At 69.3% G+C, this 56,489-nt stretch carries 51 protein-coding genes and 1 pseudogene (2 of these 52 running past the window's edge); 25 read left to right on the top strand and 27 right to left on the bottom strand.

The window, feature by feature from the left end; all coding sequences use genetic code 11:
- Positions 1-653, bottom strand: partial view of an MFS transporter gene (locus tag ACIA5H_RS05500; RefSeq protein WP_379250493.1) — the start only. The gene continues 1,282 nt to the left of window position 1, outside the view; only the first 653 of its 1,935 coding nucleotides appear in the window; it begins with the start codon at positions 651-653; its stop codon lies beyond the left edge, outside the window.
- 92 nt (positions 654-745) lie between these two features.
- On the bottom strand, positions 746-1,519 hold the full coding sequence (locus ACIA5H_RS05495; RefSeq protein WP_379250495.1) for a glutaminyl-peptide cyclotransferase: 774 nt from the start codon (positions 1,517-1,519) through the stop codon (positions 746-748).
- A gap of 47 nt (positions 1,520-1,566) precedes the next feature.
- Here ACIA5H_RS05495 and ACIA5H_RS05490 point away from each other — a divergent pair.
- Together ACIA5H_RS05490 and ACIA5H_RS05485 are read left to right on the top strand one after the other, a co-directional pair.
- Positions 1,567-2,269: pseudogene (locus ACIA5H_RS05490) on the top strand (DUF3027 domain-containing protein); the annotation flags it as partial.
- Positions 2,270-3,686: 1,417 nt separating this feature from the next.
- On the top strand, positions 3,687-6,536 hold the full coding sequence (locus ACIA5H_RS05485; protein ID WP_397074120.1) for a sacsin N-terminal ATP-binding-like domain-containing protein: 2,850 nt from the start codon (positions 3,687-3,689) through the stop codon (positions 6,534-6,536).
- Positions 6,537-6,542: 6 nt separating this feature from the next.
- On the opposite strand, the gene ACIA5H_RS05480 is transcribed toward ACIA5H_RS05485, so the two are convergent.
- On the bottom strand, positions 6,543-7,160 hold the full coding sequence (locus ACIA5H_RS05480) for a TetR/AcrR family transcriptional regulator (protein ID WP_228829715.1): 618 nt from the start codon (positions 7,158-7,160) through the stop codon (positions 6,543-6,545).
- 125 nt (positions 7,161-7,285) lie between these two features.
- Here ACIA5H_RS05480 and ACIA5H_RS05475 point away from each other — a divergent pair, with 125 nt between their 5' ends.
- Positions 7,286-9,346, top strand: a complete 2,061-nt coding sequence (locus ACIA5H_RS05475) for a neutral/alkaline ceramidase (RefSeq protein ID WP_397074117.1) — start codon at positions 7,286-7,288, stop codon at positions 9,344-9,346.
- A 9-nt stretch (positions 9,347-9,355) separates the two neighbouring features.
- Here the strand turns inward: ACIA5H_RS05475 and ACIA5H_RS05470 are convergent, their stop codons facing one another.
- A complete protein-coding gene (locus ACIA5H_RS05470; protein ID WP_379250503.1) occupies positions 9,356-9,595 on the bottom strand; it encodes a DUF2530 domain-containing protein in 240 nt (79 codons plus the stop codon).
- A gap of 116 nt (positions 9,596-9,711) precedes the next feature.
- On the opposite strand from ACIA5H_RS05470, the gene ACIA5H_RS05465 reads away from it, so the two are divergent.
- Positions 9,712-10,149 (top strand): MarR family winged helix-turn-helix transcriptional regulator, encoded by a 438-nt coding sequence (locus ACIA5H_RS05465; RefSeq protein WP_379250505.1) that lies wholly within the window; start codon positions 9,712-9,714, stop codon positions 10,147-10,149.
- Positions 10,150-10,198: 49 nt separating this feature from the next.
- Here the strand turns inward: ACIA5H_RS05465 and ACIA5H_RS05460 are convergent, their stop codons facing one another.
- The 3 genes from ACIA5H_RS05460 to ACIA5H_RS05450 all read right to left on the bottom strand — a co-directional run bounded on the left by ACIA5H_RS05460 (position 10,199) and on the right by ACIA5H_RS05450 (position 12,268).
- On the bottom strand, positions 10,199-10,426 hold the full coding sequence (locus tag ACIA5H_RS05460) for a hypothetical protein (protein ID WP_379250507.1): 228 nt from the start codon (positions 10,424-10,426) through the stop codon (positions 10,199-10,201).
- A gap of 200 nt (positions 10,427-10,626) precedes the next feature.
- On the bottom strand, positions 10,627-11,028 hold the full coding sequence (locus ACIA5H_RS05455) for a YccF domain-containing protein (RefSeq protein ID WP_355074951.1): 402 nt from the start codon (positions 11,026-11,028) through the stop codon (positions 10,627-10,629).
- 37 nt (positions 11,029-11,065) lie between these two features.
- Entirely contained in the window at positions 11,066-12,268 is a 1,203-nt protein-coding gene (locus ACIA5H_RS05450) for a GNAT family N-acetyltransferase (RefSeq protein WP_397074113.1), read from the bottom strand.
- Positions 12,269-12,379: 111 nt separating this feature from the next.
- Between ACIA5H_RS05450 and ACIA5H_RS05445 the strand changes: the two genes are divergently transcribed.
- Together ACIA5H_RS05445 and ACIA5H_RS05440 are read left to right on the top strand one after the other, a co-directional pair.
- The gene (locus ACIA5H_RS05445) at positions 12,380-13,183 is read left to right on the top strand and encodes a TrmH family RNA methyltransferase (protein WP_379250511.1); all 804 of its coding nucleotides are present in this window, start codon (positions 12,380-12,382) and stop codon (positions 13,181-13,183) included.
- A complete protein-coding gene (locus tag ACIA5H_RS05440; protein WP_355074945.1) occupies positions 13,180-13,479 on the top strand; it encodes a DUF2537 domain-containing protein in 300 nt (99 codons plus the stop codon). Before ACIA5H_RS05445 ends, ACIA5H_RS05440 begins: the two co-directional genes overlap by 4 nt.
- Before the next feature lie 26 nt (positions 13,480-13,505).
- Here the strand turns inward: ACIA5H_RS05440 and ACIA5H_RS05435 are convergent, their stop codons facing one another.
- The 3 genes from ACIA5H_RS05435 to serC form a co-directional block, all read right to left on the bottom strand.
- Positions 13,506-14,249 carry a DUF6928 family protein gene (locus ACIA5H_RS05435; protein ID WP_379250513.1) on the bottom strand — a complete coding sequence of 248 codons (744 nt, stop codon included), beginning with the start codon at positions 14,247-14,249 and terminating at the stop codon, positions 13,506-13,508.
- Between the two features lie 274 nt (positions 14,250-14,523).
- Positions 14,524-15,561 (bottom strand): septation protein SepH, encoded by a 1,038-nt coding sequence (gene sepH / locus ACIA5H_RS05430; RefSeq protein ID WP_397074109.1) that lies wholly within the window; start codon positions 15,559-15,561, stop codon positions 14,524-14,526.
- Between the two features lie 210 nt (positions 15,562-15,771).
- A complete protein-coding gene (gene serC / locus ACIA5H_RS05425; protein WP_355074939.1) occupies positions 15,772-16,896 on the bottom strand; it encodes a phosphoserine transaminase in 1,125 nt (374 codons plus the stop codon).
- Positions 16,897-16,960: 64 nt separating this feature from the next.
- Here serC and ACIA5H_RS05420 point away from each other — a divergent pair, with 64 nt between their 5' ends.
- Complete coding sequence (locus tag ACIA5H_RS05420; RefSeq protein WP_355074937.1) at positions 16,961-17,599, top strand: hypothetical protein; 639 nt, start codon at positions 16,961-16,963, stop codon at positions 17,597-17,599.
- A 25-nt stretch (positions 17,600-17,624) separates the two neighbouring features.
- Here the strand turns inward: ACIA5H_RS05420 and ACIA5H_RS05415 are convergent, their stop codons facing one another.
- Together ACIA5H_RS05415 and ACIA5H_RS05410 are read right to left on the bottom strand one after the other, a co-directional pair.
- A complete protein-coding gene (locus ACIA5H_RS05415; protein ID WP_364424979.1) occupies positions 17,625-18,497 on the bottom strand; it encodes a polysaccharide deacetylase family protein in 873 nt (290 codons plus the stop codon).
- Positions 18,498-18,607: 110 nt separating this feature from the next.
- Positions 18,608-19,756: a citrate synthase 2 gene (locus ACIA5H_RS05410; RefSeq protein ID WP_364424977.1), complete on the bottom strand. Its 1,149-nt coding sequence runs from the start codon at positions 19,754-19,756 to the stop codon at positions 18,608-18,610.
- A 121-nt stretch (positions 19,757-19,877) separates the two neighbouring features.
- On the opposite strand from ACIA5H_RS05410, the gene pdxH reads away from it, so the two are divergent.
- The 4 genes from pdxH (at position 19,878) to ACIA5H_RS05390 (ending at position 23,821) form a co-directional block, all read left to right on the top strand.
- Positions 19,878-20,570, top strand: coding sequence for a pyridoxamine 5'-phosphate oxidase (gene pdxH / locus ACIA5H_RS05405; RefSeq protein WP_364424975.1), 693 nt, complete (start codon positions 19,878-19,880; stop codon positions 20,568-20,570).
- Between the two features lie 68 nt (positions 20,571-20,638).
- Positions 20,639-21,919, top strand: a complete 1,281-nt coding sequence (locus ACIA5H_RS05400) for an MFS transporter (RefSeq protein WP_397074104.1) — start codon at positions 20,639-20,641, stop codon at positions 21,917-21,919.
- Positions 21,920-22,110: 191 nt separating this feature from the next.
- On the top strand, positions 22,111-23,424 hold the full coding sequence (locus ACIA5H_RS05395) for a citrate synthase (protein ID WP_083880375.1): 1,314 nt from the start codon (positions 22,111-22,113) through the stop codon (positions 23,422-23,424).
- A gap of 37 nt (positions 23,425-23,461) precedes the next feature.
- A complete protein-coding gene (locus ACIA5H_RS05390) occupies positions 23,462-23,821 on the top strand; it encodes an FKBP-type peptidyl-prolyl cis-trans isomerase (protein ID WP_355074928.1) in 360 nt (119 codons plus the stop codon).
- An 82-nt stretch (positions 23,822-23,903) separates the two neighbouring features.
- Here the strand turns inward: ACIA5H_RS05390 and ACIA5H_RS05385 are convergent, their stop codons facing one another.
- From ACIA5H_RS05385 to ACIA5H_RS05365, 5 genes are all read right to left on the bottom strand, one after another.
- Complete coding sequence (locus ACIA5H_RS05385) at positions 23,904-25,073, bottom strand: hypothetical protein (protein ID WP_379250524.1); 1,170 nt, start codon at positions 25,071-25,073, stop codon at positions 23,904-23,906.
- Between the two features lie 57 nt (positions 25,074-25,130).
- Positions 25,131-26,507 carry a HAMP domain-containing sensor histidine kinase gene (locus ACIA5H_RS05380; protein ID WP_355074924.1) on the bottom strand — a complete coding sequence of 459 codons (1,377 nt, stop codon included), beginning with the start codon at positions 26,505-26,507 and terminating at the stop codon, positions 25,131-25,133.
- Positions 26,504-27,217: a response regulator transcription factor gene (locus ACIA5H_RS05375; protein WP_355074922.1), complete on the bottom strand. Its 714-nt coding sequence runs from the start codon at positions 27,215-27,217 to the stop codon at positions 26,504-26,506. The genes ACIA5H_RS05380 and ACIA5H_RS05375 overlap by 4 nt, the downstream gene beginning before the upstream one ends.
- Before the next feature lie 122 nt (positions 27,218-27,339).
- A complete protein-coding gene (locus tag ACIA5H_RS05370; RefSeq protein ID WP_355074921.1) occupies positions 27,340-27,726 on the bottom strand; it encodes a hemophore-related protein in 387 nt (128 codons plus the stop codon).
- Positions 27,727-27,844: 118 nt separating this feature from the next.
- The gene (locus ACIA5H_RS05365) at positions 27,845-29,905 is read right to left on the bottom strand and encodes an AMP-binding protein (RefSeq protein WP_397074100.1); all 2,061 of its coding nucleotides are present in this window, start codon (positions 29,903-29,905) and stop codon (positions 27,845-27,847) included.
- A gap of 320 nt (positions 29,906-30,225) precedes the next feature.
- Between ACIA5H_RS05365 and ACIA5H_RS05360 the strand changes: the two genes are divergently transcribed.
- From ACIA5H_RS05360 to ACIA5H_RS05335, 6 genes are all read left to right on the top strand, one after another.
- The gene (locus ACIA5H_RS05360; protein ID WP_397074098.1) at positions 30,226-34,191 is read left to right on the top strand and encodes an ATP-binding protein; all 3,966 of its coding nucleotides are present in this window, start codon (positions 30,226-30,228) and stop codon (positions 34,189-34,191) included.
- On the top strand, positions 34,188-34,601 hold the full coding sequence (locus ACIA5H_RS05355; protein ID WP_011207200.1) for a roadblock/LC7 domain-containing protein: 414 nt from the start codon (positions 34,188-34,190) through the stop codon (positions 34,599-34,601). The genes ACIA5H_RS05360 and ACIA5H_RS05355 overlap by 4 nt, the downstream gene beginning before the upstream one ends.
- A gap of 7 nt (positions 34,602-34,608) precedes the next feature.
- Positions 34,609-34,983: a DUF742 domain-containing protein gene (locus tag ACIA5H_RS05350; RefSeq protein ID WP_039795171.1), complete on the top strand. Its 375-nt coding sequence runs from the start codon at positions 34,609-34,611 to the stop codon at positions 34,981-34,983.
- On the top strand, positions 34,964-35,566 hold the full coding sequence (locus ACIA5H_RS05345) for an ATP/GTP-binding protein (protein WP_355074914.1): 603 nt from the start codon (positions 34,964-34,966) through the stop codon (positions 35,564-35,566). The genes ACIA5H_RS05350 and ACIA5H_RS05345 overlap by 20 nt, the downstream gene beginning before the upstream one ends.
- A gap of 51 nt (positions 35,567-35,617) precedes the next feature.
- Complete coding sequence (locus ACIA5H_RS05340; protein WP_397074096.1) at positions 35,618-37,207, top strand: carboxyl transferase domain-containing protein; 1,590 nt, start codon at positions 35,618-35,620, stop codon at positions 37,205-37,207.
- Between the two features lie 114 nt (positions 37,208-37,321).
- Positions 37,322-38,179: an aldo/keto reductase gene (locus ACIA5H_RS05335; RefSeq protein WP_355074910.1), complete on the top strand. Its 858-nt coding sequence runs from the start codon at positions 37,322-37,324 to the stop codon at positions 38,177-38,179.
- A gap of 22 nt (positions 38,180-38,201) precedes the next feature.
- On the opposite strand, the gene ACIA5H_RS05330 is transcribed toward ACIA5H_RS05335, so the two are convergent.
- A complete protein-coding gene (locus ACIA5H_RS05330; protein ID WP_397074094.1) occupies positions 38,202-39,305 on the bottom strand; it encodes an NAD(P)-binding domain-containing protein in 1,104 nt (367 codons plus the stop codon).
- A gap of 89 nt (positions 39,306-39,394) precedes the next feature.
- Between ACIA5H_RS05330 and ACIA5H_RS05325 the strand changes: the two genes are divergently transcribed.
- Genes ACIA5H_RS05325 through ACIA5H_RS05305 form a run of 5 tightly spaced genes read left to right on the top strand, consistent with a single transcriptional unit; the run spans position 39,395 to position 44,078 of the window.
- Positions 39,395-40,123, top strand: a complete 729-nt coding sequence (locus ACIA5H_RS05325; RefSeq protein ID WP_379250539.1) for an enoyl-CoA hydratase — start codon at positions 39,395-39,397, stop codon at positions 40,121-40,123.
- A complete protein-coding gene (locus ACIA5H_RS05320; RefSeq protein WP_379250847.1) occupies positions 40,123-41,265 on the top strand; it encodes an MBL fold metallo-hydrolase in 1,143 nt (380 codons plus the stop codon). Before ACIA5H_RS05325 ends, ACIA5H_RS05320 begins: the two co-directional genes overlap by 1 nt.
- 38 nt (positions 41,266-41,303) lie before the next feature.
- Complete coding sequence (locus ACIA5H_RS05315; RefSeq protein WP_355074902.1) at positions 41,304-41,510, top strand: antitoxin; 207 nt, start codon at positions 41,304-41,306, stop codon at positions 41,508-41,510.
- Between the two features lie 47 nt (positions 41,511-41,557).
- Positions 41,558-43,858, top strand: coding sequence for an ATP-dependent DNA ligase (locus ACIA5H_RS05310; protein ID WP_397074091.1), 2,301 nt, complete (start codon positions 41,558-41,560; stop codon positions 43,856-43,858).
- Positions 43,859-43,901: 43 nt separating this feature from the next.
- Complete coding sequence (locus tag ACIA5H_RS05305; RefSeq protein WP_355074898.1) at positions 43,902-44,078, top strand: antitoxin; 177 nt, start codon at positions 43,902-43,904, stop codon at positions 44,076-44,078.
- A gap of 42 nt (positions 44,079-44,120) precedes the next feature.
- Here the strand turns inward: ACIA5H_RS05305 and ACIA5H_RS05300 are convergent, their stop codons facing one another.
- Positions 44,121-44,765, bottom strand: coding sequence for a cysteine hydrolase family protein (locus ACIA5H_RS05300; RefSeq protein WP_379250543.1), 645 nt, complete (start codon positions 44,763-44,765; stop codon positions 44,121-44,123).
- 251 nt (positions 44,766-45,016) lie between these two features.
- On the opposite strand from ACIA5H_RS05300, the gene ACIA5H_RS05295 reads away from it, so the two are divergent.
- Positions 45,017-46,285, top strand: a complete 1,269-nt coding sequence (locus ACIA5H_RS05295) for a lipase family protein (RefSeq protein WP_397074088.1) — start codon at positions 45,017-45,019, stop codon at positions 46,283-46,285.
- A gap of 163 nt (positions 46,286-46,448) precedes the next feature.
- Here the strand turns inward: ACIA5H_RS05295 and ACIA5H_RS05290 are convergent, their stop codons facing one another.
- From ACIA5H_RS05290 to ACIA5H_RS05275, 4 genes are all read right to left on the bottom strand, one after another.
- Positions 46,449-47,102 carry an ammonium transporter gene (locus ACIA5H_RS05290; protein ID WP_397074086.1) on the bottom strand — a complete coding sequence of 218 codons (654 nt, stop codon included), beginning with the start codon at positions 47,100-47,102 and terminating at the stop codon, positions 46,449-46,451.
- A 664-nt stretch (positions 47,103-47,766) separates the two neighbouring features.
- Positions 47,767-48,504: an energy-coupling factor transporter transmembrane protein EcfT gene (locus tag ACIA5H_RS05285; protein WP_355074890.1), complete on the bottom strand. Its 738-nt coding sequence runs from the start codon at positions 48,502-48,504 to the stop codon at positions 47,767-47,769.
- Positions 48,504-50,630 (bottom strand): ATP-binding cassette domain-containing protein, encoded by a 2,127-nt coding sequence (locus ACIA5H_RS05280; RefSeq protein WP_379250548.1) that lies wholly within the window; start codon positions 50,628-50,630, stop codon positions 48,504-48,506. The genes ACIA5H_RS05285 and ACIA5H_RS05280 overlap by 1 nt, the downstream gene beginning before the upstream one ends.
- 78 nt (positions 50,631-50,708) lie before the next feature.
- The gene (locus tag ACIA5H_RS05275) at positions 50,709-52,175 is read right to left on the bottom strand and encodes a flavin-containing monooxygenase (protein ID WP_379250550.1); all 1,467 of its coding nucleotides are present in this window, start codon (positions 52,173-52,175) and stop codon (positions 50,709-50,711) included.
- Between the two features lie 85 nt (positions 52,176-52,260).
- Between ACIA5H_RS05275 and ACIA5H_RS05270 the strand changes: the two genes are divergently transcribed.
- Complete coding sequence (locus ACIA5H_RS05270; RefSeq protein WP_397074083.1) at positions 52,261-53,322, top strand: AraC family transcriptional regulator; 1,062 nt, start codon at positions 52,261-52,263, stop codon at positions 53,320-53,322.
- Here the strand turns inward: ACIA5H_RS05270 and ACIA5H_RS05265 are convergent.
- The 3 genes from ACIA5H_RS05265 to ACIA5H_RS05255 all read right to left on the bottom strand — a co-directional run bounded on the left by ACIA5H_RS05265 (position 53,319) and on the right by ACIA5H_RS05255 (position 55,456).
- Entirely contained in the window at positions 53,319-53,996 is a 678-nt protein-coding gene (locus ACIA5H_RS05265) for a phosphodiesterase (protein WP_355074882.1), read from the bottom strand. The genes ACIA5H_RS05270 and ACIA5H_RS05265 overlap by 4 nt on opposite strands.
- A 66-nt stretch (positions 53,997-54,062) precedes the next feature.
- Entirely contained in the window at positions 54,063-54,848 is a 786-nt protein-coding gene (locus ACIA5H_RS05260; protein WP_397074080.1) for a metallophosphoesterase, read from the bottom strand.
- Positions 54,849-55,018: 170 nt separating this feature from the next.
- Positions 55,019-55,456: a MarR family winged helix-turn-helix transcriptional regulator gene (locus ACIA5H_RS05255; protein ID WP_379250555.1), complete on the bottom strand. Its 438-nt coding sequence runs from the start codon at positions 55,454-55,456 to the stop codon at positions 55,019-55,021.
- Positions 55,457-55,507: 51 nt separating this feature from the next.
- Here ACIA5H_RS05255 and ACIA5H_RS05250 point away from each other — a divergent pair, with 51 nt between their 5' ends.
- On the top strand, positions 55,508-56,110 hold the full coding sequence (locus ACIA5H_RS05250) for a TIGR03086 family metal-binding protein (protein ID WP_397074078.1): 603 nt from the start codon (positions 55,508-55,510) through the stop codon (positions 56,108-56,110).
- A 365-nt stretch (positions 56,111-56,475) separates the two neighbouring features.
- Here the strand turns inward: ACIA5H_RS05250 and ACIA5H_RS05245 are convergent, their stop codons facing one another.
- On the bottom strand, positions 56,476-56,489 hold the end of the coding sequence (locus ACIA5H_RS05245) for an RluA family pseudouridine synthase (protein WP_397074076.1). It continues 754 nt past the right edge of the window; the window shows 14 of its 768 coding nt (coding positions 755-768); the start codon falls outside the window, past its right edge — the gene reads right to left on this strand; its stop codon occupies positions 56,476-56,478.

Here is a 56,489-nt window from a genome sequence, read left to right as displayed (position 1 = left end):
TCCGCGGTGGCGCTGGCGAAGAACAAGGTGTTGGCCAGCGCCACCGCGATGGCGGCGTCCAGGGCGAAGTTCGCCATGGTGGCGTAGGTGAGCGCCGTGAGGCCGGACTTGTCCGCGCCGTCGGCCTTGGCCGCGCGCTGGAAGGTCGCGATGCCTTTCTCGGTGAGTTCCCTGCCGCGCATGGCTGCCACGCGGGTGACCGTGAGTTTGCGCGGCATCCGCCGCGCGCCGGCGGCATCGGGGCTCTCGGGTTGCCGGCCCTGATCCTGCGCGGCGGTCTCGGGATGGTCGCCTTCGGCGGGGGCCGGTGTTTCGCTGTACCGGGGCGGCTCCGGACGGTGCGGGAAGACGTGCCGAGCCGCGCGGTCGGAGGCCTTCGGCTGCTCGGCGTCGGGCCCGACCGGGAGCGGCTTGGTGGGCGGAGGCTGCGCGGGCCGTGGCGGGTCGCGTCGCGGGCTCGGCGGCGGTCCCGGCTGGTCATGACGCTCGGCGGCGCGTCCGGATCCCGGTCCGAGCGGTGGTAGCGGCCTGCGGCGCCGCGGCCCGTTGGGTGGCGGATATCGGTCGAAACCGGGATGCCGATCGAACGGCGGGACCTCCTCGCCTTCCCGCCGATCACGGTCGGGACCGGAAGGTTCGCGGGGAGTAGTCACGACTCCAATTCTGGCGCACTCTCGGGCCGGGTGTTCACGCGCGCTCCGGGGTGGCGGCGGAAAGTGATCGTCGTCGCGACCCGCGATCACGCTCAGGCGGGGGCGAAGCGGACCTCGAACATGGTCGGCCAGTTCTTGCCCGTGATCAGAAACCGGTCGGTGCCGGGCAGTTGGGCGATGCCGTTGAGGGCGTCGGCGCCTGCCCGTGCGGTCGCGGGGAGCAGACCGGCGGCGTCGGCGGTCGCCAGCACGGCGCCGGAGTCCGGGTCGATGCGCAGGATCGTGTCGGTGGGCCAGTCGTTGGCGTAGACCGACCCGTCCGCCGCGCATTCGAGCTCGTTGAGGCGTGCGCCGTGGTGACTGTCGAGCTCGACCGAGCCGGTAGGGGCGAAGGTGACCGGATCACGGAAGGTGAGGCGGTCGGTGCCGTCGCTCATCACCAGCCGTCCGTTTGCGGCGCACAGACCCCAGCCCTCGCCGTCGTAGCCCACCCGGCCGCGTTCGGCGAGCGTCGCAGGGTCACGGGCGATGGCCACGCCGTCGTGCCAGGTCAGCTGCCAGAGCGTGGCGCCGGCGAGGGTGATGCCCTCGCCGAAGTACGGGGCGGGCAACTCGGTTCTGGCCAACTCCTCCCCGGTCGTGAGCCGGGACGCGCGCACGCCGGACGCGCCGACCAGCCCGGTGCCCTCGTAGAGCACGTCGCCGTCGACCTCCAGGCCCTGGGTGAACGCCTTCGTATCGTGCGGCCGGGTGGCGATCACCTCGATGTTCATGCTGGGTGCCTGGTCCGCTACGCCGCCGCATCCACCCACGATGAGCAGACCGACCAGCACACTGATGGCCAACGCACGCCGATTGCGTTCCATACGGCAAAATGTAGGCCGTGAGCGCAGTTTCTGTTTCGGAGTCCGGCGTGCGGCCGATTCTGGCCGATGCCGTCGATTTGGCCCGCCGTGCGCTCCTGGAGTTGGAACCGTCGGCCGTCGGCGCGCACCTCGGCGTGATCGCCGAGGACGAGAGTGCGGCGACCCACCGATTCGAGGCCACGCTCCCCGGTTACCGCGGGTGGCAGTGGGCGGTCGTGGTGGCCGCCCCACCCGACGCCGACCACGCGACGGTCAGCGAGTCCGCGTTGCTGCCCGGGCCCGATGCCTTGGTCGCGCCCGAGTTCGTGCCCTGGGAGCAGCGCGTCCGCCCCGGGGATCTCGCGCCAGGGGACCTGCTCGCCCCGCCCGCCGACGACCCGCGGCTGGTGCCGGGCTACGTCGCCACCGGCGATCCGGTGGTGGACGAGGTGGCCTACGAGGTCGGTCTCGGCCGTACCAAGGTGATGAGCAGGGAAGGCCGCGAAGAGGCCGCCGAGCGGTGGTACACCGAACACGGACCCGACTCGGAGATGGCCAAGGCCGCGCCCGCCACCTGCGGGACCTGCGGCTTCTATCTGCCACTCGCCGGGTCGCTGCGCGCCGCGTTCGGTGTCTGCGGTAATGCCATGGGCGCGGACGGGCGCGTTGTCCACGTCGCCTACGGCTGCGGCGCGCACTCGGATACCGAGGTTCCAGCCGGTAACGGGTCGCCGCTGTTCGAGGCGTACGACGACGCGGCCATAGAGGTGATCTCGCTCGAAACCGCCGACTCTCGCGTGGCCCCGCAGGGCGCCGACGAAGCGCCGACAACCGAGGACATTGATCCGCACGGTGCGGCCGCCGAGAATGTCGCGGTGGCCGCCGACCCGGGAGTCGCCGAAGACGCAGCCGTGGCCGGGGATGCCGCCGTGGCCGCTGCGCCTGCTGGAGACGTCTCGACCGGCGAGGGTGCCGCGGTCGTCGAGAAGGCTGTGGACGTGCGGGCTCCTGCGGTTTCCGGGGAAGCTGCCATCGCGCCGGAGGACCGCTCCGAGACCACTGCCACGACCGGCGAGCCCGCGTTCCGCCAGGATGCCGCACTCGGTGAGCGCGCCGCGGTGGTCGAGGAAGCCGCGGCGATCGGGCACGAAGAGGTCGCCGAGAACGCTGCGGTGGCCGAGGATCCAGTCGTCGCGCGAGATGCGGTTTTCGCCCGAGACGACGCCGCCGCGATCGCCGCCGGCGGCGAGCATTCCGGCATCGCGGAAGCACTCGCGGCTGTCGAAGGTGACGAGGCGAAGGAGGACACCGCCGCCTCGGAGGAAAGCACCACCGTCGAGGACTTGGGCGCGACCGCCCAGCCCGCGGGCAGCACGGCGGCTACGCACCGCGATGTGGTCGAGTTCGTCGAGGTCAGCGCCGCCGAGGTCGGCGAAATCGACGCCGCCGCCGCGTTCACCGAATCGAGCATCCCGCCGGCCGTGCGCGCGACGCCGAGCGTGGACGATGCCGCCGAAGCATCGACCGGCCAGGAGCCCGCCTCTGCCGACACGGTTGCCGGGACGGTCGCGGATGAGCCGAGCGTGGCGACGGACGACGCAGCCACCGGTCCGGCTCTCGGAACGGACGAAGCGGCGGACGCCGGTGAAAGCGGTTCGGATGCCGCACCGGTCGATTCGGAAAACGCCGATGCCGTCACGCGTCCCGCGGTGGCGACCGATCGCGAGGCCGGTGCGGCGGAGTCCGAGTCGGCCGAAGCGGGCACGACGGGATCACGTGCACCCGGGGTAACGAGCGGTGATGCGTCGCCGGGTTCTGACGATCGGTATGCCGTCGACCCACGCGCGACCGAACCGGACGCTGTCGAGTCGAGCGAAGCAGCCGGATCGAGTGACGCGACGACGGACGCCGTCGAGTCGACCCCGGTGCAATCCGTCGCAGCCGATCCGGATGTGGCCGAGGCTTCCGACACCGTGTCGCAGGCGCACGAGCCCGCATCGTCGTCCCAGGCGGACACGCCTGGCGCACCGGAACCCACCGCTACGCCGGTCGCCGATGACGCCGAGGCGCGATCCGAGTCGGGTATCGCCGACGCTCCGGGTTCCGAGGCACGGCCGGAGTTCTGGTCATCGCCGCGGAACTGAGCGACGCCGCCGACCCGTTCGGCACTTCGGCGCTGCGAGCGGCGGTGCTCGCCGCATGGCGTGATTCGCCGACGCGGTTGCGTGAGGACGCCGCTACCGAGAACGACCTGGTGCGCGCGGGCTATCGGGACCGCTTGCTGACCGAGTTGGCGCAGAATGCCGCCGACGCCGCGCGCAAGGCGGGCGTGGACGGCGCCGTCGTGGTCTGGCTGGACGGTCGTGACCTGCACGTCGGGAATACCGGTGCGCCGCTGTACGTCTCCGGTGTGCACGCGCTCACCGCATTGCGCGCGTCGGGGAAGTCCGACGGCGGGACCGTCGGTCGATTCGGTGTCGGTTTCACCGCGGTGCTCGCGGTGAGCGACGACATCGAGCTGCGGTCGGCCTCCGGGTCGCTGTGGTTCTCGCGTGCCGAGACCCGGAACGCTCTGCACCGCAACGAGATCCGTTTACCTGCGGTCGATGCGGGCGAATTCGCCCCACCGGTGCTGCGGTTGGCCTGGCCGATCGAGGCGCGACCAGCGGACGGTCTCGACACCGAGGTCGTGCTGCGGCTGCGCGCGGACGTGGACGCCGACGCACTGCTGGCCGCGATGCGCGCCGAAGCCGTCGATCTGCTGCTGGAACTGCCCGCCCTGCACCGCATCCGGATCGGCACGGACGAATTCGTCAGCAGTGCCGAGGACATGGGCGACGGTATGCACGAGGTCTATGTCGACGGCCCCGGCAGCGAACAGCGCACCTGGTGGCAGTACCGCGCGCCGCGCGCCCGCTGGTTGCTGCCGGTGCGTGACGGCAGGCCGGTGGCCGCCGCCCCCGATGTGCTGCGCGCGCCGACCAGATCGGACGAGGAACTGTCCCTGCCCGCCTTGCTCATCGCCGACATCCCGATGCAGCCGGATCGGCGCAGATTGCTGCCCGGCGCGCGGCTCGGCGAACTGGCCCGCGGCTACGCGGATTTCGCTCGTGCTCTTCCGCCACGCGACCGGCTCGTGCTGGTACCAACGCCCGGGTTCGCTCGCAGCGAGGCCGATGGCCTGCTGCGCGAAGCGCTGCTGCGCGAATTGCAGACGCGTTCTTGGCTGCCGGTAGTCGCCACCCACCGGCACGCCTACCCGGAAGGCCTAGGCGACCCCGAGCCCTTGACCGCGGACCACCTCGGGTCGGGCACTCCCGCTTTTCCCGGCGCGGACGACGAACTGCGGGGCCGAGAATCCGGTGCCGTCGCCGACGTCGAAGCGGGGAACATCGCCGTCCCCACCCGCGCGTACGTCTTGACCGGTCTGACCGCGGAATTGGCCGAGCTGCTCGATGAAGTGGTCGGTCCCCTGGTGATCCCGGACCTCTCCGGACGGGCACACACCGAGGCCATGGGCGCGCTGGACGTGCACCGGCTCGGATTGGCTCGGCTGGCGGAGTTGTCCGGGGGCTTGGAGCGGCCGCCGAGTTGGTGGCGCTCGTTCTACGCGGCGCTCGAACCGTTCGTGGTGGATCCGCTCGCGGCGGAGGAGTTGGGCGCGCTGGCGGTGCCGCTGGCCGACGGCAGACTCGTCACGGGGCCGCGCACCGTGGTGCTGGACGATCAGCTCGAGGTCGCGATCCCGCTGCACTGGGCCAGGCTGGCGCATCCGGAGGCCGCGCATCCCCTGCTGGCTCGGCTCGGCGCGCGGTCGGCCACCGCCGAGGATCTCCTGACCGACCCGGGCTTGCGCGCCGATCTGGAGGACCATCCGGGCGACCCCGACACCGCCGATGCCATCCTGCGTCTCGCCGCGCATGCCGACCGGGAGGCACTGCCTTCCTGGCTGGGCCTGCTGGAATTGCCCGACACCGAAGGTGACTCGCGGCCCGCCGACGAACTGCTGCTGCCCGGCGCGCCGCTGCGCGAGCTGCTGGTGCCCGATGCGCCGTTCGGCACCGTCGACCCAGAACTGGTCGAACGCTACGGCGCGGACGCGCTGCGCGCCGTCGGCGTCGGCTGGGATTTCGGTGTGATCGTCGAAGCCGATCCGACTGGTCCTGACCACGATCTGGACGACGAAGAGCACTGGTGGTCCACGCTGCCGGACGATCCGCCCGAGCTGGTCGCCGTCCGTGACCTGGACCTGATCGATGACGCCGCCTGGCCGGAAGCGTTGCGGCAGTTGGCCGGGTCGCCGCGCACCCGCCGCCTGCTCACCGACGCCGACGGCTACACCGCGTGGTGGTTGCGCCGATACGCGCGGGTCGACGGCACTCCGCTGGGACTTCTGCGCCATCCCGCCGACACCGACTTCGACGGTCTGTTACCGGCGTTCGCCGTCGCCGGTGTCGACCCGGACGCTTGTCGCGCGATTCTCGCCGACCCCGCGACGATCACCGACGAGTTGGCCGCCGCTTTGTTGGAGGCGCTCGCCGACACGTCGAGAACTCCCTCGCCGGAGGTCGTCTCCCGCACTCATGCCCGCTTGGCCGCCGCTGTCGCCGCCGGCCTGCTCGACCTCGCCGACCTGCGGCCACCCGATCGCGTGCGCGCGCTCACCGGCGCCGTGGTCGATCCGGAAGACGCGTTCGTCCTCGATCGACCGTGGTTCGGCTTGGCGGTGCCGCCGGATCGATTGGTTGTCGGCGACGCCGGAACGGCCTCGTCTCTGGCGGCTCTGCTCGATCTGCGGCTGGTGTCGGAGGCCGTCACCGGCGAGGTGGTGAGCGTCGGACGTCGCACGACCTGGGCAGCGGAGCCGCTGGGAGTCGTGCTGCGGCAGCTGTTCGCTCTGCCGCCGCAAGCGGGCGAGCTGGTCGTACACCACGACCTGACGGTGCGGTTGAGCGGCGCGATCGAGGCCACGGTCGCGGTGCCCTGGTGGCAGACCGGCTCGGCCGTGCACGTCCGCGCGCCGCGGCCGGGTGGCTGAGCTCGGCTACTGCGCCGCGTACCCCGTGAGCATCTCGCTCAGCAGATCGAGCTGCCCGCGCACGCTCTCGCTGTCGTTGTCCACCAACCAGCGCAGCACCACACCGTCGATGACGTTGAGCGTGAACCGGCTCAGTGTCTGCACCGGGACCGACCAGGTGTTGCCGGTCGCGTCGCGCGCGTGCTCCAGGATGTCGGCGACCGTTGAGTCGTTGAAGTTGTACTGCTCGCGCGCGATCGCGAGTTTCGCCGGGGTTTGTTCGCCCTCGCGCAACGCGTAAGTGGTCGTTTCGTAAGTGAGCAGTTGTCGTTCCGGAGTGGCTTCGATGTTCAGCCACATCAGTTCCAGACCCGCGCGGATCAATTTTTGAAGGGCTTCTTTTCCACTTCCGACGTCCTGCCAAACCGTTTCGTTCGCGTCGACGGAATCGCGCAATTCCATCGACAACGCTTTGACCAGCTCGGTCATCAGCGCGTCCTTGTTTTCGAAACAGTAATGCACCACACCGAGCGAGACGCCGGCCGCCTGAGCGACATCACGCGTGGTCACGCCCGCAACACCCTTTTTCTCGGCAAGGCCGATCGCGGCCTCGATAAGGTGGGCCCGTCGTTCTTCGACGCTCAATCGGGAGGACACCCAAGGGAGTTAAGCGCCCACGGCTCGTGCAGTCAATTCAAGGGTGGAAAAAATCTGGACTGGACGAGTGACCAGTTGTGTGGTTCGCTGCATCGGGACAGAAGGAGACGGGTATGCCGGTGTCACGCCGAACTGTTCTGACTCGGACGGCGATCGGGTCCGCCACGCTCGCGGCCGCGACGGTACCCGGGATGAGCGACGCACTCGGCGTTCCGGCGGCCGCCGCACCGGATTCCGGCGGTTACGAGATCGGTGTCGGACTCTCCGACATCACCGGCCCGGCCGCCGAATGCGGGATGATGGGCTACTCCCAGCTCGAGCAGCAGACCGCGGGCATCCACCTGCGCCCGCGGGCGCGGGCGTTCATCATCGGCGGCGCGGGGCGGCGGATCGTCTTCGTGGTCGCCGAGAACGGAATGATCTTCCAGTCCGTGCACCGCGGCGTGCTGACCGAACTGGCCCGGCGTTTCGGCGACCTGTACACCGAGCAGAACGTCCTGCTGACATCGACCCATTCGCACGCGACCTGCGGCGGCTCCAGCAACGACTACGCCTACAACCTGTCCATCCTCGGTTTCCAGCAGCAGGTGTACGACGCCGAGGTCAACGGGATCGTCGAGGCGATCGCCGCCGCGCACGCCGATCTCGGCCCCGGCTCGCTGTCCCTCGGCCGCGCCGAGCTGCACAACGCGAGCGTGAATCGGTCACGCGTGGCTTGGGAACTCAATCCGCCTGCGGACAAAGAGCATTTCCCGGATGCCATAGACCCCGCCGTGACCACTCTCGTCTTGCGCAAGGGCGGGCGCACGGCGGGGACCATCACCTGGTTCGCCACGCACAACACGTCCATGACCAACACGAACCGATTGATCAGCTCGGACAACAAGGGCTACGCCGCGTTCTCCGCCGAGCGCATCGAGCACGGCGTGCGTTACCTGGACGGCAAGCCCGCGTTCGTCGCTGCCTTCGCGCAGACCAACGCCGGTGACATGTCCCCGAACCTGAACCTGCGCCAAGGCTCCGGTCCCACCGAGGACGAGTTCGAGAACACCCGCATCCTCGGCGAGCGGCAGTACACGGCGTCGAAAGAAGCGGTGACCCAGGCCCGGTCGATCTCCGGCCCGGTCGACGGGACGCTCTGCTACATCGACCTGGCGGACATCGCCGTGGACGGCCGCTTCACGCCGGACGGCATGCCGCGCCGCACCGCACCGGCCGCGGCGGGGGTGTCGCTGATCGCGGGCAGCGTCGAGGACGGTCCGGGACTGCCCGGCGGCCCGATCCCGGAGGGCGTGCGCAACCCGTTTATCGAGTCGCTCGGCGATCCGGCCCAGCCCGCGCCGGTTTGGCTGGCGGACGCGCAGGCGCCGAAAGCGATCGCGGTGCCGTTGGGCCTGCTGCCTCCGGTGCCATGGGTGCCGAATGTGGTGCCGATTCAGCTCGTTCGCATCGGCGAGCTCTATCTGGCCGCCGCGGGCGGCGAGTTCACCATCACGTCCGGCCTGCGCATTCGCAAGGCTGTCGCCGCGGCGCTGAGCGTCCCGCTGGAGCAGGTGCTCATGCAGGGATACGCGAACGCCTACCACGAATACGTCACCACGCCAGAGGAATACGACTCCCAGCAGTACGAGGGCGCTTCGACGCTGTTCGGCCGCTACACGCTGTGCGCCTATCAGCAGGAGTTCACCCGTCTGGCTACGGCATTCGCCGCCCGTGGACCGGTGCCGCGCGGCCCGGCCCCGCGCGATGTGTCCCAGCTGCAACCGAACTTCCAGCCGGGCGCGGGTCCGGACGCGGCCGCGCCGGGTCGCGACTTCGGTGACGTGCTCGTGCAACCGCACCCGTCCTACGGTCCAGGAGACCAAGTGCTGGCCGAATTCGTCTCGGCCCACCCGAAACACGACAATCGGCGTAACGGGACGTTCCTGGAAGTGCAGCGCAGGAATGCTTCCGGCGAATGGGTGCGGGTGGCCAACGAGGGCGAGTGGGCGGTGAAATACCACTGGAGCAAGCGCGGGCTCGCCGAGTCGGTGGCCCGGTTCACCTGGGACATCCCTCTCGACGCCGAGCCGGGACGCTATCGCTTCCAGCACTACGCCACCCGTCTGGATCCCGGCGGCGCGCTCTACCCGCTCACCGGCACGACCGACGAATTCGAGCTGGTCCGAAGGTAACCAGGCCGGCTACAAGCCCGTCTGCGCGCCCTTGTCCCCGCGCCGCGCGCCGCGGCGCTGAACCAGATAGATGACCAGTCCGATCAGCCCCACCACCAGGCCCATCAGGCAGACCGGACGGGCCGACGCCCACCGGTCGCCGCCCGCCCACACCACCACGGTGGCGATCAGCCACAGCGCGCTGCCGACCGCGAGCACGGGGCGCGGGTCGGTCAGGCGCGGCGGAAGCTGCGGGACTTTCTGTGTCACGGGTCAAGCCTAATCGGCCCGGCTCGGAGGAGTCCGCCGCCCGCGCGAAGACGAGGTGGCCGCACCATGGCGGGAAGCCGCGACCGGCCGCCCTCGGTCCCGTATCGTTTGCCACTGTGACAACGCCATCGGATGTCAGAGCCCTTGCTGGTGAGCTCTCGCTGGCGGTCGTTCGACTGACGCGGCACCTGCGCGGCCGTCGTGCCGACTCGCAGATTTCGCTGACTCAACTCTCCGCGCTCGCCACGCTGGCGCGCGAGGGCGCGATGACCCCGGGGGCACTCGCCGCCAAGGAACGCGTCCAGCCCCCGTCGATGACCCGCGTCATCGCCTCGCTCACCGACCTCGATCTGGTCGAGCGCAATCCGCATCCGACCGATGGCCGTCAGATCATCGTCTCGCTGTCCCCGGCGGGGCGCGCGCTCATCGCCGACGAAGCCAGCGCCCGCGAGGCATGGATGACCGAGCGGCTGTCGACGCTCACCGAGGACCAACTCGTCGTGCTCACCCGTGCCGTGGCGATCATGAAGCAGATCGTCGCGGAATCCGAGTAAGCGCCACGGCCGTAACGGCGTTCGTCGGGCACGCCGCCGACGGAGTGGGTCAGCGCTTGGCTTTGATGATCCCGGCGCCCCACCACAGCAGGCCGCCCGCGATGGTCAGGCACAGGACGAAGGCCGGATAGACCAGAACTCCGTAGTCGTCGGCCCATCGGGGCAGGCGCGTGAGCTGGGTGGCCGCGCCGATCAGCAGCAGCACTCCCAGAGTCACCGCGATCGGCGCGAGTGGCGCGGTGTCCGAGTCGGCCCGGCGGGCGGTTCGGTCGGTCATGGTGGAGCCCTCCGTGCGGTCGGCTCGGCGCCCGCTGGGGACGCTGTGGGCACTGGAAATAAATCAGTTACCTTCTAGCTAACCTTCGCACGGAGGTGTGATTTCGTTAACACACTGTGATGCGGATCACAGTGTCGTCGCGAGATGGCGCAGCTCTTCTTCCACGGCGTCGAGCGATGGAAACCCTGGTGGACCTGGCGCTATTGCGCGCCGAACGGCCGATCGCTGTCCACGATCTCCCGCCCCAGGGGGAACAGCGAGATCGGTATGAACTTCAGGTTCGCCCAGCCGAACGGAATGCCGATGATCGACAGGAACAGCGGAATGCTGGTGAGCAGATGCCCGAGCGCGAGCCACCACCCCGCGACGATGAACCAGATGATGTTGCCGATCAGCGAGCCCGCGCCCGCGCCCGGCTTCTCCACGGTGGTCCGGCCGAACGGCCACAGCACGTAGGCGGCGATCCGGAACGACGCGATGCCGAAGGGAATCGTGATGATCAGGATGAAGCAGATGATCCCCGCCGCGATGTAGCCGAGCGCCAGCCAGAATCCAGCGAAGACGAGCCACAGGATGTTGAGGATCAGCTGAATCGGCTTCATGAGACCAGCATGCCAGCCCGCGGTCCGCCGCGCGTCGTCAGAAGAACCAACCGAGCATCGCGTCCCGCTCCGCGCGGAAGGCGTCGTCGAAGGTACGCAGCTGCGCGGCGTCTTTCGCCCGCAACCGGTTCGCCGCGGCGAACACTCGCGCGGGATACGCGCCGAGATACATGCTGCCGAGCACGTCGATGCCGAGCCCGATATCGGCCGCGCGATCGGTCGGCTCGCATTCGGCCTCTCCGTTCCGCACGCGCAGTGCGTACGTGCCGCCCGCGTCCCGGAAGGGATCGGTCACCTCTAGCGTCACGTCCAAGTCGCTCGCGTAAGCGCGGGCTGTCAGTGCCGCCGGGACGTCCATCAGGCGCAGCCACAGCCCGTCGTAGCGGGCGGTGGTGCGCACCAGGCGGGGATCGGTCAGCAGATAGGGTAGCGGGTCGTGGTCGGTCAGCACGGCATCCACCCGTCGCACCAGATCGAGTCCGAGCAAGGCCCGCCACAGGGCCGCGTGTGCCTCGGCCGTGACCGTCCGCATCTCGGCGACTTCCACCGTCCGTGCCCTGCCGTCCGCGTGGTACCGATACAGCGCGTAGCCGTCGGCGTGCAGCAGTCCGAACAAGGTGGTCCCGCCCTCCCGGTAGCGTTGCGGATCATCGAACACGATGTCCCAGGCCGCCGCAGGACGTACCTGCGCGCCGGGCACCAGCCTGCGCCATCGGTCGTAGATCGCCTCCGCCGCCGCGCGCAGCTCGCTCGGCGGGCGCAGCGTCACACCGCCGGGATCGGGTGCCGAGGGGAGGAATTCGGCGAAGCGCCGCTCGATGCCCACCGCGTTCTCCCGTGTCGCGGGACCGTAACCGAATCGGCCGTAGATGCCGCCCTCGCTCGCGGTGAACATGGTCAGAGGCAAGCCGTCGGCCTCGACGCGCCGATGCTGTTCGGTGTACATGGCGCGGAGGATGCCGCGCCGCCGGTGCGTCGGTGCGACGCCGACGCCCGCGATGCCGCACACCCGCACGGTCCGCTCGCCGGGCACGGTCACCGTCATGGTGGTGGACTGCGTGTGCCCGACGACCTCTCCACCCTCGACCGCGACGATCGAGTTCTCCGGTGGGAACAGCAGCGGATTCGGGTCCACCTCGGCCGGGTCGTAGCGGGTGCCGAACGAGGTCTCCACCAGCGTCGTGATCGCGGCCGCGTCGTCCGCGGTGGTCGACCGAATGGTGATTCCCGGCAGGGTCATGCCTCGACCATCCCACGCCCGCGTACCTGCCCGCACCGCATTTTCGCCGTCCGCGACCGCGCGGCGAATACCGATTCGGACCCGGCCGCGGCGGCCCGGCAGGATGGAGCGGTGGCCGAAGTGATCGACATCGATGACCCCGCCGACCCACGGGTCGACGACTTCCGCGATCTCAAGTCGGCCGATCGCAGGCCCGATCTACCCGGGCGCAAAGGGCTGGTGATCGCCGAGGGCGTCGTGGTGGTCCAGCGCATGCTCGATTCGCGTTTCGCGCCGACCGCCCTGCTCGGAGTGGAGCGCAGGCGCGCCGAACTCGCCGACGACTTGGTGACCGTCGACGTGCCGTATTACCGCGCCACGGCCGAGGTGATGGCCGAGGTGGTCGGATTCCACCTCAACCGCGGCGTGCTTGCCGTCGCCCGCCGCCCCACCGATCTCGGCCTGGACGAGGTGATCGAGAAGGCGCGCACGGTCGCGGTGCTCGAAGGCGTCAACGACCACGAGAATCTCGGCGCCATGTTCCGCAACGCCGCCGGGCTCGGCGCCGACGCGATCCTGTTCGGCGACCGCTGCGCCGACCCGCTGTACCGCCGCGCCGTCCGGGTGTCGATGGGACATGTGCTGCGCGTGCCGTTCGCATCCGTGCCGGATTGGCCGGATGGTTTGGATATACTGCGGCGCAAGGGATTCCAGATCATCGCCCTCACGCCCGACCCGGCGGCGGCGAATCTGGCCGCGGCGATGACGGGGGAGCGGGTGGCGTTGTTGCTCGGAGCCGAGGGGCCGGGACTGACCGAGGAGGCCATGCGGGCCACCGACGTCCGCGCGCGCATCCCCATGACGCCGGGCACCGATTCGCTGAATGTGGCTACCGCGGCCGCGATGGCGTTCTACGAGCGGGTGAGGACGGCGTGACCGGACCGTACCGGCCGTATCCGTCCTACCAGGACCCGACACCGTGGGGCGCGGGCCTCACCGTGGCGTTCCTGGTGGCGCTGCTGTCGGCGGTCGCGGTGTACGCCTTCGGGGCCGCGCTGGCCGAAGTGCATCCGTTACTCGCGGTGGCGGTGAATCTGGTCGCGGCCGGCGGCGCCGCGCCCACCGCATGGCGTTGGCGTTTCGCTCCGGTGACACGGTGGGTGATCGGAGGCGGCGCGGCGGGCGTGCTGCTCGGGTGGGTCATATTGCTGCTGGGCGGACTATTCGGTTGACACTCCCGGGCCTCGGGGCGACGCGGCTAACCGACGGGGTCATGTCCGCGCAGCCAGCCGAACAGGCCACGCTTGCGCGAGGTCGTGTGCGCCCCGCCGTCGGCTGAGCCGCGCAGCCCCGAGGTGGGCAGCTTGCCCTTCGGGTGCAGTGCGAACTTGCAGATAGGTATGTCCCCGGGGCCGAGCGCGCCGGATGCGGCGGCCCCGCGGTAGTGGAAGCCCAGCCATTCGTTGTTGGCCGCGTCGGCGAAGTCGGGCGGATCGAACGGCAGCGACTGAGGGTCGGGCAGTTCGCCCGCGCGCCAGCGCACCGGATGCTCGCCGGCCCAGTAGGACCGTTCCCATACCAGCGGAAGTCCCTCGTCCTCCAGGATGTACACCCGGGTCGAGCTGAACGACCTGCGGAACTCGCCGCGCTCCCAGTGCGCGAACGCGCCCCAGCCGTGCTCGACGTCGAACGACACCAGGTAGGTGTGCTCCGAGGCCAGCGGACGTACCAGCAACTCCGGGATCTCGGTCGGGTGGATGCGCGCGGCCTGGGCCGAGCACAGCACCGTCACGCCCGGAAAGCAGCCGATGCAGACCTCGTCGATCGCCGGGCCCGCGCAACCAGCCAGCGTGCCTGCCAGGATCGGCCGCACGTCGCGGTCCTGGTGCAGTTGCTTCGCCAGTGCCAGTGCGGCTTGGGGGTCCGGGTTGTGGTTCGCGCGCAGTACCGCCAGGGGGTCCGGTGCGTCGACGTACCAGAGCGACCAAGCCTTGGACAGCATTCCGGCACCTCCCGATAGTCGCACGAATCGAACTCAGCGAACTTCGAGCAACGCGCGAAGGCATAGGCCGCGGCATCGCTGCGGTCACCGTCGGCGCTCGTCGTCGACCACACCGAAATCTACTCGCACCGCACCGGCCTCGGTGCGGCTTCGCACCACGAACGCCGGTTCGTGACCACTGATTTCGCGCGCTTACGCGTCCGCGATGGACACCTGGAACCGCGCTGACGTGACTGATCGGGTACGACGAAGACCCGCGGTGGCGGGGCGGCGCTCAGTGACCCGAGCTGCGTACCCCGAGCAGTACGTCCTCCCAGGACGGCATCGGGGCCTTGCCGCGCTTGCTGCGCGTCGGCTTCGCCGGAGCCTTGGCCGCGGGCTTCGCGGGCTCCTCGGGCGCGGCGGGCGTCGGCGCGGGAGTGTCCACGGTGGCGGCCGGTGGCACGGCGGCACCGGCGGTAGGCGTCGCGTTGGCGGCGGCCGCGGGAGGCGCGGGAGGCGTAGCCGCGGCGGGCGCCGTGGCGTTGCCCGGCGGGATCGCGGCGGCGCTGCCACCGGCCGCGACGGCCCGCTGTTCGTAGTACTCGTCCAGCGTCGGCTGGCTCTGTCGGCTCGCGGTGCGCGCGGGCGGTGCGGCCGGGGCGGGACGCGGTTCGGCCACCGGCTCCGGCTGCGGCGGCGCGGGCTCGGGTTCCGGAGGCACGATCGTGGCCAGTCCGCGCAGCGCGCGTCCGAAATCAGGATCGATCAGATCGGAGGCCGGGTCGTCGAGCGGAGAGACCGAACCCCCGTGCGCGTCGGGCTGGTAGCGCCAGTGCGCGGCGATCTCGGATCGTCCGTTCTGCCACTGCAACTGGGCGACCCAGTAACCCTTCTCGTCCTTCCAGGCGTCCCATTCGGCACCCTCGATGTTGTGCCCGCGCGCGGTGAACGCGGCGGTGACCACATCGATGAGGATGTCGACGGCGGGACCGTCGGGACGGACCGGGTGGGCCTTCTGGGCGAGCTCGGCGGCGCGGGCTCGCTCCAACAGCACCGGATAGGCGAATCGCTCGACGCGACTGGCCGGCATTCCGGATTCTTCGGTGACCTGTTCCACTGAGGCCCCTGCTCGAATACGGGCCTGGATATCGCGGGGACGCATAGTTGCTTCCATTTCGATCTCGATCTGGCCGAATCGGGCAAGGTCTCCGCGCGCGGCGGCTCGCAGTTTGTCGTCGGCGGGCAGCCGGAACTTCTGACCGGACTCGGTGTCGATACACACGATGTGCGTGGAGTCGGGCGTCACCCCGATCACTCGAAGTTCACGCACCGTTACCTCCTTATCGCGTCGACTCGCGACACCGCCCACTTTCCGAAACAGTAGTGCACTTCTGAGATTCATGGGGCAGGACACGCGGCACGGAAATCTCCTCGGAGACGTCCGTGCCCCGCTAATCTGCTCTGTTCGTTCCGCTATGGCTAATTCTGCGGCGTGTCGATCCCGGGCGTGTTGCGCACTCCGGACCGAAATAGGCGGCGCTCAGCCGAGATTCTGCACGACCCAGTCGATGGCGCGGGTCAGCTGGCTGACGTCGTCCGGATCGATCGCCGGGAACATGCCGATACGCAGCTGGTTGCGGCCCAGCTTGCGGTAGGGCTCGGTGTCCACGATGCCGTTGGCGCGCAGGATCTTCGCGACCGCGGCCGCGTCGACCGAGTCTGCGAAGTCGATGGTGCCGACGACCTGCGAGCGGTGCGCCGGGTCCGTGACGTACGGGGTGGCGTATTCGCTCGACTCCGCCCAGGAGTACAGGCGCGAGGAGGAGTCGAGCGTGCGCTTGACCGCCCAGTCCAGGCCGCCGTTGTTGTTGAGCCACTCGATCTGGTCGGCGAACAGCAGCAGGGTGCCCAACGCGGGGGTGTTGTAGGTCTGATCCTTGGTGCTGTTGTCGATCGCGATCGGCAGCGACAGGAAATCGGGCGTCCAGCGGCCCGACGCCTTGATCTCCTCGACCCGCGCCAGCGCGGCGGGGCTCATCAGCGCGACCCACAGGCCACCGTCGGAGGCGAAGCACTTCTGCGGTGCGAAGTAGTAGACGTCGGCGTCGGTGATGGTCACCGGGAGGCCGCCCGCGCCGGAGGTGGCGTCGATGGCGATGAGCGCGTGGTCCGAGCCCGCGGGACGTCGCACCGGGATGGAGACGCCGGTGGAGGTCTCGTTGTGCGCCCAGCCGATCAGGTCCGCCGACGGGTCCGACACCGGCTCCGGCGCGCTGCCCGGCTCCGCCGAGACCACGATCGGGTCACCGATGAACGGGTTGCCCTTGGTGACAGCGGCGAACTTCGAGCTGAACTCACCGTTGGTCAGGTGCAGCGAACGCTCCCGGACCAGGCCGAACGCCGCCGCGTCCCAGAAAGCGGTGGTGCCGCCGTTGCCGAGTACCACCTCGTAGCCGTCCGGCAGGCCGAACAGCTCGCGCAAGCCGGAACGCACGCGCGCCACCACGTCCTTGACCGGCTTCTGCCGATGCGAGGTTCCGAACACCGAGGCGCCGACGTTCACCAGCGACTGCAGCTGCTCCGGGCGCACCTTGGAGGGGCCGCAGCCGAACCGTCCGTCGGCGGGCTTGAGGTCGTCGGGAATGGTCGGAAACGCAGAGGTCATGGCCAACAGGGTAGTCGGTGGTGTCGCTGTGGCGACGCCCACACTCCGGCTAACGTAAGCGCCCATGAGCATGCCGTCAGCTAACTCGGGGTGGCGCCTGCGCCGGCGGGCGCGGAATCTCCGCCTGCGCGGCGCGACGGTCTCGGACGCGATGCGGCGGGAGTTGTTGATCCGCGGGGAAGCGGGAACCGCGACGATCCTCGGCGTGCGTCCGCGCCGCACCGAACCGGGCCACGTGTTCTGGGTCCGCGTGCAGCTGGCCGGCGAGTTCCCCTACGAGAGCCGGGTGCGGCAGCGAGTGCCGGACGCGGACCTGGAATGGATGCGGCCTGGTGACGTGGTGTGCTGCCGGGTGGACCCGCGCGACCGCGATCGCCTGGTCCTGTACGTGCCCGACCTCGAAGAAGCGGGCCGGGCGAGCATCGCGAAGATCCTCGCCGACGGCCGCCGCGCCGACGCCACCGTGCTCGCCGCCGCGCCGGTCGCGGCCGACTACTCCGGTCGTGACGACCCGGTGCTGCGGCTGGACCTCGAACTGCGCGCCTGGGACGAACCCAAGCCGTGGCGGGTACGGCTGGTCCAGCCGGTGCCGCTGCACGCCCTCCGGCTGGTCGACCTGGGCAGGCATCTGGAGGTCGCCTTCTTCGAAGTGGACCGCGGCGACACGGTCGCCGTCGACTGGGTCGCCTCGCTCGAGGAGTAAACCTCTGGCGAATACGGTCGAGCGGCTACAGGTGCACGAAGGTGAAACCCATGGCGCGAATCTTCGGCAGCGCCGCGATCATCCCCGCTCCGGTTCCGGAGCGCGGCCGATGCATATGGGCCAGTGAAATAGCGCCGGGCGCGGCCGCATTCATCGCCGATTGCACTTGGGTGGCCGACGCGGTCGCGCCGAAATCGGCGTTGATACTGAAACCGACCGGGGTTTCGCCCAATTCGTTGACGATGGACACCGCGACGTCGTCGTAATGCGCGGTGCCCGCGCGGAAGAATCGCGGCGGCTTGCCGGTGATCGTGGTGAGCAACTCGTGGTTGGCCCACACTTCGTCGGCCGCCTCCCGCGCCGAAGCGGTTCCCGCGATGCCATAGGCTTCGCGGCCGTTCACCGACAGCGGTTTGTGCGCCACACCGTGATTGGCCAGTTCGAAGAGCGGATTCGCCGCCAACTGCGCGGTACGCGCGCGGTTGGCATCGATCCAGCGTTTGTTGAGGAACAACGTCGCCGGAATTCGCTCGCTGATCAGGAAGTTCACCAGCGACTCGTCGATGTCGTTGTTGCCGGTCCCGCCGCAGGCGTCGAAAGTGAGCGCCATCTGTTTGCCCGCGGCGGTGAAAGCACTTGTGATTCCCGCCATCTCGACGCCCCACCGCTTCGGCGAGATCCCGGCGTGCCTGGCGGCGACGGCGACCGGTGTGCCCGCGTCCAGGGACGCGGAGACCGGAGCGGCCCGCATCCCGGTGGTGGCGCCGGGCGCGACCGACGCGCGCGCCTGCGTGAGAGCCGTGTTCTGTGTGGTGCCGCACCCGGTGGCGGCGAATCCTGCGGCCAGAGCGGCGCCGACGCCGAGCATCCGCCGCCTCGATATTCCTTCGTCCAGCATCCCTCTAGTCCTCTAGCTTCCCCTCCCGGATGCTACGCGAGCCGGACGCGACGGCGGGACAACAGCTTCCGCCGTCACGTCCGGCTCGCGGTCGTGACGCTGTGGTCGCGCTACGTGTGCGCGATCGTGGCCCAGCCCTCGACGTCCTCGGGCCTACGAGGGGAGGGGCCGGTGTAGATGGCCGCCGGGCGGACCAGCTTGCCCAGCTGCTTCTGCTCCAGGATGTGCGCGCACCAGCCCGCGGTGCGGCCGCAGGTGAACATGGCGGGCATCATGTGCGCGGGCACCTCGGCGAAGTCCAGGATCACCGCGGCCCAGAACTCCACGTTGGTCTCGATGGCGCGGTCCGGACGGCGTTCGCGCAGCTCCGCCAGGGCGGCCTGCTCCAGTGCGGCGGCGACTTCGTAGCGCGGCGCGGCCAGGCGCTTCGCGGTGGCGCGCAGCACGCGGGCGCGCGGGTCCTCGGCCCGGTAGACCCGGTGACCGAAGCCCATCAGCTTCTCCTTGCGGTCCAGGATGCCCTTGACCAGCGCACGCGCGTCGCCGGTGCGCTCGACCTCTTCGATCATCGGCAGCACGCGCGCGGGCGCGCCGCCGTGCAGCGGGCCGGACATGGCGCCGATCGCGCCGGACAGCGCCGCCGCGACGTCGGCCCCGGTAGAAGCGATCACCCGGGCGGTGAAGGTGGAGGCGTTCATGCCGTGCTCGGCGGCGGAGACCCAGTAGGCGTCGATGGCCTCGGTGTGGCGCGGGTCCGGGTCACCCTTCCAGCGGGTCATGAAGCGCTCGGTGACCGTGGTGCACTCGTCGATCTTCTTCTGCGGGACCGCGGGCTGGTAGATGCCGCGCGCCGACTGCGCGACGTACGACAGGGCCATCACCGAGGCGCGGGCCAGGTTCTCGCGAGCGGTCTCGTCGTCGATGTCCAGCAGCGGCTGGTAGCCCCAGATCGGCGCGAGCATGGCCAGCCCGGCCTGCACGTCCACGCGCACGTCACCGGTGTGTACCGGGAGCGGGAACGGCTCGGCGGGCGGTAGGCCGCGCCCGAACGATCCGTCGACAAGTAGCGCCCACACGTCACCGAAGGTCACCCGGCTCCCGACCAGGTTCTCGATGTCGACTCCGCGGTAGCGCAGCGCGCCGCCGTCCTTGTCCGGTTCGGCGATGTCGGTGGTGAAAGCCACCACGCCCTCGAGGCCACTGACGAAATCGCTGGGAACGGTGGCCTGCCCACCGGAAACCGCGGGGCTGGTAGTCATGTCGCGACTCTCCTTGCACTTGGGTCGCATGTTCTCGCCGATGGGAAGTTGTCGGATTTGACGAGCACATGCCGATCATCAAAACCTTAGCTCCCCGCTACCGAGGAGTAACGTCTGCCCCATGCGTGACCTGGACAATTCATCGGATCTCGCGGCCATGCGGGTCGACTACGGCGGCCTCCCGCACGGCGGCAACGACGACGTCGACTTGGACGAGACCTGGCTCGCAGGCGGCTGGGAGCCGCTGCTGCGACATTGGATCGAACAGGCCACCGCGGTCGGCATCGCCGAACCCAACGCGATGGTGCTGGCCACGGTGTCGCTGGCCGACGGCACGCCGCGGCCGGTCGCGCGGACGGTGCTGTGCAAAGGGCTCTCCCCGGAGGGTGTGATCTTCTACACGAACTACGACTCGGCCAAGGGCGCTCAGTTGACCGCCCTCCCGTATGCCGCGGTCACCTTCGTCTGGCCCGCGCTGGGCAGACAGGTGCACTTGCGCGGCGCGGTCGAGCGGGTTTCCGCCGAGACGACGGTGGCCTACTGGCGTTCCAGGCCGCGGGACTCGCAGCTGGGCGCATGGGCCTCGCGCCAGTCCCAGCCGATCGGCTCCCGGGCCGAACTGGATCGCACGCTGGCCGAGACGACCGCGCGATTCGCCGATACCGACGAGATCCCGGTGCCGCCGCACTGGGGCGGTTTCCTGGTCCGTCCCGACGAGGTCGAGTTCTGGCAGGGACGGCGCGGCCGGTTGCACAACCGCATCCGGGTGCGGATCCAGGACGCGGGGACCACGGTCGAGCGCTTGCAGCCCTGACGTATTCCCAGCGCCGGCGTGAGAATTCTCGCGTCGATCCGGAGGGGAGGACTGATTACGCTGCGGCGGTGAAACTGCTCGCCGACACCACTCCGCTGCGCAATCCGGACTTCCGACGCCTCTGGAGCTCGGGCATCGTCACCATGATCGGCGCGCAGTTGTCCGTGGTCGCGGTTCCGCAGCAGATCTTCCAGATCACCGGCAGTTCCGGTTACGTCGGCTTGGCCGGTCTGTTCGGCTTGGTGCCACTGATCGTGTTCGGCCTGTGGGGCGGCGCGCTCGCCGACGTGCTGGATCGGCGCAGGCTCCTGCTGATCACCAACTCGGGCACCGGCCTCACCGCCCTGGCCTTCTGGTTGCAAGCGGTGGCAGGGGCGGACAACGTGTGGCTCGTGCTCGGCCTGTTCGCCGTGCAGCAGGCGTTCTTCGCGGTGAACCAGCCCACCCGCAGCGCCACCATCCCCCGCCTGTTGCCGGAAGGCCAACTGGCCGCCGCGAATTCGCTGAACATGACGGTGATGCAATTCGGCGCCATCGCGGGTCCGGTGCTGGCCGGGGTGCTCATTCCCGTCGTTGGGCTCGCCACGCTCTACCTGATCGATGCGGTCGCGCTGCTGGCCACGTTGTGGGCGGTCTGGCGGCTGCCCGAGTTGCCGCCGACCGGAACGGTGCGCCGCGCCGGATTCCGCACCGTGCTGGACGGTTTCGGTTACCTCGCCACGCAACGGGTGCTGCTGGCGTCGTTCGCGGTGGACGTGATCGCCATGGTGTTCGGCATGCCGCGCGCGCTGTTCCCGCAGATCGCGCACGAGACCTTCGGCGACCCGGCGACCGGTGGCGTCGCGCTCGGCCTGTTGTTCGCCTCGATGTCGGCGGGCGCGGTGCTCGGCGGCGTGTTCTCCGGGTGGATTCCGCGCATCCGCAGGCAGGGCTTCGCGGTCCTGGTCTGCATCGCGCTGTGGGGGCTGGCGATGGTCGGCTTCGGCCTCGCCGTCGGGCTCACCGGCTACGGTCTCGGTCTCGGCGCCGGGCTGTGGATTGCGTTGGTGTGCTCGGCCTTCGGTGGCGCGGTGGACATGGTCTCGGCCGCGCTGCGGGTCACGATGCTGCAGACGGTGGCCACCGACGAGCTGCGCGGGCGGCTGCAAGGGGTGTTCACCGTGGTGGTCGCGGGCGGCCCGCGCATCGGTGATGTTGCCCACGGTTTCGCGGCAGCGAGCCTGGGTACCGCTGTAGCCGCGGCGGGCGGCGGTGCGCTCGTGGTGGTGGGTGTGCTGATCGCGGCGGTCGCGTTTCCGGCCTTCACGCGTTACCGTGTCGGTCGCGCTCCTGCCGAAATCGCCGTGTGACGTGCAGTGCTAACGCTTGGCGACCGCGTTTCGCGGAAGCCACCGGACCTCACCGCGCCGGGACGTGTTTGTGAGCCGCCGCAGGACTACCCTCCGGTATTGTCCGCGTCGGCCAACGGCTAGCGTTGAGGCAAGCGCATCGTGCGCCACCGCGCCGGTGCCTGTGGTTCTAGCCTGAGAGGGATCCTTCCGTGCCCGCTGAGAACATCATCAACGTCGACGACGACGCCAAGCCGGTCCTTTCCTATCCCGGCGGCGAGTTCCCGATGACGGTCACCAGGGCCGCCGAGGGCAACGACGGGATCGAGCTGGGAAAGCTGCTGGCCAGCACCGGGTATGTGACGTACGACCCGGGCTTCATGAACACCGCCCCGACCAAGTCGGCGATCACCTACATCGACGGTGAGGCGGGCATCCTGCGCTACCGCGGCTACCCGATCGACCAGCTCGCGGCGGCCTCGACCTTCATCGAGGTCAGCTACCTGCTGATCTACGGCGAGCTGCCCACGCAGGCCCAGCTCGAGGACTTCACCGACCGCATCCGCAGGCACACCCTGCTGCACGAGGACCTGAAGCGGTTCTTCGACGGCTTCCCGCGCAACGCGCACCCCATGCCGGTGCTGTCCTCGGCGGTGAACGCCCTGTCGGCCTACTACCAGGACTCGCTGGACCCGCGCGACCCCGAACAGGTCGAGCTGTCCACCATCCGGCTGCTGGCCAAGCTGCCCACCATCGCGGCCTACTCGTACAAGAAGTCGGTCGGCCAGCCCTTCCTCTACCCGGACAACTCGCTGAGCCTGGTGGAGAACTTCCTGCGGATGACCTTCGGCTTCCCGGCCGAGCCCTACGAGGTGGACCCCGAGGTCGCCGCGGCGCTGGACATGCTGCTCATCCTGCACGCCGACCACGAGCAGAACTGCTCCACTTCGACCGTGCGCCTGGTCGGCTCGTCCGACGCCAACCTGTTCACCTCGGTGTCCGGCGGCATCAACGCGCTGTGGGGCCCGCTGCACGGCGGCGCGAACCAGGCCGTGCTGGAGATGCTCGACGGCATCAAGGCCAGCGGCAGCGACGTCAAGGAGTTCATCCGCAAGGTCAAGAACAAGGAAGACGGGGTGAAGCTCATGGGCTTCGGTCACCGCGTCTACCGCAACTACGACCCGCGCGCCTCGATCGCCAAGAAGCACGCCGACGCCATCCTGAGCAAGCTCGGCGGCCACGACGAGCTGTTCGACATCGCCCAGGCCCTGGAAGAGGCCGCGCTCACCGACGACTACTTCATCGAGCGCCGCCTGTACCCGAACGTCGACTTCTACACCGGCGTCATCTACAAGGCGATGGGCTTCCCGACCCGCATGTTCACCGTGCTGTTCGCGATGGGCCGGCTCCCCGGCTGGATCGCGCACTGGCGCGAAATGCACAGCGAGCCGCTGAAGATCGGCCGTCCCCGGCAGATCTACACCGGCTACGGCGCTCGCGATTACCGCGAGATCAACAATCGCTGACGAAATCCATCCACCATCTATCGAAGGGGATAGCCGAATGACCAAACCGGAGATCGAGTTCCAGGCAGGGCCCGCGCCCACCGAGCTGGTGATCAAGGACATCATCGAGGGCGAGGGCAAAGAAGCCGTGCCCGGCGGCACCGTGGAAGTGCACTACGTGGGCGTCGAATTCGAATCCGGCGAAGAGTTCGACTCGTCGTGGAACCGCGGCGAGTCCATCACCTTCCCGCTGCGCGGCCTGATCCAGGGCTGGCAGGACGGCATTCCCGGGATGAAGGTCGGCGGTCGTCGTCAGCTGACCATCCCGCCGGAGCTGGCCTACGGCGGGGCGGGCGGCGGTCACCCCCTGTCCGGCAAGACGCTGGTCTTCGTGATCGACCTGCTGAACGCTAACTAGTCTTGCGGCGCCGCGTGTTGCGGCCCTCTTGTGGCTCGCGTATGGCCCGTCTTCTGTAGAAGAAGACGGGCCATCGTCGTATCTACTTCCTGACGATCTCGACCGGGTCGGTCAGGGCCGCTGCCAGCGCTGCTTGCTGGGTGCTGCTACGTTGCGGCAGCGCGGCCACCGCCTTGTCGGTTTGCGTGCTCAGGTTGTGCACGATGTTCTGTAGCTGGCTCACGCCGCCGGTGAGCTGGCCGATGGCGCCGACCAGTTGAGCGCCGCCCTGTTCGGCGAGCTGCGGCAGGCCCTCGGCGAGTTTCGCGCCTTCGGACAGTTGCGCGCTCGCGCTGGTCAGGCGGTCGACGACGGTGCGGAGCAGGGTGCCGAGATCGGTGTCGGGGTCGACCGCGCCGCCGACGAGCGAGCCGAGGCCGGTCAGCTGGGATCCCGCCTGCGCGGACACGCCGCGCAGCGCTTCCAGCTTCCCGATGACGTCGGCGAGTGCCGGGTCGCTCGCGAACGGCAGAGCGCGCAGCAGCGGCAGGATCTGGTCGAGTCCGCCGCTCACCGTGTTCGCCGTTCGTTCCACCTGCGCGATCGTGATGCCGGTCGAATCGAGGGCCGCGGCGAGCCGGCCCGCTTGCGCGGCGGCGCCGTCGACGGTGGAGTTCAGCAACGCGATGGCCGAAGTGAGTTGCGCCGATCCGGATTTCGCGAACTCCAGGAAGCCGAGCAACTGATCGGCGCCGGAGCTGAACTGGTCGGCTCCCGCGGCGGCCGCCTCGACGCCCGCGTTGAGCAACTGGGCGCTGAACTGCACCTGCGACATCTGCGACCTGGCCTGCGCGACAGCGGTGAGCGCGGCGTCGACGCCTGCCGCGCCGATCCGGTGCGTCACCGCGGTCACCGCGCCGTGCACCAAGTCGGCGTCGGCGTGTTCGTTCGTGTCCACGGCGACCTTGGCCCGCTTCGGTTCGGGCCCGGCCAAAGTGCCCATAGACGCCGTGAGGTCGGCGGGCAGCGTGATCACCGCGGCGTAGTCGTCCGTGTTCGCCGCACCCGGCGCCGCGGCGGTCCATTCGTAGCCGCCCGCGTCCTGCAATGCCTTGACCACGCGCGCCCCTGTCGGCCCGGCATCGGCATTGACCAGCGCGATCCCCGTCGGCCCCCGATCCGTCCCGGTCCAAGCGGTGAGCCCGGCGCCGAGCGCTCCAGCTGCGACGAGGGCGACGACGAGAAGGCCCCAGCGGGCGCGTTTTCCGATCACGCCGCAGACCCTAAACGCGAGTTATGGCACCCCCCTTGGCGTTTCTCTGAAAGTTGTCTAAGTTGCCGACCGCTCTGGTAAGTCCAGGACCAAGCGGATGCCGCCGAGGGTACCCGCGTCGAAATAGGCCCGGCCGCCGTGGAGTTGGGCCTGCTGAGCGACCAGAGCGAGGCCGAGTCCGGAGCCACCCTTGCTCGCCTGGCTGCCGCGGAAGAAGCGGTCGAAGACGGCCTCGCGCTCCTGCGGCGGGATGCCGCGCCCGTTGTCATCGATCGAGATCACGATGTGGCCGTCGGGCGCACGGTGCGCCGAGACCAGGGCCTCGGTCGCTCCGCCGTGTTTGACCGAGTTGGCCAGCGCGTTGTCCACCGCCAACCGCAGCCCGGCGGGCAGGCCGCGGGTGACCAGCTCGGCGTCGGAATCGATGCGCACGACCAGGCCGGGGAAGTGCCGCATGGCGTCATGCGCGGCTTGGTCGCACAGGTCGCCGACGTCGGTGGCGACGTGGTCGCGCTCATTGGTCAGGTCGCCGGTGGCCAGCCGCTCCAGCGCCGCGAGCGTGCTCTCCACCCGGCCCTGGCTGCGTTGCAGGTCGCCCAGGATCTCCGACCGCTGCGACTCGTCCAGGTCGAGTGTGCGCAGTACCTCGAGATCGGTGCGCATCGCGGTCAGCGGGGTGCGCAGTTCGTGGGCGGACACGGCGGCGAAGTCGCGGGCGGTCTCCAGTGCGGCGGCGGTCTGCGCCTGCGCCTGGTCCACCCGCTGCAACATGGTGTTCACCGCGTCGGCCAATTGCTCCGCCTCGTGCACGCCCGCGCCCTCCACCGGCGCCTGCGGATTGCTCGGATCGGGAAACGCGCTGCGTGCGCCCACCTGCCGAGTGAGCCGGACGATCGGGCGCACCGCAGCGCCCGCGAGCAACCAGCCGAGCCCGGCGGCGGCGGCGATGGCCAGCAGCGCGCCGCCGAGCACCCATCGTTGCTGCTCGGCGGTGGCCTCGGCCGCGTCCGCGGCGGGTATGCCGATTGCGACCACGCGGCCCGCGGGCTGCTTCTCGGTGGTGGTCAGGATCCGGTAGGGGGTACCGCCCACCGGCACGGTGCGGGAGCCGGTGGGCAACTCGGGCAGTTCCGTGGGCGTGCTCGCGACCACCTCGCCGTTGTCCCGGACGGTCACCGCCATGTTGTTGTTCAAGCCGGTCAGGCTGATGAACCGGACGGCGATCTGCGGCTCGATCAGCACGATTCGCGCCGCGACGTCGAGTTGCTGGTCGGATTGCCGCACGTTGTTGCGCTCGATGGCGCGGATGCTGATCAGGCTGATCAGCGTCACGATGATGATCGCGCCTGCGGCTGCCGCGCCCGCGACGCGGGTGCGCAGCGAAAACGATCGGCGCCGACGGGTTTTCGGCGGTGCGGCGGCGGGCACCGTCATTTCGGCGCTCGCAGCACGAACCCGACGCCGCGGATCGTGTGCAGCAGCCGGGGAGTGCCGTCCACCTCGAGCTTGCGGCGCAGATAGCCGACGAAGACGTCCACCACGTTGGTGTCGGCGGCGAAGTCGTAGCCCCACACCAGTTCCAGCAGGCGTTCCCGGCTCAGCACCACTCCGACGTTCCTGGCCAGCGTCGACAGCAGTTCGAATTCCCGTTTGGTGAGTTCGATCTCGCGGCCGTGCAGCAGCGCGCGGTAGCCGGCGACGTCCACCTCGAGCGGGCCGATGGCGACCGCTCCCGGGGTCGCGGGGGCTGGTACGTCCGACCGCCTGCGCAGCAGCGCCCTGATCCGGACCACCAGTTCCTTCAGCACGAATGGTTTGACCAGGTAGTCGTCGGCGCCGGACTCCAGCCCAGCGATGCGGTCGTCCACCGACGCGCGGGCGCTGAGCACACAGATCGGCACCTCGTTGCCCATCGCGCGCAAGGCGGTCACCACGCCCGCGCCGTCGAGCACAGGCATGTTCATGTCCAGCACGATGGCGTCGGGCGCGTTCTCGTTCACACTGCGCAACGCCTGTGCGCCGTCCCTGGCCACCAGGACTTGGAAGCCGGACAAACGCAGCCCGCGCTCGACCGAGGCGAGCACATCCTCGTCGTCGTCGACGACGAGAACCGTCGGGTTCGAGGTCGAGGTCACGTCGTCCATTCTGCTCCCCGCCTCCGTGAATCTTCGGTCGTGCGAGTCGGCGCGCGGACTCGCGTTCGGAACCAGGGGATGACCCGCCGGAATACGGAAATGCCCGGCGAGTCACCCGTGTTTCCGCGGGATCAGTAGTTGTGGCAGGTCTCCGCCACGACGCGGATGGTGTCGCGCAACTGCGCGGTCCGCGGGTCGTTCTCCGCCTGGCGCGCCGCGTCCGGGTTCTCGTCGATGGCCCGCCGCAATTCGGCCCTGCGCTGTTCGACCGGCTGGTCGAACTTGCGTTGCAACTCGGCCTTCTGGTTCGGGTTCGCGTCGAGCATCGCGGCCAGCTGCGGCGCCTTGTCGTGCAGGGCCGCGTCGACCTGGGCGAACGAGCAGTCCGAGGTCAGCAGGGGCTCGGCGTATTCCATCGGGCCCGCGGCGGCGATAGCGGGGCTCAGTAGCAACGTGACCGTGGCGATTCCACCTGCTGCCGCAGCGGCGACGGCGGGGCGGCCTACGGAACGTTTCATGTCTCTGCCTCCAGATCATCGAGGGGTTTCGGGCGGTCTCGAGGCTATTTCGAACTGCTGGCACCGACATGAACATCCTCTGAGGAAACTCTGAGGACGTTAACGGCGGTGCGGAAACTCAGGACGGCGCAACCGGATCCACGTCCGGCGCCACTACGTCGTCGGTGTTCTCCGTGTTGTGCGCCGGGTCCCGCCATTCGGGACGCGCCGCGCGGATCTGCTGCTCCAGCGCCACCAGCACCGCCGGATCCTCGATGGTGGAAGGCACCTCGAAAGTCTCGCCGGAGGTGATCTGCCGGATGGTCTTGCGCAAGATCTTGCCTGACCTGGTCTTGGGCAGCGCGGTCACGACGATGGCGTCGTGCAGCGCGGCGATCGCGCCGACGTGGGTGCGCACTCGCTCGATCAGTTCGTCGCGCAGCCGGTCGGGATCGATGTCGACGCCGGACTTGAGCACCACGTACGCCAGCGGCCGGTGCCCCTTGAGTTCGTCGGGCAGCCCGATGACGGCGCATTCTGCGACGGCCTCGTGCCCCGCGATGGCCGCCTCGATACTGCCCGCCGAAAGCCGGTGCCCGGCCATGTTGATCACGTCGTCGCTGCGGCCCAGGACGTACAGGTAGCCGTCCTCGTCGAAGTAGCCGGAGTCGCCGGTGAGGTAGTGGCCGGGATACGCGGAGAGATAGGAGCGCTCGTACCGGGCCTCGTCCCGCCAGAGGCCGGTCAGCGTGCCGGGCGGCAGCGGCAGACCGATGACGATGTTGCCTTCGGTGTTCGGCGCCACCGCGTTGCCGGAGGAATCGAGCACGCGTAGTCGATAGCCGGGCACCGGTACCGAGGCCGAGCCCGGTTTGATCGGCAGCTGCTGCAGGCCGAGCGGGTTCGCGCAGACCGGCCAGCCGGTCTCGGTCTGCCACCAGTGATCCACGACGGGGCAGTCCGAGCGGCCCGCGAGCAGGGTTTCGTCGGCCCAGGCGTAGGTGGCCGGGTCCAGGCGTTCGCCCGCGCAGAACAGCGCGCGCAGGGAGGACAGGTCGTGGCGGTGGGCCAGCTCGGCCTCAGGGTCGGCCTTGCGGATGGCGCGTAGCGCGGTCGGGGCGGTGAACAGCACGTCGACCTTGTGCTTGTCCACCACCCGCCAGTACGCGCCCGCGTCCGGGGTGCCGACCGGCTTGCCTTCGTACAGCAGCGTGGTGGCTCCGACCAACAGCGGCGCGTAGACGATGTAGGAGTGTCCGACCACCCAGCCCACGTCGGAGGCGGCCCACATCACCTGGCCCGCGTCGACGTCGTAGATGTTGCGCATCGACCAGGCCAGGGCGACCGCGTGCCCGCCGTTGTCGCGGACCACGCCCTTCGGCTTCCCGGTGGTGCCGGAGGTGTAGAGGATGTAGAGCGGATCGGTCGCGGCGACCGACACCGGGTCGGCCCGCGGCGCGTCGCGGACGGCGTCGTCCCAGTCGAGCCACTGCGCGGCCACGGTCTCCGCCGAACTCGGCAGGTACTCGGTGGCGGGCTGCGGCGCGGGAAAGTGGATCGTGTCGAACTGCGGCCGCTGCTTGACGATCACCGTGCGCGGCGCGGTCGTCTCGGCGAGATCCAGCGCGCGCAGCACGATGGGCGGATATTCGATCTGCTTGCCCGGTTCCAGGCCGCCGGACGCTGTGATGATCAACACCGGCTCGGCGTCATCGATGCGCGCGGCCAGTTCCGGGGCCGCGAAGCCGCCGAACACCACCGAGTGCACCGCGCCGATGCGGGCGCAGGCCAGCATCGCGATCACCGCTTCGGGGATCATCGGCAGGTAGATCACCACGCGGTCGCCCGCGGCGACGCCCAGCCGCGCCATCGCCCCCGCGAACCGCGACACCTCGTCGAGCAGCTCGGCGTAGGTGTAGACAACGGTGGCGTCGGTCATAGCCGAGTCGTATATCAGTGCGGGCTGATCGGCGCGGCTCGGCGAGTCTGGGGTGGTGGGGTGGACGTGGCGGTCGAGCGCGTTGAAGGAGGTGTTGAGCCGGGCGCCGGAGAACCACCTGGCTACCGGGCGGGCGCCGCTGTCGACGATCTGCGTCGGCGGCACGTCCCAGTCGATCGCTTCGGCCGCGCCGGCCCAGAACTCGGCTGGATCCACCAAGCTGGTCTGGTAGGCCGGTCGGTACTCGTGCCGCACGTTCAACCCCGTGACTCCCTAGCCTCGCCTCGATGCCCGCCTCGATAGATCTGGTTGATTGTGGCAGACTTCACGCGACGCCCGGGTGGGTGCCGCTACCTTTGGTTTTGCCTGGAACCGGCAGGTCAATGATCGCGACATCACGCCCCGTCACCCAAGAAGTTATTGATCCGTTAGAATCTGATGTCACTTATTTGGGCCGTCGTAGACGCAATTTCTCGGCCAGCCGCAGCTCTCGGCCAGCTCCACCTGTCGAGCCAAGCACGCGATTGTGGAGGTTCGGTTGATGGCGCGTGGTAGAGGCCAGTTTGGAAAGTGAGTGGGAGATGCGTGACGCCGCTAGCTCCGGCAGTAGCCGCTGGGCGCTGGGCAACTGGGACCTGCGCTGGAAGGTGACGGCGGTCCTCGCCGTGCCTCTCGCGGTCGCGGTCGGCCTCGGCGTATCCAGGATCTCGTCGGAGTTCGCGGACTCGAACCGGCTCGCCGACGTCTCGGACAACGTCGCCGCCATCCCCTCGGTCACCGCGCTCAGCGCGCAGACCGCCACCACCGCGGGCTCGCAGATGATCTCGCTGGGATCCAACCAGTCCGTGGTGACCGATCAGAACCTGGCGGACCTGGACAAGGCGATCGCAAACGCCGAGAAGGCGGTCGGCAAACTCGACGGCGTACCGGGCGCGCGCGCGGCCATCGACAGCATGCTCACCCAGGCCAAGGGGGTGCGCGCCCAGGGCAAGTCGGTCTCCACCGGCCCGCCGTCGGACACCCTCGCGCTGATCGACCGCGTCCGCAGCGACAGCGTCCGGATCGTCGAGACGACGGTCGGCCAGGTCAGCGACACCGCGGTGGACGCGGCCAAACTGCGCCTGGTCGACTCGCTCAACACCCGTGCCACGCTGGTCAGCGAGCTGGCGGCCTTCCCTGAGGTGCTGCGCTCCCAGCAGTCCGGCGTCCAGAACTTCCTCATCGCCTCCAACACCGAGCGCGCGCTGCTCAACGTGCTCGCGCACCGCTTCGCCGACGGCGACACCTCGATCGCCGACCTGCGCGCGGGCATCGACACCAGGATCGCGCTGCTGACCAGCCCGCAATCGCAGGCGGGCCAGCTTCCGGTCGGTGACCTGAAGAAGTCGCTGACCGACAGCCTCGCGGTGTACGAGCACGTCGTCGGCAAGGCGACCAAGGACATCGACTCCGCTATGGACTCGCTGGTGACCACCGCCCAGCGGGACGCGTGGACCTATACCGCGGTCGTCATCGCGACCATCCTCGCCGCGCTGCTGCTCGCGGTCTTCGTGGCCCGCTCGATGATCGTCCCGCTGCACCGGCTGCGGTTGGCTGCGCTGCGCGTGGCCGAGAGCGACCTGCCGCACGAGGTCGCCCAGCTCCGCACCGGCGCCTCGCCGGAAGAGGTGCCGCTGGAGCCGATGCCGGTGCGTAGCACCGAGGAGATCGGTCAGCTCGCCCGCGCGGTCGACGACATCCACGGCCAGGCGCTGCGCCTGGCGAGTGACCAGGCGAAGATGCGTTCGCAGGTCAACGACATGTTCGAGACCTTGGCGCGGCGGTCGAAGTCGCTCGTCGACCATCAGCTCACGCTCATCGAGGCGATGGAGTACGACGAGAAGGACCCGCGCCTGCTGGAGAACTTGTTCCGGCTGGACCATCTCGCCGCCCGTATGCGCCGTAACGGCGACAACCTGCTGATTCTCGCGGGCACCAGGCAGCGCCGCGCCAAGTCCGCCCCGGTCGAGATCGCCGACGTGCTGCGCGCCGCGATCTCCGAGGTGGAGGACTACGAGCGCGTGAAGCTCGGCGCTACGCCGCGCGGTTCGCTGAAGGAACCCGCCGCCTCCGACCTCGCGCATCTGTTCGCCGAGTTGCTCGACAACGCGCTGCGCGCCTCGCCTCCGGAGACCGACGTCAAGTTCACGTTCGCGCAGGCGCACGATCAGGGACTGCTCATCGAGGTTGCCGACCGCGGCATCGGTATGCCGCCCGCCGAGATGGCCGATATCAACCGCCGTCTGGAGCAGACCGCCGAGCCGGGGCCGGACACGGCCCGGCACATGGGTCTGTTCGTGGTCGGCAGGCTCGCCGAGCGGCACGGTCTCACCGTGCGGCTGCGGCCGACCTTCGACACCGCGCGCGATCCGGGCGTGACGGTGACCGTGCACGTGCCCGTCGGACTCATCGTCGCGGGCAAACCGAGCGCGGGGCAGCCCGTCACCCCGCAGCCTTCGCCGCAGGCCGCCGCTCCACAGCGTCCGTCGGCGCCGTCGTCCATGCAGATGCGGGCCGTCCAGCGGACTCCTGGGGGCAATGTCATGGTCACCGTCGATCCCGGGGTGAGCGGCCCGATTCCGGTCGTGAGCGCCAAGCCCACCGCTTCGTCCAGCGGACCGATCCCCACGGGACCGGGTGGACTGCCGCAGCGGCAGCCGGGTTCGGCGATGACGTCGTCCGGTATGCGCTCGGAGAACCAGCAGTCGGCTACGAGTCTGCGGCCCGCGCCGGGGCAGCCCGCGCCGAGTGGTCCGCAGCGTGGCAAGCTCGCCGCGGCCAGCCTGCCCAAGCGCAACCTCAGCCCCGGCGGTCCACCGCCGCGCCAGCCCGGTGGGCCCGCCGAGTCGTCCGGTACCGGCCTGCCGTCGCGTGAGCCGAACTCGGGCGAGCTACCGGTGCGTCAGCCGGGCGCCAACGGCGTGCCGCAGCCGAGCACCGGTCTGCCGCAGCGCCAGCCGGGCACCAACGGCGTGCCGCCGCGAGACGCTTCGAAGGGCATGCCGCAGCGGGAATCCGGCTTGGGCGGTCTACCCCAGCGTGAGTCCGCCTCCGGCGGTCTGCCGCAGCGGGAATCGGCCGCGGGTGGTTTGTCACAGCGTGACTCCGGTTTGGGCGGCTTGTCGCAGCGCGACTCCGGTCTGGGTGGCTTGCCGCAGCGTGATTCCGCATCTGGCGGCCTGCCGCAGCGTGAGTCGGCGGCGGGTGGTCTGCCGACGCGTGAGCCGGGTGTGACGCGTCTGCCGTCGCGTGAGCCGGGCGCCACCGGCCTACCGCAGCGGCAGCCGGGTTCGAACGGTGTGCCGCAGCGTGAGTCGGCGGCGGGTGGTCTGCCGTCGCGTGAACCGTCCATCGGCCTGCCGTCGCGTGAGCCGGGTGCTACCGGCCTGCCGCAGCGTGAATCGGGCGCGACGGGTCTGCCGTCGCGTGAGCCGGGTGCCACGGGTCTGCCGTCGCGTGAGCCGGGTGCTACCGGTCTGCCGTCGCGTGAACCGTCCATCGGCCTGCCGTCGCGTGAGCCGGGTGCTACCGGCCTGCCGCAGCGTGAATCGGGCGCGACGGGTCTCCCGTCGCGTGAGCCGGGCGCTACCGGCCTGCCGCAGCGTGAATCGGGTGCCACCGGCCTGCCATCGCGGCAGCCCGCGCCCAGCCTGCCGCAGCGCGATGCGGCGCCCACCGGTCTGCCGCAGCGTGAACCCGGCAACGGTCTGCCGCAGCGGGACGCCGGTGCTCACCGTCTGCCCCAGCGTGAGTCCGCCAACGGCTTGCCGCAGCGGGAGCCGGGCTCCGGCGCGCTGCCTGCCGTCGGCAACGGTCTGCCGCAACGAGATGCGACGGCGAGCGGTCTGCCGCAGCGGGACGCGGGCGCGGCCACCGGTCTGCCGCAGCGTCCGCCCGCGCCGTCGAGCCTTCCGCAGCGCGAGAGCGGGTTGACCGGTCTGCCGCAGCGGCAGCCGGGCGCTCAGGCGCCGCAGCGCCAGCCCGTGCCGCCGGGTATCGCGCTGCCGCAGCGCGATCGCGGTGGCCAGCACGCCGCGAGCCCAGAGCAGCCTGCCGCCTCGCCGGGGCGCGATCCCGGCAAGCACAGCTTCCGGTCCAACCCGGCCAAGACGGCCTCGTTCTTCCAGACCAGGTTGCAGCCCGCGGACGAGTCGGGAGCGTCGATGGGCGGAACGCCGATCTTCGCCGAGATGATGTCGGCGTGGCTGTCGGATCCCAACACGGATAGGTCTCAGGTGGCTGCCTCCTTCGAATCGCCGGGTGACGAGGGTTGGCAAGCGGCTCGCCGGGCCAGCGAGGCGCAGCCGGAGACGAAAACGGCGGCGGGGTTGCCGCAACGCAATCCGGGCGGAAGGCTTGTCCCCGGCGGCGTCAGCGGTGCGGCGGATCGGGCGCCGCGCCGCGACCCAGAAACGATCAGGTCCAGCTTGAGTCGTCACCAGCAGGGCGTCCGGGATGGCCGCGCAATGAGAGCAATGAACCTAACCGGAGATAAAGGAGACCGATGAACCCCGATCTAGGTGGTACGAATCGTCAGCTGGATTGGCTGGTTTCGAACTTTGCCAACGAGGTTCCTGGCGTAGCCCATGCTGTCCTGGTCTCGGCTGACGGCCTACTCATGGCCGCGAGTGCCCAACTGCCCGTCGACCGCGCCGAACAGCTCTCGGCCGTCACGGCCGGTCTGGCCAGCCTGTCAGTCGGCGTCTCGAACCTGTTCGAGGGCGGCACCGTGCTGCAGTCCGTCGTCGAGATGGAGCACGGTTACCTGCTACTCATGGCTGTCGGCGACGGTTCCTATCTCGCTGTGCTGACCAACACTTCGTGTGACATCGGTCAGGTCGGCTACGAGATGGCTCTGTTGGTCGAGCGGGTTGGCCAGACTGTTCAGGCCACACCACGCGTCACGATGGGTTCCTGATGGTGGGATGGACATAGAAGATCACCGCGTGGGAAGCGTCGAGCCCAGCCTCGTACGGCCGTACTCGCTGACCGCAGGCCGCACCAGGCCCGCGGTCGAGTTGGCGTTGGAGGCTCTCGTCGCATCGCATCCGGTCGCCCTGGAGCGGCAGTTCGAACTGACCAACATCGAGACGTCAATCGTGGAGTTGTGCAGAGAATCGCCGTCCGTTGCCGAGGTAGCAGCCCGATTGGGTATCCCTATCGGGGTGGCCCGTGTGCTCGTGGCCGATTTGATCGAGGCCGGGCACGTGCGCGTTTCGGCGACTTTGAAAGACGATTCCAGCGACGATGAGCGTCGCGAGCTGATCGAAAGGGTTCTCAGTGGACTCCGGCGTATTTGATTCGACGGCGCAGGTCGACACTCGTACCAGTAAGCCAACATCGGCGAAGATCGTGGTCGCGGGTGGCTTCGGCGTCGGGAAGACCACGTTGGTCGGTGCTGTCTCGGAGATCGTTCCGCTGCGCACCGAGGCATTGGTGACCAATGCCAGCGCCGGGATCGACAATCTGACCGGCATCCCGATGAAATCGACCACCACCGTGGCGATGGACTTCGGCCGGATCAGTCTCGCCGACGATCTCGTGTTGTACCTGTTCGGCACGCCCGGCCAGTACCGATTCTGGTTCATGTGGGACGACCTGATCCGGGGCGCCATCGGCGCCGTCGTACTGGTCGACACCCGCAGGCTGGAGGACAGCTTCGCGGCCGTCGACTACTTCGAAGCGCGCGGCCTACCGTTCCTGGTGGCGCTCAACGAATTCGACGACGCGCCGCGTTACCCGATCGAGGACATCCGGCAGGCGCTCGCCGTGCCTGCCGATGTGCCGATCATGTCCATCGACGCCCGTCGCCGGGAGCCGGCCAAGCAGGCCCTGGTCGCGCTCACCGAGTACGCGCTGCGCAAGGTGATGCAGGGCTACTGAGTGCTCGCGCGGCTCGCCGGAGCATTGGGTAGGGCCGGATAGGCTCGCCCGGTGCGTACTTCGGCGCGAGAGTTACTCGAGCAACTGCTCGACAAGGACTCGTTCGTCAGCTGGGACCGGCCGCCGGTGACGGTGGCCGTTTCTCCGCGGTACCGCGATGCCTTGCGGAAGGCGGCCGTCGCGGCGGGCACCGACGAATCGGTGCTCACCGGCGAAGGGCTGCTGCGTGGTCGGCGCGTGGCCGTGATCGCCTGCGAGTTCGGCTTTCTGGCCGGCTCGATCGGTGTCGCGGCGGCGGAGCGGATCGTCTCGGCGGTCGAGCGCGCCACCGAACTCGGGCTGCCGTTGGTCGCTTCGCCGACCTCCGGCGGGACCAGGATGCAGGAGGGCACCGTCGCCTTCGTGCAGATGGTGAAGATCGCCGGTGCGGTGGCGGCGCACAAGTCGGCGGGGTACCCCTACGTCGTCTACCTTCGCAACCCGACGATGGGCGGCGTTTTCGCGTCGTGGGGTTCGTTGGGGCACATCACTTTCGCCGAACCCGGGGCGCTCATCGGGTTTCTCGGCCCTCGGGTCTATCAGGCCCTGTACGGCAGACCTTTCCCGGAAGGCGTGCAGACCGCGGAGAACCTGTATCGGCGCGGCGTAATCGACGGCGTTCTGACGATTCCGGTCTTCCGCCGTATCGCCCATCGCGCGTTGAGTGTGTTCAGCGGCATCGAATTGCCGGATTCGGCTGCTGGACGGCGCCTTTCCGAGCGGATCGCGGCATCGGAGTCGCACCCGCCGGTATCTGCTCGGCATTCGAATGATGTTGCGGCAGAATCGATTCAGTCCGATATCGAATGTGATCGCGCCGCGGACGATCGGGTGTGGCGGTCGGTCCTCATCTCCCGCCGCCCGGAGCGCCCCGGCATTCGGGATCTCCTTCGTCATGTGACGCAACGAGTTCCGCTCAGCGGCACGGGTCAGGGCGAGTCCGATCGCACCGCCGTGCTCGCTCTCGGCCGTTTCCGTGGGCAGCCGTGTGTGGTGTTCGGGCACGATCGGCGAGGACAGCAGGGTGAGAACACCATGGGTCCGGCGGCGCTGCGCGAGGCGCGGCGCAGTATGGCGCTTGCTCAGGAGTTGCGGCTGCCTTTGGTTCTGGTCATCGACACCGTAGGCGCGGCGCTGTCGAAGGAGGCCGAGGAACGCGGCCTGGCGCCCGAGATCGCTCGCTGCATAGCCGATCTGGTGACGTTGGATACCCCGACCGTGTCGGTGCTGCTCGGCCAGGGCACCGGCGGCGGCGCGCTGGCGCTGCTGCCCGCCGACCGGGTGCTCGCCGCCACACATGCGTGGCTGGCCCCGCTGCCGCCGGAGGGGGCGAGCGCCATCGTCTTCCGTGATACCGATCATGCTGCGGAATTGGCTGCGGCGCAACGGATCAGCGCCCCCGACTTGCTGGCCGACGGCGTGGTCGACCGGATCGTGCCGGAATTGCCCGACGCGGCGGACGAGCCGGTGGACTTCGCCCGCCGGATGGTCGCCGCGATCGCGCACGAACTGGCGGCCTTGCGCGCCCGTCCGGAATCGGAGCTGCCGACGGCTCGGCAGACACGGTACCGGCGGCTCGGGTTGCCCGGCTCGACGAGCTGACCGCGGTGAACGCGGAAAGTCCGCGGTCCGCAAGCCCCCGTTCCCAGCAAATTACAAGCCAACACACCCGAGTGCGTGATTGACGGTTCGCCGCCACACTTCTACCGTCGGAATGTGACCTTCAAAAGCGAGACCAGCACCGTTCCCTCGATCGTGCTGAACGACGGGAACGTGATCCCGCAGCTCGGCTTCGGCGTGTTCCAAGTGCCCTCCGAGGACGTCTTCTCGGCCGTCACCACTGCGCTCGAGGTCGGCTATCGCAGTATCGATACGGCCGCGATCTACGGAAACGAAGAGGGCACCGGCCGTGCGATCAGGGAATCCGGCCTGCCCAGGGATGAGATCTACGTCACGACCAAGCTGTGGAATGCCGAGCAAGGCTACGACTCCACGCTGCGCGCGTTCGACGCGAGCCTGCAACGGCTCGGCTTGGACTACCTCGACCTGTACCTCATCCACTGGCCGGTGGCCGAGGCCGACCGCTTCGTGGATACCTTCCGTGCCTTCCAGGCCCTGAAGTCGCATGGCCGGGTGCGGTCGATCGGCGTCTCGAACTTCACGGTCGCGAACATTCAACGGCTCATCGCCGAGACCGGTGAGATCCCGGTGGTGAACCAGGTCGAGCTGCACCCGAGGCTGGCACAACGCGAGCTGCGCGAGTACCACGCGGGCAACGCGATCGCCACCGAGGCGTGGAGCCCGCTCGGGCAGGGCACCTTGCTCGACGAGAGGACCATCTCGGCGGTGGCCGCCGAGGTCGGCCGCACCCCGGCGCAGGTGATCATCCGCTGGCACCTGCAATTGGGCAACATCGTCATTCCCAAGTCGGTCACGCCATCGCGGATCGCCGAGAACTTCGACGTATTCGGTTTCGAGCTGACGCCGGAGCAGATGGACGCGATCAACGGCCTGGATGCCGGTGCGCGCATCGGTCCGGACCCGGACCGGTTCACCTACGGCCTGATCGACTGACCGCGGGAATCCCCGGGGCCGGTCAGCGCAGTCCGAGGTATTCGGTGAGTTCGAGGGCCGCCGCGCGCCCCGCTCGATTGGCCCCGATCGTGCTGGCCGACGGTCCGTACCCGATCAGGTGGATGCGTGGATCGGCGGCCACACGGGTGGCCAGCCGTCCCGACATGGTGATGCCGCCGCCGGGACCGCGCAGTCGCAGCGGCGCGAGGTGGTCCAGCGCGCTGCGGAAGCCGGTGGCCCAGAGGATCACATCCGCTCGCTGAAAGGTTCCGTCGGCCCACCGCACCCCGTCGGGCTCTATGCGTTCGAACATCGGCAGGCGGGCGAGCGCGCCGCGGGCCCGCGCCGCCCGTAGCCGGTCATCGAGCGGTAGCCCGGTGACCGAGACCACCGATCCCGGCGGCAGCCCACGCCGCACCCGGTCTTCGACCATCGCGACCGCGGCGCGGCCGGCCGCCTCGGTGAAGGTGTTCTCGCGGAAGCGCGGCGGTGTCCTCGTGACCCAGGTCGTCGTGGTGACTCGGGAGATCTCGTCGAGCAGCTGGACCGCCGAGATACCGCCGCCCACCACCACGACGTGCTCGCCCGCGAACTCCTCGGCAGTGCGGTAGTCGTGGGTGTGCAGCTGGCGTCCGGCGAAGGTCTGCGCCCCGGGGTAGTGCGGAACGAACGGACGCTCCCAGGTGCCGGTGCAGTTGATCAGGCCGCGTACCCGGATCGTGCCCGCCGTGTCGGTCTCCGCGTTGAGCACCGCACCCCGCTCGGCGGGGGCGCCTTCCTCGGTCCGGTCGCAGACCACGGTGACCGATACCTGCCGGTGCACGCGCAGGTCGAATCGTTTCTCGTACAGCTCGTAGTAGTGCGGCACGGCGGTCGCGGCGGGCACGGACGACGAACCGGGCGGCAAGGTCTCGGCGAACGACATACCGGGCAGATCGTGCACACGGTTGACCGTGTCCAGGGTGAGGGAGGGCCAGCGGAACTGCCACGCGCCGCCGGGGCCGGGCGACCGATCGACGAGCAGAAAGTGCCGCTCGGAACGCAGTCCGAGGCGCTGGAGGTGGTATCCGGCCGAGAGCCCCGCCTGACCAGCGCCGATCACCAGGATGTCGAAGTCGGTCGGCACAGCCGGTGATCGTATCGCCCGGCGTGGAACGGGTGGTCCGCTGTGGCAGAGTGAAGAGAACAGACGGACCGTTCAGTCGGGGAGGTCGCATGCTCGGGGTCAGCCGCGATGGTGACGTGGTCACCATCGAACTTCAGCGGGAGGAGCGCCGCAACGCGCTCGATCACGAACTCGTGACACTGCTGCGCGAGGCAGTGCTCGCCGCGGTCGCCGACCAGGCCCGGGCCATCGTATTGACCGGGCGGGGCCCGGTGTTCAGCGCGGGCGCCGACTTGTCCGGGGTGTATTCGGGCGATTTCCTGTCCGGATTGCTGGAAATGTTGCACGCCATCGAATCGGCCCCGGTCCCGGTGATTTCGGCGATCAACGGCGCCGCGATCGGCGCCGGTGTGCAGTTGGCGCTCGCTTCCGACCTGCGGGTGATCGCGCCGGAGGCGTACATCGCGGTCCCCGCGGCGAAACTGGGCATCACCGTCGATCGGTGGACCGTGCGCAGGCTCGCCGCTTTGATCGGCGGCGGTCCGGCGCGGACGGTGTTGCTGGGGGCCGAGCAGATATCGGCCGACGACGCCTACGCGTTCGGGTTCGCCAACCGGATCGGCACCGTGGCCGACGCGCAGGCTTGGGCCAAGCACATCGCGGCGCTGGCCCCGCTGTCCCTGCGGCACATGAAGCTGGTGCTCAATGACGACGGAACGCGCGATCCGGAAACCGCGCAGCAGCGCGCGGCACTGGAGGCCGCGTGGACGAGCGAGGACGCCAAGGAGGGTCGTTTGGCCAGGCAGGAAAAGCGCCCCGCGAAGTTTGTGGGGCGATGATGGACATCAGACGGATCGCGGGCGCCGCGGCAGGCGCGCTCGGCCTCACCTGGGTGGTGCGGGCGGTGTGGGACATCCCATCGGCGATGGGCGCTTCGATCTCGGCGATCCAGCCGTACGCGGTGGGTGCGGCCACCTATCGCGATCGACAGTTCCACAACACCGAGCCCAGTAGCCAAGTGGTCGCCGGTTCGGCTCCCTCACTGCTGGTCTCGGCGCTGACCCAGCGCAACGTGGGCCGGCCGCGGGGCAGCATCCCATTGCGGACGCCGCAGCAACCGGACACGGCGGCCGCTCTCGCCGTCACCTGGTACGGCCACGCCACGACGTTGATCGAGGTCGACGGGTACCGGATCCTCACCGATCCGGTGTGGAGCGAGCGCGTTTCGCCGTCGCCGCTGGTCGGCCCGGCGCGCATGCATCCCGTGCCGCAGCCGCTGGCCGACCTGCCGCCGATCGACGCGGTACTCATCTCCCACGACCACTACGACCACCTGGACAAGGAGACCGTCCGGGAGTTGGTGGCCCGCCAGAGCGCACCGTTTCTGGTCCCGATCGGTATCGGCGCGCACTTGCGGCACTGGGGTGTCCCGGAGGATCGCATCGTCGAATTGGACTGGGGCGGTTCGGTGACGCTAGCCGAGCTCGGCCGGGACCGCGACGGCGTGGATCTGGCGATCACCTGCACGGAGGCACGGCATTTCTCCGGGCGCGGCCTGCTGCGCAACACGACGTTGTGGGCCTCGTGGTCGATCGCAGGTCCGACCCGGCGGGCCTACTTCGGCGGCGACACCGGCTTCACCAAGGCGTTCGCCGAGGCGGGTGCGGCGCTCGGCCCGTTCGATCTGACGCTGCTGCCGATCGGCGCCTACGACGAGCGCTGGCCGGACGTGCACATGAATCCCGAGGAGGCGGTCCGGGCACACGCCGACCTGTGCGGCGGGAATCCCGGCCACGGATTGCTGGTGCCCATTCACTGGGCCACCTTCAATCTCGCCTTCCACGGCTGGTCCGAGCCGGTCGCGCGCATGGTGGCGGCGGCGCGGGCGGCGGGCACCGACGTCGCGGTGCCGATGCCGGGACAGCGCGTGGACCCGTCGAGCGCCCCACCCGGGGATACGTGGTGGGAGAATATCGGCTGAACGACTCCGGAGAATCGGCGACAGGAAGGATCACGGCGATGAGTTTCGCGGATACGGTCAAGGGCCTGGTCGACAAGGGGAAGGACGCGGCGGCCAAGAACGCAGGCAAGATAAATCAAGCGGTCGACAAGGCCGGTGACTTCATCGATCAGAAGACGCACGGCAAGTACTCGGACCAGATCGCCAAGGGCAAAGAGGCCGCAAAGAAGGTGGTTCCGCCGGATCAGTCCGGACCGCACGCCTGAGCCCACGGCGGAGGCCGCACCGCGGCCTCCGCCGCTACACTTCGGATATGGCGGCCCGCCGCGAGTTCGGTGGTATCGAGGTTGACCTGAGCAACCTCGACAAGGTGCTGTACCCGGCCACCGGAACGACCAAAGGCGAAGTGATCGCCTATTATTCGGCGATCGCGCCCGCCATGCTGCCGCACATCGCCGGGCGGGCGGTCACCCGGAAACGCTGGCCCAACGGGGTGGACGAACCCTCCTTCTTCGAGAAGAATCTCCCGTCGCACGCGCCCTCCTGGATCGAGCGGCGCACCCTGCGCCATTCCGATCGCAAGGTCGTCTATCCGCTGATCGATTCCGAAGCGGGGCTGGCCTGGATCGCGCAACAGGCCGCGCTGGAAGTCCATGTGCCGCAGTGGCGTTTCGATGACGACAGCATGGGCCCGGCGACCAGGTTGGTGTTCGACCTGGACCCGGGCAAGGGCGTCGGGCTCGCCGAATGCGCCGAGGTGGCGCTCGCGGTGCGCGAGATGGTCGAGGGCATCGGGCTGCACGCGTTCCCGGTGACCAGCGGCAGTAAGGGAATTCACCTGTACGTGCCGTTGGATCGCGCGCTGAGTTCGGGCGGCGCGTCCACGGTGGCGAAACAGGTGGCCACGAATCTGCAACGGCTGCAACCAGACCTGGTCACGGCGACGATGGCGAAGGCGGCGCGCGGCGGCAAGGTCTTCCTGGACTGGAGCCAGAACAACCCGGCCAAGACCACCATCGCGCCCTATTCGATGCGGGGACGGGCCGAGCCGAACGTCGCGGCGCCGCGCACGTGGAAGGAGATCGAGAACCGGAAGAAATTGCGGCACTTGCGGTTCGACGAGGTGCTGGCCAGGTATCGGTCCGACGGCGATCTGCTCGCCGAGCTGGATCCGGGGATCGCGCGGGACGCTGCGTCCTCGCCCGACGCGTTGACCAAGTATCGGTCGATGCGCGATCCGTCCCGCACACCCGAACCGGTACCCGCCGAGTCGCCCGCGCCGGGGACGAACAACCGCTACGTCGTGCAGGAACATCATGCGCGACGCCTGCACTGGGACGTGCGGCTGGAGCGCGACGGGGTCCTGGTGTCCTGGGCGGTGCCGAAAGGGCCGCCGATCTCCACCGACCAGAACCGTCTGGCCGTGCGCACCGAGGACCATCCGATGGAGTATCTCGACTTCCACGGCGCCATCCCGAAAGGCGAGTACGGCGCCGGGGAGATGACGATCTGGGACTCCGGCACCTACGAGACCGAGAAGTGGCGCGACGAAGAGGTCATCGTGCGATTCCACGGCAAGCGGCTCAACGGCCGGTACGCGCTGATTCAGACCAACGGCAACCAGTGGCTGATGCATCTGATGCGCGCGCGGAACGGCGCCGAACCGCGGGAGGAGCCGGACGAGCCGCCGGGCCGGATCATCCGTCCGTCGAACGGGCCCGCGACGCTTCCGCGCGGTCTGGCGCCGATGCTCGCGACGCACGGCGAGGTCGCCGAGCTCGGCGCCGACGAGTGGTGCTTCGAGACGAAGTGGGACGGCTTCCGGCTGATCGCCGAGATCGACAACGACACGCTGACTTTGCGCAGCCGGGCGGGGAACGTGGTGACCGACCGCTATCCCGGTATCGCGGCGTTGCGGCGGGAACTGTCCGCACACCAGGTGGTGCTGGACGGCGAGGCCGTCGTCTTCGACGATCACGGCGTCGCGAATCTCGGTCTGCTGCAAGCCGACGCGGCGCGTGCGGTGTTCGTCGCGTTCGACGTGTTGTACCTGGACGGTACGTCGCTGCTGCGCAAACGATATGCCGATCGCCGCAGGGTCTTGGAGGCGCTCGCGGCGAACGCGCCGTCGCTGGTGGTGCCGCCGCGACTGGACGGCTCGGGCGCCGATGCCTTGCGCTACAGCCAGGAGCACGGGCTGGAGGGCGTGGTCGCGAAACGCAAGGACTCGGTGTACCTACCTGGCAAACGCGGGCACGCCTGGGTGAAGCAGCGCAATTGGCGCACTCAGCGGGTGTTGATCGGCGGGTGGCGGCGCAGCGCGGCACGGGAGTTCAAGTCGCTGCTGATCGGCATTCCCCACGACGGTCTGCTGTACTACGTCGGCCGGGTCGGGACCGGGTTCAGCGAGCCGGACATGCGGGAGCTGGCCGCGCGGCTGCGCACGCTGGAACGCAAGACCTCGCCGTTCGACAACGAACTCACCGCCGAAGAACGCAAGGAAGCGGTGTGGGTGACGCCGAAACTCGGTGGCACCGTTCGGTTCATGAACTGGACCGAGATGGGTCGTTTGTGGCACCCCGCATGGCTCGGGCCGGCGCCCGGCGCTGGGTAGGGTTGGGGCGCGGTTGTTCCCAGCTCGAAACGAGGAGTGCACGGTGGACTTCAAGAACCTGGCGGGTAAGGCGATGGACCTGGCCCAGAAGAACGCGGACAAGCTGGACGCGGTCATCGACAAGGCGGGCGACCTCGTCGACGAGAAGACGGGCAACAAGTACTCCGGCCAGGTGGACGCCGCCCAGGACGCGGCCAAGAAAGCCTTGCGGGAGCAGTGATCGTCGAACGGGACCCGGCACGGGCCGGGTCCCGTTCGCGGCTCAGCCTGCGCCCGTGAGCAGCGGGGTGATGGTCGCGATATCGGTGACGAGCGCGTGGCCCTGGAACTCGAAATCGTCGTAAGCCCGCGCCATGGCTTCCTTGTCCCGGCCGCCGACCGCGTCGCTGATCACCACGGGCACGAATCCGAGATCGGTGGAATGCGTGACCGTGGGCGCGATGCCGATCTCCAGCGCGACGCCCGCGATCGCGTAGGCGCCGATGCGCAGGTCGCGCAGCATCGAGGCCAGCGGAGTGCCTTCGAAGGCCGACATCGACGTCTTGTCGAACACCACCTCGTCGGCGCGCGGCCGCAGTTCGGGCACGAGCTCGAAGGCGGGGGTGTCGCGCTGCAGGATGAAGCGCACCTTGTCCACCGAATCCACCTGCTGCCAGCTCATGGCCATCCGCAGCGCGAAGGTTCCGCTGAGCCGCTCGGGCAGGAAGAAATGGCGTAGGAACACCACCGGGTAGCCGCCGGAACGCGCCGCGTCGACCACCCCCACCACCCGCTCGATGATCTCCGGGCCGTCCGGCAACTGGCTGAGCACACCGACCTGCATGTCGTAGACGATCACGGCCATCCGGTCCGGGGCGCACACATCGGCGAGTCCTTCGGGGATGTCCAGTCTGTTGCCATGCCGCATGCTCGGCTACTCCTCTTCGTTGCGCTCGCGCTGCGGGCGGGGTCGCGCCGGACAGCTATTCGCTTGCGCTGGGGGTGTTTTGGCCAACACTGTAACCAGCCGCACGGACAGCGGCGGCGGTGGGTGTGACCTGCGATAGACCGTTGCCGGGTCGGTCGGCCCGGCAGTACCGTGGAAAGCCTGGAGGTCAGGTGAGCCGCCGCTGACCGCGCCGGGACATCTGCCGCCTCGCCGGAACTGGGGAGGCTCTGATGAAGGACGCCGATGCAGTGCCTGTCATCGCGCAGGCGCGCGACCGATCTGTGCGCACGACGATCCCGCGGGTTCTGCTGGCCGCCTTGCTCGTGCTGGCCGCCTGTCTGGCCGCCGCGCCTGCGGCACACGCCGAGCTACCGCCGCCGGATCGAGACCCGTTCTACGCCGCCCCCGCGGATCTCGCGCGCTACCACGACGGCGCCGTGCTGGATTCCCGGCCGATCGCGTTGTTCGGGTTGCCCCTGCCGATTTCGGCATGGCAGGTGAAATACCGCAGCACCGACTCGAGCGAAGATCCCGTCGCCGACGTGGCGACCGTGCTGGTCCCGATGCTGCCGTGGTTCGGGCCCGGCTCCCGGCCGCTGCTGTCGTACCAGGTGGCCGAGGACAGTCTCGGCACGCGCTGCGCGCCGTCGTTCGCGCTGCGCGGCGGCTGGGATTCCGGCGCGGTGAATACGCTGATCGACACGCCGTTCATGGCGGAGGCGCTACGCCGCGGGTGGGCGGTGGTGGTCAGCGACTACGAGGGGCCGCGGTCCCGCTTCCTGGATGGCGTGAACTCCGGACGCGGCGTGCTGGACGGCATCCGGGCGGCCCGTGATCTCCCGCAAGCCGGGCTCGGGCCCGCGACTCCCATCGGCACTTGGGGCTACTCCGGCGGAGCGTTCGCCACGCTGTGGGCCGCGCAGCTGCAGCCGTGGTACGCACCGGACGTCCGGTTCGCTGGCATCACTTCCGGCGGGATTCCCGCGGATTGGCCCGCCATAGCCGCCGACGCGGACGGCACCATCCAGACCGGGCTCGCTTTGCTCATCCTGTTCGCGCTCGCCCGCAACGATCCTGCCGGGGGCGTGCTGGACTTGCTCAACGAGCAGGGGCGCGCGGCGCTGGTGGAGAACGGCGCGGCCTGCGGGTCCGATCTGGTGCCGATATACGCGAGCGCGCAGGTCGCCGACTTCGCAGCTGTGCCCGATGTGTTCTCGCACCCGGCATTTCGCGCCGCCACCGAAGTTCAGGAACTCGGCGGCAGCGCGCCGGTGGCGCCGATGTACCTGTACCACAGCCGCACCGACGACGTGATCCCCGTAGCGGGTTTCACCGACTTGGTCGGCCGGTACTGCGCCCTGGGCGCGACCGTCACCTCGGTGCACTCGATGCTGCCCACCCACAACCCGACGGCGATCGGTGAGGCGCCGGGCGCGATGAACTTCCTCGCCGACCGGTTCGCCGGTCTGCCTGCGGCTCCTGGATGCCATGAGCGGTAGGTGGACGACCGCCTCGAAGGTCGACCGCGGTACTCCCGGCGATGGAGGCGGATGCGTGATCGCGAGTCGCGGCATCGCGTCCGGGCGGCACCGACTGGTGCGCGCAGACGAAAGCGCACCGAATCCCGGCCGATTCGGTGCGCGTCGTGCTCGCTGGCGTCGGTCAGTTCTGCGAACGCCCGGTGGTGTCCATCCACTTGGTGGTGCCGGGCTGGGCGGCCAGCGTGCTGATCAGATCGATGCCCGCGATGATCAAGGCCGGACCGCCGACGACGATCGTGCCGATGATGCCGCCGATGCCCGCACCGGCGACCACGGTGCCGATTCCGATGGGACCGCCGATGAGGCCGGTCAATCCGACGAGCGCGCCGATGACCGTGCCGATGAACCCGCCGACCGCGGTGGCGATGCCGAATTGCGACAGGAAGGCATCCATCGCGCGCTGGTTCTCGAACGGCGACGCGACCGGCGTTGCCGCCGGGTGAGCCTGCGCCGCGTCCTTGACGACGGTCAGTTCCAGTACACGGCCCGCGTCCCGCACGAGGTGGGGCATGGGGTATTCGAGCCCGTCCTGGCGGAAGGCGAGCGGCAGCGTGACCGCGACATTGCCTGCGGCGTCTTTGATGTCCACGGCGTCGCCGCGCACGTCGAACGTGCCTGCGGTGAGTGTCGTGACGATCTTGTCGCCGACCAGTTGGGCTTGGTACCCGATATCCGGGACCGGTGCCGCAGCCGGTTCCGCGTGCGCGATGCCTGCCCCGACCGTGAGTGCGGCGACGAGTGGAGCGGCGGCGGCGGTGACTCTCCGGAGAATCATTCTCGGTTTCCAATCTTCATCAGGTTACAAGCATTAGAGAACGCGACACACGCCGAAATTCCTTCCCCCGCCGACGTGTCCATCCGTGATGTGATCCAAAAGACAGTTACTTCCGAGTGATAACTGTACTGTGGCCCTTGGTGTTTGGGACACGATTTCAGAGGGTATTCTTCCGACTTTGCCGCCTGATGAGTCATAGCTATCGGCTATTCATTCGTGCGGGTGCGGGGCGCTCTGATCGCACCGGTCGGTTCCCCGCGCGTGGATGAAGGTGTAATCCCCCGAATCGGGGCATCGATTCCGAGCCTTTCACATCGCGTCGACGATAGGTGTAAGCCGCAGTACCGCAAGGGTTTTCGCTGGTGTCGCACTGGGGCGTGGCAGCACGTCCTGGTCGCGGGGGTGCGACTGCGAACCGGGTAACCCAGCCGGTGGTACTGATCGGTGCTCTGTGCGCCGTATCGGAACCGCTGCTATGCGTTCGAGACGTATGCGTTGTGCGCGAGGCGCATCCGGGGTCCCCTTCGGGGTCTTTTCGAGAGGTACCAGTCGGTCTGCAAATGGTCAGCGAATTGTCCCGCCGGAATTCCACCGACGGCCATCAGGGGCCGCAACCGACCAGGATCCCGTTCGACCCCGCATTTACGCCCACCTTTCACCGCGCTCACAGCACCACGTGCAGCGCGATGGAACCGAGGCAGACGCCGACTACCAGCACGAGCGCGACAGCGTCGCGCAGGCCGGGTGCGCTGGGACGGGCGGTGAGCTGCCCGGTGCCGCCGCGTGCGGTGATCGCCTCACCCAATTCACCGGCGCGGCGGGTGGATACCGCCATGGCGGCGGTGAGGATGTCGATGAGCGGGTTGTCGGCCGCGCGGGCGATCATGCCGTCCTTGGGACGCAGCCTGCGAGCGGCACGCAGCACCCGGATCTCCTCCATGAGCAGCGGCAGACCGCGGAAGGTGAGCGCGACGACGACAGCCCATTCGTCCACCGGAATCCGGAGCCGGCGCAACGGCGCGCCCAGCTTGGCCAGGGCGGGCGCGATGTCGCCCATCGGCGTGGTCCACGCGATGAGGAAGGAGGCCGCCACCAGGATCAGGCCGAAGGCCAGAACCTGGGCATAGCGCAGCACCGCCGTGCCGCCGACCGGCACGTTGATCAGGGCTCCCGCGCCGAGCAGCGCCCAGAACCACCACGGCAGCCGTGGCAGAGTGCCCAGCGGCAGCCGGGCGACCGCGCCCACGAAGACGAGGAACGCCGCCATCACACCGAGCACCGGCCAGGACGGCAGGAACATCAGCAGCAGGCTGATCAGGAACACTCCGATCATCTTGGTGCCCGCCCACAACCGGTGGACCGGACTGTCGACCGGGACCTGACGCAGCAGAACGGTGCTCATCATCGACCTCCGTGCTCGAGCCGCCACGCGGTCTCTCCTGGCGCGCGCACCGGGTTCCGTCCGGAATCGGCTCGCGTGGCGGAGTCACTCGGCACCGGCGCGGTCTGCCGCGCCGATTCCGCGCCCAGAATGCGTCCCGACTGCAATCGCACCGTCCGGTCGCACACCGCCGCCATGTCGGCCACGTCGTGCGAGATGACGATCAGCGTCAATCCGGAATCCCGTAACCGCGCGAGCAGTTCCACGATGTCGGCCCGGCCCTCCGGGTCGAGACCGGCCAGCGGCTCGTCGAGCACGACCACTTGGGGATGGCTGGCCACGATCGCCGCGAGCACCACTCGCTTGGCCTGGCCGCCGCTGAGTTCCTCGACCGAGCGCGCGGCCAGCGAACGGTCCAGCCCGACCGCGTCCAGCGCGCGGCCGACCGCGCCGGAGCCGGTCGCGCGACCGCCCCAGTCCGCGATCTCCGCGCCGACGGTCTGCTTCTGCAGTTGCAGCCGGGAGTGCTGGAACGCCAGCCCGACCCGGCCGATCTGCTTGCCGATCGGCTTTCCGCGCAGCTCGCACCGACCCGAACTCGGTTCGATCAGGCCCGCCATGATCCAGGCCAGGGTCGATTTGCCCGAGCCGTTCCCGCCGACGATCAGCAGGGCCTCGCCCTGGCACACGGACAGGTCGACGCCGTGCAGGGCGGGCGCCTCCCATGGCGTCGCGCGGTTGTAGGTGTGCCGGACGTCGCGCAGTTCGAGGATCGGCGCGCCCATCGGCCTGCGTCGCGTGTCCTGCGCCGGACGCGGCCACGCGGGCAGATGCGCCACGGTGCGTCCCCCGGCCAGGTGCACCACCCGGTCGGCGACCGCGGCGTCGGCCTCGTGGTGGGTCACCAGCACCACGGCCATCGAGTGTCGTTTCGGCAGCGAGGCAAGCAGCTCCACCAGTTCCCGCCGCCCGTCCGGATCGATCATCGAGGTCGCCTCGTCGGCGATCAGCAGCGCGGGCCGCCGGGCCAGCGCGGCGGCGACCGCCAACCGCTGTTGCTGTCCGCCCGAGAGCGTGGCGGTCTCCTTCGCCCCCATTCCGGCGAGCCCGACCTCGCCTAGCAGCGCGTCGACATCCACCGCGGCGGCGAGATCGGCGGGCAATCCCCACACGACGTCATCGGCGACGAGCACGCCCAAGGTCTGGCTCTCCGGCCGCTGCAACACCAGCGCCGTCCCGCCGAGTTTGCCGAGTCCGGCCGACCCGGGCCGCTGCGCCGACCCCGAGGTGGGCGGCAGCCCGGCCAGCAAGCGGGTCAGCGTGGACTTGCCCGAACCGTTGTGTCCGACCACGGCGACGAATTCACCGACCCGCACGGTCAGATCGATGCCGCTCAGCGCATCGCGCGCCGCTCCGGGATAGCGGAAACCCGCGTCGCGCAGCGTGACCGGCAGCGGATCGACGGGCCGGTCGTCTTGCGGTGCGTCGAGCCGGTCCCGGCCGGGCAGCCAGGCCAGCCGGTCCAGCACCGAGCCGAGCACGTACCAGGAGAAGACGCCGGTGGCCGCCATGCCGAGCGCGACGCTGCCGCCGACCCACGCCCACCACCAGCGCAGCACCGAGTCGGTCAGGTCCGCGGCGAGCTGCCCGAGCGGGGCAAGCTGCTCTTGACGCGCCGCGAGATCCTGGAAGCCGCGCGACGCGTTGCGGATGTTGTCGAACAGCAGTTCGCGGGTGGTCGACAGCAGGGCAAGCGATCCGACGGCGAACGCGGCCCAGGCCAGCCCGGCGAGCAAGGAGAGCCCGAACGCAGCGACGACACCACCGCCACGCCGCTTCACGGCGCCGATGATCCCGCCCACGGTGGCCGAGGCGACCAGCGCCGTCGCGGACGCCATACCCGCGGCGACGAAGGTGACCAGCGTCGCCGCGATCGTCGCGGTGACCAGGGCGCGCAGCCGGAAACGATGCGCGATCAGCCCGATCGGGACCGCGCCGACCAGCTGGAGCGCGGCGGCGAACGGGATGACCGATCCGATGGTCACCAGCCCGACGGCGGCTCCGCCCAGCACGGCGCCGGTGGCCAACTCGATCGGACGCAGCGGGCCGCGCACATCCGATCCGCCCGGACGGGCCAGTTCATTCACAGCACAAGTCTGCCAGCCCGGCGGGCGGCGGCGGGTCGAGGCGAATCCGGGCGGGCCCGCTCGCCGAGGCGCGCTCCGTCACGCGACGGGGGTGAGGGTGTAGGCGCTGGGGTCGAAGCGGCGGGTGCGGCGACGATAGCTCGTCTGCGATCCCGGCCAGTTGTTGGTGATGCGGCCCGCGGAGTTGCGGTACCAGCTCGAGCAGAAGTTCCACGGAGTGCGGGCCAGACGCTGCTGGAGCGCGGTGTTGTAATCCTCTTCCAGGTCGGCGCGGACTTCGGCGCAATGGCCGGGGTGGTCGGCGAGCCATTGCACGGCCTGGCGGATGTAGCGGGCCTGCGATTCGATCATGTAGATGATCGAGCCGACGCCGAGATTGGTGTTCGGCCCGTAGACGAGGAAAAGATTCGGAAAGTCCGGCACCGTCATGCCGTAATACGCGTGCGCGCCGTCGGCCCATGCGTCGGCCAGCCTGCGCCCGCCACGACCCCAGATCTCCATCGGCCAGAGGAACTCCGTGCCCTTGAAGCCGGTGCCGTAGATGATCACGTCGGCTTCGTGCGTCGTCCCGTCGGCGGTGCGTACGCCTTGCGGGGTGATCTCGGTGATGGCGGTGGTCTCCACCCGCACGTTGGGCTGGGTGAGCGCGGGGTAGTAGTCGTTGGAGAACAGCGCGCGCTTGCACCCGATCGGGTAGTCCGGGGTGAGTTTGGCTCGCAGCTGCGGGTCCTCGACCTGTTCGGCCAGGTGCCGGGAGGCGATGCGGGCCACGAACCGGGCGATGGCGGGAACCTCGACCAGCCCGAGCGAGATGAACTCCGCGATCGACCACCACCCGAACCGCTCCACCAGCAGCGCGCCCGGCACCCGCGCGAACAGGTTGTGCTGGACCGGCGAGTAGTCGGTGTCGAACTTCGGGACCACCCAGGCCGGTGTGCGCTGGAACAGTGTCAACCGGTCGACTTCGGGCTGGATCTCCGGGATGTACTGAACGGCGCTCGCCCCGGTGCCGACGCAGGCGACGCGTTTGCCGTGGAGGTCGACCTCGTGGTCCCACTCGGCCGAATGGAACGACGGGCCCGCGAAGGTGTCGATGCCGGGTATGGCGGGCAGGGACGGACGCGACAGCTGGCCCACCGCCGAGATCAGCACGTCGACGATCCAGCTCTTGCCGTCGGTGGTGCGCACGGTCCACCGGCCGGTGGCGTCGTCGAATTCGGCGTCGCTGACGCTGGTGCCGAAGCGGATCGCCGAGAGCACGTTGTGACGTTCGGCGACCGCGCGCAGGTAGGCGTGGATGGCGGTCCGCCCCGAGTACCGCTGCGGCCAGTCCGGCTTGGGTTCGAACGAATACGAGTACAGCGGTGAGGGGACGTCGCAGGCCGCGCCGGGGTAGGTGTTCTCCCGCCACACCCCGCCGATGTCGGCGGCCCGCTCCAGGATGGTGATGTCGTCGAAGCCGTTGCGGCGTAGCTCGATCGCCATGCCGATGCCGCCGAAGCCCGCGCCGATGATGAGTATCGATGGCCGATTGCGCGCTGTCATGTGAGACTCCTCACTACGACCGTAGATGACTCCACTGTAGGAGCCGCCGTGCCGTCGTATAGAGAATTTCGGCCATAATGTCCGCGTGGAGCGGATACAGGATCCGGATATCCGCGATTGGAACTTTCCGCGCGGCGTGGCGAGCGTGGCGCTGATGGTCGGATACGCGGCCGAACACGGCGTGTCCTCGGCGCGCATGCTGCACGGCACCGCGCTCGGTGAGGAGCAATTGCGCGATCCGGACGTCCAGATCGACGCGCACACCGAACTGGCGGTCATCCGCAATCTCGTCCGCGAACTCGCCGACCGGCCCGCGCTGGGTGTGGAGGTCGGTCGCCGCTACCGGATCACCACCTTCGGCATCTTCGGCTTCGCCTGCGTCAGCAGCCCGACACTCGGGGAGGCGATCAGCTTCGCGCTGCGTTATCTGGACCTCAGCTTCACCTTCTGCATCCCGGTGGCCGAGTGGGGCGCCAGCGAGTTCGTCGCGGTGGTGCGCGACGAGGCGGTGCCGACGGACGTGCGGCAGTTCCTCGTCGAACGCGACGTCACCGCGATGCACCAGGTGATGAGCGATCTGCTCGGCACACGCCTGCCGCTGACCAGGGCGGAATTCCGTTTTCCCGATCCCGGCTACGCGGAGCGGATCGCCGAGGTGACTCTCGTGCCGCCGCGTTTCGGCATGCCGCACAACCTGTTCGCGATCGAACCGATGCTGCTGGAACAACCGTTGCCGCAGGCCAACGAGCAGACCTGGGCGATGTGCCTGGCGCAGTGCCGGGAACTGGTGCACCGCCGCAGGGCGCGCACCGGCATCGCGGCCGAGGTGCGCGAACGTCTTGTGCCGCGCGGCGGCGCGGACGGATTCGCCGCTCCGCCCGGCATCGACGCCGTGGCGAACGATCTCAACATGAGCACCCGTACGCTGCGGCGGCACCTGGACGCCGCGGGTACCAGCTATCGCGCGCTGCTGGACGAAGTGCGTCGTGCGCTGGCGGAGGAAATGCTCACCGCCACACCGCTATCGGTGAGCGACGTCGCCATCCGTCTCGGCTACGCCGAAGCGTCGACCTTCATCTTCGCCTTCAAACGCTGGACCGGTAACACCCCGGCGGCCTATCGCCGCGAACGCGCCGTCCGGCGTTAGCCCTCTTCGCCGCGGCCGCTCCTGCTGCCGATGTATGCCAACTCGCGAATCTTGCCGACAGCCTTGGGAAACAACTCCACCTCGGCCGGGTGATTGAGCATCGGATCGAAGTAATCCGTGCGGTACTCGGCGGAGTCGGCGGGACGCAGAGTGAGTTCCGCGACTCGCCAAGTCGGCCCGCCGAGGCGGCCCGCGGTGAGGGTGAAGCTGACCAGATCCTCGTCGAGGTGGGCTTGCATCGCCTCCAGCGACGCGGACGCGGGCTGCACGCTGTCCGGCTCGGCGAAGAACCAGGTGGGCGAGGAGTTGCTGATCCGATAGGGCATCAGGCAGCCGTACCGGGCGCTGGCCCAACCGCGCGCGGGGGTGATCACCAACCGGCCCAGCGGTCCCCGGCCGGTGGTGGCCAGCGCGAAATCCCAAGGCTGCTCGTCGCGATCGAGCACGCGGAACGCCAGGCCGAGCACATCGGGCAGGCCGTTCGGCAACCCGATGCCCTTGGACACCCGGGCGATGACCGCGCGATCGCCGCTGCCGAACAGCGGCTCGAACTCGGGCTCAGCGTGCAGACGGCCGGCCAGGTGCAAGCCCGAGGGGTGGAATACCCGCGCGTGCCGGATCCGGGCTCCGGCCGCGAACGCGTTCTTCACCACTGCGGCTGGTAGATCGACCATGGCGGATCCTCCCGGTAGGCGTCGTGTGCCTCCCGATTGCCCCGGCACGTGCCGGGTAAACCGCTGTCAGACCGGTTGCACGCCGATCCGGCCGCCCATCGGAACCGCCCGGAAATGGCTGGTGAGGCGGTGGTCGTCACCGATGACGTGCAGCGCCACCGCTGGGTCAGGCGCGTAGTCCATGACGTGGTCGGGCAGGTCGAGTTCCCACTCGCCGCTGAGCACCGATGCGGTGCTGGGGGCCACCAGCAGCGGGCGTCCCCCGAAGGTGGTCGTCGCGGCGGAGTGCGCGTGCCCGGTGAGTACGCCGACGATCCGGTCGTCACCGGCCACGAGGTCGGCGAACCTTTGCGGATCGGCCAGGGAGATCACGTCGACGATCGGGCTGAACAGGTGCGCGGGCGGGTGGTGCAAGGCGAGCAGGATCGGCTTGCCCGCGGGCGCCGCGTCGAGGACGCCGCCGAGCCAGTCATAGGTCTCGTCCGCGAGCTGCCCGCCCGGCTGCCCCGGAACGCTCGAATCCATCAGCGCGACGGTGAGATCGCCGATGCGATGCGCGTGGTTGATCGGGGCATCGGAGGCGGGCTCGCCGAGCAGGCTGGTGCGGAAGCCCGCGCGGTCGTCGTGATTGCCCGGGATCGCGTACACCGGGATCTCGCCGTCGAAAGCGGCCTTGGCCTCCGCGAACTGCTCCGGTTTGCCGGAATCGGTGACGTCGCCGGTCACCAGGATGGCGTCCGGCTTGCGGCGCAGCCCCGCGACGAAGTCCATCACCCGCCGCACACGCTGGGCGTTACGGGTGCCGAGATCGAAATGGGTGTCGCTGACCTGAGCAACCAGGATCATCGGCATTCGCTTTCGCTAGGGGTTCGCTGCATTGCGTCAGATTGCGCGCGCGTCGCGTCCGCGGCACCTCATAAGGCTAGTTGACCTGCGCATTACGCGTCGTCATGACGCTCGCCACCGTACGAGCGGCGCCCTTCGTATTGTGTGCTGGATCACATTGCGTGGACTCGTCGGAGTCAAGTGGCGGGGCGGTCGGACACCGTGTCGGAGAGGGTGCGCAAAGCGCGCAGGAACGCGCTGCGATCCGGCGCGGGCAGCCGCTCGAGCAGTCGGTCCTCCCCGGCCTGGATGTCGCGCTGGGTGCGGTCGCGAAGGGCGCGGCCCGCGTCGGTGAGCGACAGCAGGTTCACCCGGCGGTCCGCGGGGTCCGGTTCGCGGGTGATCAGGCCGCGGCGCTGGAGTTCGTCGAGGACGCCGATGATGCGGGTCTTGTCCGCGCCGATCGCCTTGGCCAGCGCCGCCTGGGTGTAGACGGGTTCGGCGCCGAGGCCGAGCAATACGGAGTAGCCCCACATGGACAGTTCGTGCCGCTCCAGGATGGGCAGTTCGAGGGCCATGAGCGCCCGCCCGAGCGGCACGATCATCGCGGCGAGATCGGGGCGGGCGTTGGACATGGATCGACGATACTGCTTGGCAAATTGTAAGCTCGCGCATACGATAAGCTTATGCTTACTGAATCTGCCGAAGGATTGCGCGACCGGCATGCCCGTTCTGTCCGACTGAGCGTGGACGTCGTCGACCGTGTCCGTCCCGATGCGCTGGACGCCGAGACACCCTGCGCGGGTTGGCGTCTTCGTGACCTGCTGGAACACATGATCACGCAGAACCACGGCTTCGCCGCCGCCGCGCGGGGGAGCGAGGATCTCGATGTCTGGACCGTGCGCGCGTCGGCCGATCCGGTCGCCGACTATCGCGCCTCCGCCGACGACGTCCTCGCCGCGTTCGCCGCCGACGACGTGCTCGAGCGCTCGCTGCTGCTGCCGGAGATCTTGCCCGACCAGGGGATTCCCGCGGTTCGCGTGATCGGCTTCCACCTCGTTGACAGCGTCGTGCACGCCTGGGATGTCGCGCGCTCGATCGGCGAGACCATCACACCCGATCCCGACGTGACCGAGGCGGCGCTGGCCATCGCCCTCGCCGTCCCCGATGGTCCGGAGCGCTCCGTCCCGGGCGCGGCTTTCGCACCGGCACTGTCCGTTCCGGAACACACGCCGACCCTCGACCGCATCCTTTTGCTCCTCGGCCGTGCGCCGAGCTGGCCGAACTGATCTGCTCGAGCGGCCCGATAGACCGTTTCGACCTGGTGCATCGGCTCTGTGCACACGGGGAGACCGCCTGGGGATGACTGTGGACGAACAGCGAGCCGGTATCTGCCGCCGAGCGAGCGCGACGGAGCGGCGACGGTTTGCGTGGTTCGCGATGGCGCTAGTGGTGAGCAGCGACCTCGATGGCACTCGCGCGCCGTTTGCCGCTCTGTGCGAGCGTCCCATAGGCGCTGGCTGTGGGGCCGATTCCCCTACGGCCCTAGCCGAGATTCGGCGCGGTTATCGTGCCCGGGGCACAGTGTCGACGTTCTCCGCAGCGGTCGACGCCCAGGCAACGGGCTGTGCGAAGACCGCATCGGGCGGCCCGGCTAGTCGAGAGTCC

It is taken from the genome of Nocardia sp. NPDC051900 (assembly GCF_044452545.1).
Lineage (GTDB): Bacteria > Actinomycetota > Actinomycetes > Mycobacteriales > Mycobacteriaceae > Nocardia > Nocardia sichangensis.
This window is presented reverse-complemented; position numbering and strand designations above follow the sequence as displayed.

What these genes read in the sequence shown, in the direction of transcription:
- ACIA5H_RS05460 (WP_379250507.1), bottom strand. Translation starts at nt 10,426, where the DNA reads ATGACCGACCGAACCGCCCGCCGGGCCGACTCGGACACCGCGCCACTC.
- ACIA5H_RS05250 (WP_397074078.1), top strand. Translation starts at nt 55,508, where the DNA reads ATGCTTACTGAATCTGCCGAAGGATTGCGCGACCGGCATGCCCGTTCT.
- ACIA5H_RS05290 (WP_397074086.1), bottom strand. Translation starts at nt 47,102, where the DNA reads ATGATTCTCCGGAGAGTCACCGCCGCCGCCGCTCCACTCGTCGCCGCA.
- ACIA5H_RS05295 (WP_397074088.1), top strand. Translation starts at nt 45,017, where the DNA reads ATGAAGGACGCCGATGCAGTGCCTGTCATCGCGCAGGCGCGCGACCGA.
- ACIA5H_RS05455 (WP_355074951.1), bottom strand. Translation starts at nt 11,028, where the DNA reads ATGAAGCCGATTCAGCTGATCCTCAACATCCTGTGGCTCGTCTTCGCT.
- ACIA5H_RS05435 (WP_379250513.1), bottom strand. Translation starts at nt 14,249, where the DNA reads ATGCTGTCCAAGGCTTGGTCGCTCTGGTACGTCGACGCACCGGACCCC.
- ACIA5H_RS05475 (WP_397074117.1), top strand. Translation starts at nt 7,286, where the DNA reads ATGCCGGTGTCACGCCGAACTGTTCTGACTCGGACGGCGATCGGGTCC.
- ACIA5H_RS05375 (WP_355074922.1), bottom strand. Translation starts at nt 27,217, where the DNA reads ATGGACGACGTGACCTCGACCTCGAACCCGACGGTTCTCGTCGTCGAC.
- ACIA5H_RS05260 (WP_397074080.1), bottom strand. Translation starts at nt 54,848, where the DNA reads ATGCCGATGATCCTGGTTGCTCAGGTCAGCGACACCCATTTCGATCTC.
- ACIA5H_RS05495 (WP_379250495.1), bottom strand. Translation starts at nt 1,519, where the DNA reads ATGGAACGCAATCGGCGTGCGTTGGCCATCAGTGTGCTGGTCGGTCTG.
- ACIA5H_RS05265 (WP_355074882.1), bottom strand. Translation starts at nt 53,996, where the DNA reads ATGGTCGATCTACCAGCCGCAGTGGTGAAGAACGCGTTCGCGGCCGGA.
- ACIA5H_RS05370 (WP_355074921.1), bottom strand. Translation starts at nt 27,726, where the DNA reads ATGAAACGTTCCGTAGGCCGCCCCGCCGTCGCCGCTGCGGCAGCAGGT.
- ACIA5H_RS05410 (WP_364424977.1), bottom strand. Translation starts at nt 19,756, where the DNA reads ATGACTACCAGCCCCGCGGTTTCCGGTGGGCAGGCCACCGTTCCCAGC.
- ACIA5H_RS05415 (WP_364424979.1), bottom strand. Translation starts at nt 18,497, where the DNA reads ATGCTGGACGAAGGAATATCGAGGCGGCGGATGCTCGGCGTCGGCGCC.
- ACIA5H_RS05325 (WP_379250539.1), top strand. Translation starts at nt 39,395, where the DNA reads ATGCTCGGGGTCAGCCGCGATGGTGACGTGGTCACCATCGAACTTCAG.
- ACIA5H_RS05315 (WP_355074902.1), top strand. Translation starts at nt 41,304, where the DNA reads ATGAGTTTCGCGGATACGGTCAAGGGCCTGGTCGACAAGGGGAAGGAC.
- ACIA5H_RS05255 (WP_379250555.1), bottom strand. Translation starts at nt 55,456, where the DNA reads ATGTCCAACGCCCGCCCCGATCTCGCCGCGATGATCGTGCCGCTCGGG.
- ACIA5H_RS05310 (WP_397074091.1), top strand. Translation starts at nt 41,558, where the DNA reads ATGGCGGCCCGCCGCGAGTTCGGTGGTATCGAGGTTGACCTGAGCAAC.
- ACIA5H_RS05450 (WP_397074113.1), bottom strand. Translation starts at nt 12,268, where the DNA reads ATGACCCTGCCGGGAATCACCATTCGGTCGACCACCGCGGACGACGCG.
- ACIA5H_RS05355 (WP_011207200.1), top strand. Translation starts at nt 34,188, where the DNA reads ATGAACCCCGATCTAGGTGGTACGAATCGTCAGCTGGATTGGCTGGTT.
- ACIA5H_RS05320 (WP_379250847.1), top strand. Translation starts at nt 40,123, where the DNA reads ATGGACATCAGACGGATCGCGGGCGCCGCGGCAGGCGCGCTCGGCCTC.
- ACIA5H_RS05350 (WP_039795171.1), top strand. Translation starts at nt 34,609, where the DNA reads ATGGACATAGAAGATCACCGCGTGGGAAGCGTCGAGCCCAGCCTCGTA.
- ACIA5H_RS05390 (WP_355074928.1), top strand. Translation starts at nt 23,462, where the DNA reads ATGACCAAACCGGAGATCGAGTTCCAGGCAGGGCCCGCGCCCACCGAG.
- pdxH (WP_364424975.1), top strand. Translation starts at nt 19,878, where the DNA reads ATGCGTGACCTGGACAATTCATCGGATCTCGCGGCCATGCGGGTCGAC.
- ACIA5H_RS05275 (WP_379250550.1), bottom strand. Translation starts at nt 52,175, where the DNA reads ATGACAGCGCGCAATCGGCCATCGATACTCATCATCGGCGCGGGCTTC.
- ACIA5H_RS05420 (WP_355074937.1), top strand. Translation starts at nt 16,961, where the DNA reads ATGAGCATGCCGTCAGCTAACTCGGGGTGGCGCCTGCGCCGGCGGGCG.
- ACIA5H_RS05380 (WP_355074924.1), bottom strand. Translation starts at nt 26,507, where the DNA reads ATGACGGTGCCCGCCGCCGCACCGCCGAAAACCCGTCGGCGCCGATCG.
- ACIA5H_RS05285 (WP_355074890.1), bottom strand. Translation starts at nt 48,504, where the DNA reads ATGAGCACCGTTCTGCTGCGTCAGGTCCCGGTCGACAGTCCGGTCCAC.
- ACIA5H_RS05360 (WP_397074098.1), top strand. Translation starts at nt 30,226, where the DNA reads ATGCGTGACGCCGCTAGCTCCGGCAGTAGCCGCTGGGCGCTGGGCAAC.
- serC (WP_355074939.1), bottom strand. Translation starts at nt 16,896, where the DNA reads ATGACCTCTGCGTTTCCGACCATTCCCGACGACCTCAAGCCCGCCGAC.
- ACIA5H_RS05300 (WP_379250543.1), bottom strand. Translation starts at nt 44,765, where the DNA reads ATGCGGCATGGCAACAGACTGGACATCCCCGAAGGACTCGCCGATGTG.